This is a genomic window from Brevibacillus formosus, from assembly GCF_003013405.1.
Classification (GTDB): Bacteria; Bacillota; Bacilli; order Brevibacillales; family Brevibacillaceae; genus Brevibacillus; species Brevibacillus formosus.
In genome coordinates this window covers 112,898-170,568 of the sequence record NZ_PXZL01000001.1, presented here as the reverse complement: position 1 = coordinate 170,568, position 57,671 = coordinate 112,898, and the positions used below count along the sequence as shown (strand labels likewise).

Below are 57,671 nucleotides of genomic sequence, written 5' to 3'. Positions count from 1 at the left end.
TTCCACCGTTTTGGTTTTGAGAACATCTCTGTCAGTAAGCAACGACTGGTATCGATTCGCCCTGTCCAACCGCAAATTAGGGATATTCGTAAGCCCTAAGATTTGCGGTTTATACTTGGTCATGATTTGACGAAGTCCATCAATATTTTGGAGCCCCTCCTCATGCCAATCCAGCCATGAAAAGTCTTCAATCGTCTGCACTTTTTTGCCGAGATGAAGAACAACATCATAGCGATAGCGAGTTAATTCGTTATGATGGCTACCACGCTTCAGCTTGATTTCTACATGGCTGATTTGATGCAGTTGCTCTTGAAGCGCATAGAAAAATGCAGGATCAATAACTAGCTCCTGCTCTTGTCTCATTCGCTTTTGCACACGGCGCTGCAATTGATCGGCGGTCAACGTCGCCGGAGACTTTTCCAGCTCAACCTCAGTGAGGAAGGTTTGCAGCAAAGAAAGATTACGAACATCACCGACAAAGATTGCCCCTTTGTCATTCATGGCGTGTATGGCCTTTTTCAGCACATCCAACAGGTAGCTCGCATCCGGGAAATACTGCACCACAGAGTTGAGCACGATCACATCGAACTTCTGTCCCTTTAGTCCACTAAAATCATCCGCATAGCTCTTACGCAGTGTGACATTGGATAAATCCTCTCTTTGGTTGATCAGATTCGCAGTAATATAATCCAACGCCATCGACGAAAAATCCGTTCCCCAATACTGTTCACAATGAGGCGCAATTCGAGATAGTAACAGCCCTGTACCGCACCCGATTTCGAGTACCTTTTTCGGTTGCAAGGCAAGGATACGATCCACCGTCGAATTGACCCATTCACGCATTTCTTCCGCTAAAAGAGGCTGGCCCGTATAACTGCTGTTCCAGCTGGTAATGTTGAAATCGGCTTCATATTTGTTTTCATCATCATAGGCTTTATCAAAGACATCCTGCCATTCAGATACCTGTTCCGCAGGAAGTGCTTCTTCTGTTGCCATTTTCAGTTTTTCCTTGGACTGTGAATCTGGCACGATATAAGATACCAACTGCTTATGCCCTGGTCGCAGCTCGGATTCATGAACGATCACAGCCGATTTTTGTACATGTGGATGTTCATCTAATACAGCTTCAATCTCACCCAGCTCGATCCGGAACCCTCTTAGTTTGACCATAAAATCGATTCGGCCCAGATACTCGATTGTTCCATCCGGCATGTAACGTGCCAAGTCCCCTGTTTTATAAAGACGCGCTCCCTCTTTTTTGCTAAACGGATCAGGGATGAATTTCTCTTCTGTCAGCTCAGGCCGGTTATAGTATCCGCGAGCCAGTTGCACACCGCCGATATGCAGCTCGCCGGCAACACCGACGGGAACAGGATTCAGATGCTCATCTAACAGATAGATTTGGGTGTTTGCCACAGGGCGTCCAATCGGCACCGATCTAAGCTTGCTTCCTTTTTGACACGCCCAGTACGTGACATCAATCGCCGCTTCTGTAGGACCATACAGGTTGTGCAACTCCGCATCGAGACATTCGAAAAAACGCTCCTGCGTTGAATAAGATAAGGCTTCCCCACTGCAAATGACTCGTCGTAGCGTATCGCAGCCGCTAATTTCCGACTCCTCCAGGAACACTTGCAGCATCGAAGGAACAAAGTGCATGGTGGTAATTTTCTCTTTTTTGATCAAACGTGCCAAATAAGTCGTATCTTTGTGACCTTCTGGACGAGCTACTACCATGCAGGCGCCCGTCATTAACGGCCAGAAAAATTCCCATACCGACACATCAAAGCTGAAAGGCGTCTTTTGCATTACCCGATCGGTTTCATTCAGTTGATATTGTTCCTGCATCCATAAAAGTCGGTTGACGATACCGCGATGAGCATTCATCGCACCTTTTGGCTTGCCAGTAGAGCCTGAGGTGTAAATCATGTACGCCAAATTATCGCTGTTGACTCCGCTTGCAGGCGCCACATGGCTCTCCATGCTGATTGTCTCCCAATCTGAATCGAGGCAAATGAGTTGTCCGCCGTATTCAGGGAGCGTGTTCTTCAGCCCCTCCGCAGTCAAGAGGAAGGAAGGATTCGCATCCGTGATCATAAAGGCAACCCGATCCTGCGGATAGCTTGGGTCTAGGGGTACGTAGGCTCCACCTGCTTTGAGGATACCTAACAGCCCAATAACCATTTCAAAGGAGCGCTCCATATAAATGCCCACAAGCGTTTCCGCTCGGACACCCTGTTTCCGGAGATGGTTCGCCAGTTGATTCGCCCGTTGATCCAATTCACGGTAAGTGAGTTGCTCCTCTTCAAATATAACGGCTGGCGAATCTGGTGTTTTGGCAGCCTGCGCTTCAATAATTTCATGTAGGCACATATCTTGCTGTGGGTAGTACGTCTTCGTATCGTTCCATTCAACCAACAGCTTGTGCTCTTCAGCAGCCGTTAAAATCGGCAGATCAGCAATCGGCTGGTTCGGATTCGCGACAATACCTGCCAGCACGATAGAAAAGCTTTCTAGCATACGACTGATTGTCGATTCATAAAAAATATCGGAATTGAACTCAACGTCTAGGTCGAGGATATCTCCTTTTTCTACAACCTGAATCCAGAGGTCAAACTTGGATGTGTTGTTACGGAACTCTTCAAATTTGACTAAGGAAAAGCCTAATGCAGACATGTCCGATTTTTTCGGCATAGGAAAGTTCTGCAACACAAAGCAGACTTCGAATAGTGGATTTTGACTCATATTACGATCAGGCTGCAATTCATCCACTAATCGTTCAAATGGTACGTCTTGATGCCTGTATGCGCTGTTCGCTGTTTCTCTCACACGTGACAACAGCTCTCTAAAGCTTTGATTGCCGGAAACATCTGTTTTGAGAACCAACGTATTTACAAAAAAGCCAACCAAATTCTCCATTTCCACTCGGTTGCGGTTCGCTACGGGCACTCCCACCCGGATATCATTTTGTCCGCTGTAACGGTGCAACAATATCTTTAACGCGGTGATCATGACCATATACAGCGTGGCATTTTCTTGCTCGCTCAGCGCTTTTATGGCATGGGAAAGGGAAGAGGGAATTTGTAGTTTTAGGCTCCCTCCTTGAAACGTTTGGATGGGTGGTCTTGTACGGTCTACTGGCAGTTCTAACGCGCTGCTTTCTTTTCCAAGTGTTTCTCTCCAGTAAGAAAGCTGTTTCTCAAGCACTTCTCCTTGAAGCCACTCCCGCTGCCAGATGGAAAAATCAGCATACTGGATCGGAAGCTCAGGCAATGGGGAAGGCTTGCCCGCGAGATATGCCTGATAAAGCAGAACCATCTCTCTAAAGAAAACCCCGACTGACCATCCGTCTATGATAATATGGTGAACGTTCAATAGCAGAATATTCAAATCCTCGCCGAGTTTGAATAAAGTAACACGCAGCAAGGGTCCCTTGGTTAGATCGAAAACATACATGCTTTCCTCTTTCGCGAGTCGGCGAAACTCCCCCTCCCTCTCTGACTCAGGATGTCCTGTAAGATCGACGATGGGAAAAGGAATTTGCAAGGCAGGAGCAATTTGTTGATACGGCTCCCCATTTGCGACTTGAAAGGTGGTTCGTAGGGCTTCATGGCGCTTCACTATCTCATTAACGCACTGCTCCATGATGTTTGTGTGAAGCTCACCCGACAGATGGAAGGCGGCAACCACATTATAAGCTGGACTGTTTGGTACCAACTGGTCTAAAAACCATAGTCTTTGCTGGGCAAAAGAGAGGGGCACTAAGCCCTCTCTTGAACGCCGCGGAATTCCAGTCTTTTTCGTCTCTAGCTTTGAGCCTTTCAGCTTCTCCAGCAAGGCCAGTTTCTTCTCGGAAAGCTTCGATCTGCTCTCGGCAAGTATCTCATCTCTTGATTTAGCTGATTCCTTATCATTGAACATCGGATTGCTCCTTCCCACATGTTGATTCTGCTGCCTTACTTACGAGATGAATTCATCAGCTTAATAGCTCCAAAATTGCCTCTTCTGGAAGTTCATCAATAACAGCAATCAATTCCTCTTCAATCAACTCCGCCATTCCTGCAACGGTTGGAGCCGAAAAGAGATTGTCTAGATTCAAATCAACCGGGAAGCTGTTCTTCAATCTGGAAATAATCTGAGTGGCCATGATTGAATCGCCGCCCAGGTCTTGAAAGTTTTTGTGAATGTCAACCTTTTTCACTCCAAGGACCTCTTCCCAAGCAGCAGCAATTTTTCTCACGAGTTCGTTACGTGGTGAATCGTCTTCGTCAGCCTGTATGACATATTGATGAATACCGGGGTATTGGATTTCTGTCTCCCTCACATCAGCTTCTTTGGCCTGAACATGAGTTACCTCAGGTGGTGAGATTGCTATGTCTGCTGCTCTGTGTTCAGGCTTTGCTGCTGTCAGTTCGGAAGTGGCGGCTGCTTCTTGATGGGTTCGATTACCTACGACAACTTTGGGTAAACGGTATCGTTCTTTGGCAAAAGGATAGCTTGGCAGACCTGATAGACGGCTCACCATTCCTTTTGAATAAAGAGCTTCCCACTCTATTTCGTTACCATGAACCCATAGCTCCGCCAGCTTTTTGATTTTCTTGTTCAGAGCGAGATTGCGGATAAAATCCCTTCCCTCTTCTGTATCACCGATCTTGATTCCACCCGTTTTGTTTATTTCTCCCATAAACAGATCAGCCGTTTTTGCCCCATTCCCTTGAATGAATTGCTCCAGCAGCGCATTCAGCTGTTCTTTACTGTTGACCACGACTGCTACTCGATGAGACATCGATTCCCTTGCTGTCTGATAGGTGTAAAGGAAATCCGCCAGTTTCACATCTTGATGCTTCTCTAAAAATGCCTTTGTTTTCATTGCATAGGCTACTAATTGCTCACGGGATTCAGCAGACAGCACGAAGACTCCCGTCGCGATCTCTTGACCTTCAACAGGAGCAGTGGATCTTACCCTTGATCGATCAAACTCTTCGATCACCAGATGAGCATTGGTGCCGCTGAAGCCAAAAGAGCTGACCGCTGCCAATCGAGAGCTTTTGGAATTGGTCTCCCAATCTTGCAGCTTGGTATTCACATAAACAGGGCTGTTTTCAAAATCAATGTGTTCATTCTCTTTGACAAAATGGATCGAAGGAGCCATCTTCTTGTTTTTCATGCTGAGTAAAACCTTAATGACACTCAACACCCCAGCCGCCGCTGTGGTATGCCCGATATTAGCTTTCAAAGAACCGATTGCGCAGAATCGTTTCTTCGGTGTAAATTGGCGGAACGATTCACTCAGCGCATGAATCTCTACTGGGTCCCCTAATTTGGTTGCGGTTCCGTGTGCCTCGATATATTGAATGTCTTCCACATCAATCTGATTTTTCGCGTAAATGGATTTTTGCAGGTCGCTTTGTGCTTGGAAGCTAGGCACGGTAATGCCCAATGTCCGTCCATCCTGATTGGTTCCACTGCCACGGATGACACCATAGATGCTGTCGTTATCCCGTAGTGCATCTTGCAATCTTTTTAAAATCACAACACCAACGCCATCCCCAACGACAATGCCATTAGCACCATTGTCAAACGGGCGGCACTCTCCTGTAGGAGAAAGCATCCTTGCGTTACTCATCGAGATAAACGGAGCAGGATGGGAGTAAATCGTAATTCCTCCTGCGATTGCAAGATTGACCTCTTCCGTCTTCAGCTTTTGGCAAGCAATATCGATCGCAACCAAAGAGGATGAGCAAGCAGTGTTAACAGCCAAAGCTGGTCCTTTTAGGTCAAGGAAATAAGCGATGCGCGAGGCAAGTATACTCGTATCAGATCCGAGCATGCCAAAATGAGAGAAATCTTGTTCTACTGTCATTCCCGCCATAGCGCCAATGATAGTTCCAACCGGTTGTCCTCTCAGCATGGACGGGGTGTAGCCCGCGTCCTCTAATGCTTGATAGCTCTCTTGTAAAAGGATGCGCTGCGTAACATCCATTGATTGGGCTTCGGTGGGAGAAATTTTGAAAAACGCCGGATCAAAATATTCGATATCCTCCATCGCCCCGTATCTAATCGGAATATCGACGAGCGCATTTTCTTTGAAAAAGGCGCGCCAGTCTGGGTTGGTCACTTCTTTGATGCAATCTTTACCCTCACTGACAAGCTCCCAGAACTCATCTTGCCCCTTTGCACCTGCTGTGCGGCAGGAAATCCCAATGATCGCAATATCATCGGAAGCAACTTTAGGCGGTTCGCAGGCAATATTTCGGGTTGGGACTCTCTCTGTATAGGTAGGCTTCTCTTCAAAATATTTGATTGTCTGCGCTGGTTGGCTCTCTGGTAGACGAGTAGCGATGTAGCTCGCCAATGCTTCTAGCGTATGATGTTCAAATACAACACTGGTTGGCAGTTTCAGATGAAACGTGCTATTGATGGCTTCGGACAATTGAACGGCATTGAGAGAGCCGATTCCCAAATCCTTCAGGGTTTCCACTTCTTCCAGCTCTTCTTGTCTCAAGCCTAAAACGGTAGAAAAGACCTCGATTAGGCTCACTTTGATTTTTGTCCGATCTGGAATGGACCGATCTGCCGCCAAATTGCGTTTTCGTTCAGAATATTCAGATGTAATTGGTTGATTTTGAGCATCAGACGCGAATAGTTTACTTGAACGGAGCTGACTAGGCTCGTTTTGCTGCAAATGGCTAGCAATATAGCTTGCTAAAGCATCTAGTGTATGATGTTCGAACACAACGCTGGTCGGTAGTTTCAAATTGAATTTGCTGTTAATCATTTCGGATAAGGCAACGGCGTTAAGAGAGCCAATTCCCATATCCTTCAAGGTCGCTACTTCTTCCAGTTCTTCTGGTTGAAGACCTAAAACAGCGGCAAAAGCCTCAACCAAGGATTCTCTGATTGTTTCCCTATTCCAATGAATGCTGTGATCATGCTGATTTGAATTCGAGAGAGTTCTCGATTGCTGTTTCGGATATGGAATATAACCGCTGTTTACCATTTCTGCTAATGCTTCTGGATAAGGTCTTTTCTTCGATATTTTGCTGGCATTCCATTCACAACGCTTCGTGTACGCAAGATGCGGAGCTTTTTTGAGCTTAAACAAACAATAGCTGATCCACCCTCGTTCGAGAGAGATAGATTGATTCACCGTATTGATATACAAATCTTGAACGGCTTTGGGCAGATGCTTGATGTACTGTTCCACGTCAGGATCATGCAAGGCGTTAGCAATCTGCGGCGATACGTCAATAATTTCATCGATCACTAACTGGTGCTCCGCTAAAAGCTCAATCCATTCTTGTACGGTGGGAATGCTGACTTCTACGTTCTGGTCTACGATCGGTCCTCGCGTATTGGCTATGTAATCGATCAACAGAACGGTTCCCCCTTCGTTCAGAGAAGAGGAGATATTTTGAAATAATCCATGTTTATTTCGAATATGGAAGCTCACTTCAATCCCGACAATAATGTCGTAGAGATCGGGAAAGGCATCCTTGGAGCTGTCTTTGTTGAATATCTTCGCACGAGCTCCCAGATTTTTCTGTGCGATTCGCTGATTGCCAAGCTCTGCTTGCGCCTTGGTAATCGTAAATCCGTGGGTTTCAATATGCGGAAAGAGCTCTGCTATTTGAATCACGTCTGTCCCATGACCGCATCCGAAGTCCAGCACTTTTTGTACCCGAGAGAAATCTTCTTTGCAAAATAGCACCTGGCGCATCTCTACTTGCTTCTCTCTGACCATTTCTCTTTCCAACGGATATTTTTCCGGGTTCAAAATGACACGGCTCATTGAAAAGCCTGGAATCTTCCTTTCAAATGGACATACGGTCAAGTAATCCTCGGAAAACTCCGCTTCGCTGCTGTTGGCGCTGTAAGTGTAAATTTCAACGGCCTTGTTTTCGAATTCTGGATGAGCGGATGTCATGCTCGTCTCCCTCCTAGAGCGATTCGTTTGATTGCGTTCTATCCAGCAAGTTCTCCTCTTAAATGGATAGGTTGGGAGCTTAGCTACTCGGGATAACTCCTTCCCTTCATGCAACTTCTGCCAAGGGATAGGATTGCCTAGAACCCATAATTTTGCCAGTTCTCCTACATCTTTTGATTCGATTGCCTGTGTAACCCGGTCTGATATCAATTCTTTATTTTCTTTGAGATCGCCAAAAAAGCAATGCTCCGTCTCTGCTTGATGCTCCAACCAGCGCTCTAGCTGCTGTAAAAGCTCTGTTTGACTATCGGTGATAACAGCCAAACGGCAAGGCATTTCTTCTCTTCCGATTTGAAGGGTGTAGGCTGTATTCGCTACATCAATATGCCGGTTCTTGTGGAAATAACCAATCCAGCGATGAATGTACGCTTGCAATCTCTCTTTATTCTTGGCCGAAAAGACAAACAGCTCGGGTTTTGACTCGTTTACTCTCCGTGATGATGGATTGTGGTTGTATTCCTCAACGATAAGATGGGCATTCACTCCACCGCCGCCAAAGCTGGTAATGCCTGCTCGTCGGGGGACTGTCTGCCCATCTACTGTGACCTGCTTCCATTCCGATACCTCTCGCTGCAATTGAAAGGGGAGCTGATCAAAACGAATATTTGGATTCAATTCGTCAGGAATCAGGGTTGGAACCAGTTTCTGATGCTGTAAGGACAAAATCACTTTCATCAGCTGCGACATGCCGGAAGCCGATTCACAATGCCCGACATTCGGTTTGACCGAACCGAGTCGATAGTCCCCTTCTGCTCCTTGACGGTTGTGGAAGGCTTTCATCACTGCTGTCATTTCGACGGCATCGACTATGTCTGATCCATAGGCGGAAGCTTCCAGATAACTAATGGATCGAGGGTCCAGCCCGCTTTCTTCCAACGCCTCTTCCATCACATCAGCAATAGGGTTGGGGCTTGGTGTCATGTAGCTATTGGCTTTGCCCTTATGGTTAACAGCGGTTCCGCGTATCACGGCATAAATATGGTCCAGGTCTCGCACAGCCTGATCGTAATCCTTGAGAACAACAGCACCCACTCCCTCGCCTGGCACAAAACCTATTCCGCCGTTCCCAAAGGCAGCACTGTCAGAAGTATGGGAGATGAGTTGCCCCACAGTCAGACCAAAGTAGGTAAGCGGATGGGTGTACAAATTCACTCCACCAGCAATCGCCATGCTTCCCTTCCCGTTTCGGATGTACTCACATGCTTCATGAATCGCTACGAGAGCTGAGGAGCACATCGTATCGATCGGCATACTCGGACCCTGTAGGTTTAGATAGTACGAAACCCGATTTACCATCGACGAATACGAGGTTGTCGGAAAGTGCTGAGTGGTTTCCGTGCTATACAAATGAAATCCTTGTTTCGTAATTCCACCAAATACCCCTGTTCGCTTTCGCAGCTCCGCAGACATCTTCGATGGGGCGTAGCCTGCATCTTCTAACGCCTTCCAACACTCTTCTAGATACAGGCGCTCTTGCGGGTCTATGTTTTCTGCTTCTCGCGGAGTCATATGAAAAAATAACGGATCAAACTGATCAAATTCCTCTAAAAAGGCGCCCCATTTGCTATAGCTTTTTCCTTGGGAAATGGCTTCCTCCCGATTTGGATGATAATACTCTGTCCAATCCCAACGCTTAGCTGGAATTTCTGAGATAGACTTTTTACCCTGTACTAAATTCTCCCAAAACTCATCCAAGGTGTTCGCTTGAGCAAAACGCCCACTCATGCCAATAATCGCTATTTTCCCGGAGGACGCAGGCTTGGACGCCGTCCTTTGCGAATGAGCAGATGACGCAAATGCTCTCGTTTTTCTTGGATTTCGTTTCCCTTCGGTTTTCAGCAATGGGGCAACCTCAGCATGATCTTCCGTTCGATTTGGCTCCTGCTCCTGCTTCTGCTCATCCATTCCTGTGAGCGAAATCAGCGCTTCTCTTTGTGTCTCTAGTAAATGCTCGACTAAGTCATCTATTGTCTGATATTCAAAAAACAAAGTACCGCTGATAGTTTCGCCGAAAATTTTCCGAAATTGATTGATCAGTTGCACAGATAAAATGGAATCCATACCATATGCCTCTAAAGGCTCGGAAGCATCCATTCGGTTACTCGGCATTTTCAGCGTTTCAGCAATCAGCTGTTTGATGTATTCCGTACTTTTTTCGCGCAGTACATCTTGGTTTGCCCTACCTTCAGGAGCGGAAGGTATTTCCACTCTCTTTGCTTTTGGCTGTTCGGCATTTACGACCGTCTTAGGTTTAGGCGGCTGTTTTGTTTGCTGTTGGCGGATCACGCCGTCGCTTTCGGTCACAATAATCTGCTGCCCCATCGCGTGCGCCTCTTCTGTTGGGAAAAAGACCGACTGAAATCCTTCTTCCTCCAATACTCTCTGCCACGTTGACGAGGATAACCCAGGGCAGCCTGAAAGGCGCAGCTCTGGGTCTTCGTACAGCCACCATCCCTCTAGCAAACCAAAGGTAAGATGGAGGAAGATGGTGTTTTTACTCATTTCATTTAGGAAAAGCAAGCCGTTCTTCTTTAGAACGGCTTTCGCGTTACGCACGGTTTGGCGGATATTTTTCGTGGCATGCAGGACATTTGCTGCAATGACAATATCATATCCGCCCAAATCAATTCCTTGTCCCGTAACCGGCTCTTCTACGTTAAAAATCTGATAGGTCAAATAAGGATTGCTTGGGCCATACTCTTTTTCTGCATGCATGAAAAAGGCTTTGGAGAGGTCTGTATAGCAATATTCCTGGATATGCTCTTGATACGCCTTTAGTTTTTGGAAAACGACGGCACTCGTTCCTCCCGTACCTGCACCTATCTCGAGAATGCGAATTCGGGCCGCAGCATCTTGGTTGAGCCGTTCCTCAACAAAAGCTACCACTGTATCAGCAAGCACTTCATTGAAGTAGTCGGAAACTGTGTTATTTTTGTATACCTTCTCGACTAATTCCATCGATGAATTGGGAAAGATGACCTCTGTGGCCCGGACTTTTCCAGTGAGAATTTGCGGTAAAGCACGCAAGGTTGCCTCGACTAGCTTGACTTGCGCATTCGTATCCGGATTTTTTAGCCAGACTTCTTTTTCTTGCTCCCATTCTTGCCAGACAGCCGTACTGAAAATGGGGGCCGTATCGATCACAGTAGATGTTGCGCTATCGTAAACGAGATAATCATTCCGGGCCAAAACAGAAGCCGTTTCTTCGAGCCACATGTCATATAAGTCCAGCAGACCGCTTTTTCTTTTGAGATCGCTGAGCGCTTGATTCTTTTCCGTAAAGCAGCCAAGCGACTGCATTTGACCCCACAGTAACTTTAAGAGAAGCTCGTCCATTTTGTTCATTCTAGGCACTCCTTCGGCTTACACGTATAGAACCGGTTTGTCCTGTTCTCTTGCTGATTGAGATTGCAGGGTGGTATTGACTAGAAATTCAGTCATGTGCTTCAGCGTTGGATAGTCCATCATCACAGCAGGTGTCAGTTCAAGCTTGTACTTCTGATTGATTTTCGCAGAAAACTCGGTGAGCTTGACTGGGTCGAATCCGTACTCCTTGAGTTCAATATCCGCATCGATTTCTTCGCTCTCTACCTTAAGGATTTGAGAGGCGAGTTGAATGATCGTTGCTTGTACGTCATCAAACAAGCTGTCCGCGCCCGTATCTGCTTCTGATGCAAAATAGGCTGCTTTGGGCATCTCTTTTACTTTTAACTTGTTTTGAATGCTTGCCATGCTGGAGGAAATTTTGGCTGAAACGACTACAACAGATTCCTGTGTATTGATTCCTTCCATCTCGAGTGGCTTGGTCGTTTTCATCAGCGCCACTTGATTCATCGGACCTGATAGCAAGGCTTCCAATGCCTCCATCCCTTCTGAAGGTTCAATCGAGCCTATGCCGATCTGTTCCATTCGTTCCTGATAGCCTTTGGATGCAACGATTCCAACACTGCCCCAGTATCCCCAGTTCATTACTTTCACCGCGCATGTCCACTCCTTGGCAAGCTGATGGGCGAAAGCATCTTTGAAGGTGCAGCCTGAAGCATAATTGCTTTGCCCAGGCGATTTCGTAAACGAATTAATCGAAGAGAAAAACAGGACAAAATCCAATGGCTCCTGACCAAACACTTGGCTGATCCGCACACTTACCTCTACTTTTGGTACCAGTCCAGCTCGGAAGGTCGTCTCGTCCATATTCGCCAGACTTCTATCAAGGAGAACAATGGCGGAATGAATCACGCCGTTAATCTTGCCGTACTGCTTCATGATCTCTTCGTAAGCAGATTGCAGTGATTCGCGATCCGTAGCATCGGCTTCGATGTAGTGCGGTGCAGGTCCTAAGCTAGCAAGTTGATTTATTTTGTTCTGAATCGACTCATCTTTTTTACGGCGACCGATCCAAATGATTTGTGCTTGATAGGTGCCGATCATGTATTCGCTCCACGCTTGTCCAATACCACCCGCGCCTCCAATCACAACATAGACGCCATGTTGTCGGTAGACGGTTTGGTTAATGGAAGGACTCTGCACGGGCATCAGCTGCTGGCGATACCACGCGTGTCTACGATATGCCCAAGCGTTTCCATGAGCGTCGGCAGGTAAAGCAAAAACATCACGTAGCGGCCACTCGGCATGTGCCTCCAAATCAACGAGTCTTACCTTCCAGTTCGGATATTCCTTCGCCATCGATCCGATCAATCCGTGGATGCTGGCATGCGTTGGATGGACCTTATCCTTTTTGTTGATAGCCTGTGCCTGGACAGTAATGATCGTCCAGCCCAAGTCTCTCGTCTGATACCCCAACGCAAGCAAAGCCTTGATCAAGCGGAAAACGTGAATAACGCCCCGCTCCTGCTCATTCATCAAGGACTCGTCTTTTACGGAATCCACAGGGCTGTCAGGAGCAACCCAAAGAATATGATTGATCATACCCTGCTCCTCCAGCTTACTGGCGATTACCTCTATCGAATCAATTGGCTGAAGCTGGATAACAGAAGCTTGGGGGTAATGTCGTTGAAGGAGGCTTCTCTCCTTTTCTTCGGCGCAAACGATGACTACTTTTTCACTGGTTGCTGGAATGACTTCACCTTTTTCTACAAGCACGGCGTTCCATACTGGAGTGAGCATCGTGGTTCCCATCAATGGTGGAGCGGAAGTCACTGTATCCTGCGTTTCTCTCACCGTTGCACGCCGTTTTTCAATCCCAATTGAAAAACCTCTCATCCTCATGCCTATTCTGCCTGCCTCATCACATAGATCGATATCTATTTTCATATTCTCCGCTTGGACATCCTCACTGAATCGAATGAGAGCATACATCACAACAGGATGATTCTCGTAGATCTCCAGCTCTTCAAGGGTAAAAGTACCATCTGGCTGGATAGCGCTGATGCTGTCAGATGATGTAGCCCACGTGATCAAATAACGTGATGACTGCAACAAAGACTCCAGCAGGCTAGGATGGAGAATGAATTGTTCTGCTGTCTCCACAGCAATCGAAGGCAAGGAGAGTTTTACCAGAACTTGTTCCCGCGAACTGTATACTTGGTCAATCCCTTGAAAATCCGCATGATCAGCCATTCCATGTTCCTTTAACAGCTCGTAGCATTGTCGGGCTGTAAGCATCTCACTGCTCTCGGCTTGCAAGGCAGGTAGATCCAAATTTGGTACTTCATCGAACGAAGTGAATTCGACCATACCCTGGTTGTGTACCACAGACTTGGTATCATCTTCATTCGATCCGCTGTAGATTTCATAGGCAAGCTCTCCAGAATCCTCTGGATAGATCCCCAAGTGTACCTGAACCAGATCATCGCCCACCAATAGCGGTTGATCTGTGACAATATGAGACATTCGGATTCCAGATAAAGTCCCCTCTCTATCTCCTGCTGCCTGTTTCACTGCCGCCCGTGCCATTTCCAGATAAGCAGTGAGTGGAAAGAAGCGCTGCCCGTTTCGAAGATGGTCAGCCAAGAACGTCTCCTGCCCGGTAAAACTCGAACTGTATCTCAGCTCATAGAGGTCAGAAGTGTTCTTGTGAAGCAATGGATGGAGGATATCCCCTCTAGCAGAAGGAGTGTCGGACATACCTGTTTCTATTGGCTTTTGAACGTCTATCCAGTATCGCTCTTTGGCAAAAGGATAGGTAGGCAAGCTGACGCGACGCGGCTTTTCGTCGGTATAGAGCTTATTCCAGTCAATAGAGACGCCCTTGACCCAAAGGTCCATCAGTTTTGCGTATTTCCCCTTGGCAATCCATGTCTCCACTGTTTGCTTCATATCTTCATCAGCAAAAAGAGCTACCGTGTCATGGTTGCGTTTCACTCGCCCACGATACAGCTCGGCAATGTTCTCTGCGCCTTCTGCAAAATGCGTTAGTTTTTCCGCAAGCTCACCCACTGATCTGACGATAACAGCCAAGCGTTCCTCCAGCGCTTCCCGCCCTACCTGAAGCGTAAAGGCGATATCAGCCAAATGGGCATCGGTGAATGCTTCTGCTTTGATCGCCTTCAATAATCGATTCACTTGAGCGAACAGTCTCTCTTCGTTTTTCGCTGAGAGCACGATCACTTTTGGATGCTGTGGCTGCATGCTACTCTCGGGCAGTTTATCTTTTTCGAGATACTCTTCGATGACGATATGGACATTGGCTCCTCCCGCCCCAAACGACGATAGCCCAGCAATTCTCGGATACTCCTTGGTTACTCCGTTGATTTCAATAATGGGTCGTTTCCATTCTGCCAGCTTTTGCTGAACCGCAAATGGTGTATCACTGAAATCAATGTTTGGATTCATTATCTCAGCGTGGAGGGATGGTGCAATTTGACCATACTTCATTTGAAGCAATATTTTGGTCAGTCCCGCAATTCCCGCCGCGCTCTCCGTATGTCCAATGTTCGACTTCGCCGAGCCGATGGCGCAGAATTGCTTGTCTTTCGTATATTGTCCAAATGCTCGAGTCAGTCCCGCAATCTCGATTGGATCGCCCAAAGCGGTACCTGTACCATGCGCTTCGATGTAGCTGACGGCCCGAGCATCCACTCCTGCCCTCTGCAATGCCTCGTGGATTACCTGCGACTGCGCAATGGGGTTTGGAACGGTATATCCATTTGTTTTGCCGCCTGCATTGAGCATGCTTCCCTTGATCACGCCGTATATGTGATCTCCGTCGGCAATCGCCTTTTGCAGAGGCTTCAATACGATAGCTCCCACACCTTCTCCATCTACAAAGCCGTCCGCTTGATCGCCAAACGACTTGCAACGGTCACCAGCAGAAAGCATCGTCGCTCCAGACAGTCGAATATAGTGGAACGGATCGACAATTAAATTGACCCCGCCAGCGATGGCACATTCACTTGTACCGCTGTACAGGCTTTCCAAGGCTAAATGAATCGCCGTCAAGGAAGAGGAGCACGCCGTATCCACTGCTAGACTTGGTCCTTGGAAATTGAACAAATAGGAAAGACGATTCGCAATCGACCAGTAGCTCGTTCCTGCTGGGTAATTTCCATTCATGACACCCACAAACACACCAATTTTTCTGCTTTCTCCTAAAGTGGCAGGGGTGTAGCCCGCGTCTTCCATACTGGCGTATGCCGTTTGTAAAAATAAGCGCTCCTGAGGGTCCATTTGCTCCGCTTCGTTAGGCGAAATTTGGAAAAACAGCGGGTCGAATTTATCCATATCCTCGATGAAACCGCCCCATTTGGTGTACATGTATCCTCTTTTTCCTTTTTCTTCGCTGAAAAATTCTTGCCAATTCCAACGATCCTTCGGCACTTCCGTGATGCAATTCTTCCCTTCTTTCAGGCGAGTCCAAAACTCCCGGACATCCTCCGCTTGCGGATAACGACCTGCAAGACCAATGATCGCCACATCCTGTCTGGACGGCGCTGCTGGTTTTTCCGCTTCCGTATCAAGAGCTTGCAGGAAACGACGAGACTTTACCCTTCGAACTGCCGAGCCAGCTTGCTCTCTGGTTGTCTTTGTTGAAGCTACTGCGTTGGTTATTTGCTTTTGAACAGGCTGCTGTTCATCTATTCCTACTAATGCTAGTAATTCATCCGCTTGTGTTGTCATGAAATGCTCGACTAGCGCATCAATCGTTTGATATTCAAAAAAGAGGGTCGTGCTGATCTGATGCAATTTTTTCCGTAAGACATTTGTCATTTGCACAATCATAATCGAATCAATGCCATACTCCTCCAAGGCGGCAGAAGAATCGATCTGGTCAAATGGAATTTTCAATGTTTCTCCGACCAATTGCTTGAAATAGGCTGTGCTCTTCTCCCGAAGCATATCCTCCGTACTTATTCCCCGGTCTGCATTTGCAGGAATGGGTAGAGTTGAGGCTGAGGTCCCCATTGATTTCTGCCGTTGTTTGGATTTACGGACAACACCGTCACTCTCAGCAATCATCATCTGTGGATAGGAGACAACTCGGTAGCCCTCATTTCTCAATGCTTTTTGCCAAGCTTCCAGAGGTACTGAAGGACCTTCTGCGAGGTCTTTACGCACGTTTTGATCGGCCATCTCTCTTACTAGAAGCAGACCATTCCTTTTTAAGAGATTCTTGCAGTTACGCAGGGTTTGGCGAATTTGTTGAGCAGTGTGCAGTTTATCAGCTGTGATAATCAAGTCGAATTCACCAGCATTTATTCCTTGTTCACCTAACGCCGCTTCTGAATCAAGTACTTGGAAGCTGATAAAAGATTGATAGCCATGTAATTTTTGCGAAAGCAAGGAACTGGTAGATTCTGTACCCGCTCCGAATTCGAGAATCCGAATTCGTGCTGATGGGTCCTGCTTCAATCTCTCCTTGATAAAGGCAGCCACCACATCAGCAAGCCCTTCATTTTCATGGACAGACAGCTGTAGCATGGATGGGTATATTGCAGAGTGAACATCCACCCATTCCTCTACCTTCATCCCTTCAATGACAATAGGCTTTGTGATCTTCATGAAAGCAATTTGATCCATGGCTCCTGCGAGAAGTGTCTCTATGGCTTGCATTGCTTCTGGAGGCTGAATAAGGCCAATGCCGATTTCCTCCAAACGACGATAGGTTTCTACCATCTCTTGGTGAGACTCTTCCACTTGCCCACTGCTCCAATATCCCCAATTGATCAGTTTCACTGCACATGGCCATGCTTGGGTCAATTGATGGGCATAGGCATCCTTAAAGGTACATCCGGCCGCGTAGTTGCTTTGCTTCGGAGCTTTCGTAACTGCCATGAGCGAAGAGAAGAATAAGACAAAATCCAACGGCTCGTTCTCAAACACAGAAGCGATGTTCACACTCACATCAACCTTAGACGAGAGCACTGCTCGGAAACCTACCTCCTGCATATTTTCCAAGCTTTCCTCCACCAAGACCATGGCAGAATGAACAACTCCGTCAATCCGTTGATACGTTTGCTTTATCTGTTCATAAGCCTGTTGCAAAGCGTTCTGCTGCGCTGCATCCGCTGCTATATAGTCTGGTGCTGGTCCATAAGCGGCAAGTCTATCCATCTTCGCTTGAATCTCTTCATTTTTTTGACGGCGACCAATCCATATGATCTGGGCTTGATAGGTACGAATCATATATTCGGTCCATGCTTCGCCGATGCCACCAGCACCGCCAACCACCACATAAATGCCACCCTGCTTCATACGTGTCTGATCAATCGGAGGATGGTCGACGGTAAGCAACTGCTGGCGATACCATTCGCCCTGACGATAAACCCACGGACGCCCCTGACGATCTCTTGGCAGCCTCACCATATCGTCCAACGGCCATTCAGATTCGGCCTCCACATCCAAGAGTCGAATCTTCCAGTTTGGATATTCCTTCGCCATCGAACCAATTAACCCATGAATACTGGCGTGGCAAGGATTCACAACATCTGTATGGCGAACGGGCTGGGATTGAACCGTGATGATACTCCACCCCAACTCCTTCCTTCCATATCCCAAGCGAAGCAAGGCTTTAATCGTTCGGAAGCATAGAATCACTCCCTGATCTTGCCCCGCGATTAATCGATGATCCGCCAAGGAATCTATCGCATCAAAAGGAGCGATCCACACCAGATGATCAATGGAACCAAGCTCTTCCAATCGATCTACGATTTCCTCAATCGTATTCTCAGCCTGAAGGGACATCACTTTTGCTCGTGGATAGTATTGTTGAATAGCGCTCCTATTCTCTTCATTTCCGCCCACAATAACAACCTGCTCATCAGCAGTAGGGAAAAGCTGACCCTTCTCAACAGGAGTCACATCCCACACAGCAGACAGCATGAGATTCCCCACAGGAGGCTCCAGAGAGGTTGCGGAAGAAGCGCTGCTCGAAGAAACATGGCTCGCTTGCTTCCCGTCCTCCAGCACTCGCATGGAATATCCTTTTATTCGTACACAAACGGTTCCTTGGTCATCACATAGATCAATATCCAGCTTCTGCACCTTGTCGTCTGCGCTGCTGTTTGCACTGTATCGAACGTACGCCCACATCGAGGATGTGCACTTGTCGTGAATTTCCACTTCCTCCATGGCAAAAGGCAAGGAGGGCTTGCGACTGGAATGACCATCCTCTGATGAGGTCTCTTCCCCAACCATCATCAGCCCGATAGATGCCTGTAAAGCCGAATCCATTAAGCTTGGATGCAGGACAAAAGGGTTCTCCATTTCGGAGACGGAGGCTGGCAAGGATAGCTTGGCTAATACTTTTCCCTCCCCTACATACAAGGTGTCAATCCCTTGATGTGCCGAACCATATTCCATTCCTATTGAATGAAAAATGCTGTAGCATTGTTCGGATGAAAACGCTCGTTGACTGCACTCCCCTTGTAAGGACGGAAGGTTCAGGGTATGTTTCTTTGCAACAGAGTGAAGCATGACGCTGCCTTGACTGTGTACGACGGGTTCTGCATCCATAGCATCTATCTCACTATAGATTTCAAAGGTAATCTCACCATTCTCTTCGGGAACAAGACCGATATGTACCTGTGCAGGCTGATCACCCACAACAATTGGCCGTGTCCAAACCACGTTTTTGAGTTGAATCTGGGCTGGTTCTTCAGTCAAGGCAGCCGTTGCTTGCTCTGCTGCTGCTCTCGCCATTTCCAGATAGGCAACTCCCGGCAAGATTCTCTGCTTCTTCACAACATGATCCGATAAGAAAAACTCCTGACCTGTAAAGGTGGAACTAAACCTCTGTTCAGAAAAATCAGAAGTATTCCGCTGCAACAGTGGATGAATCACAGTTTCACTCATGAATGGAGCTGCTGCCTTGCCGCTCACAGATTTACTATTGCTCTCTGGAATCCAGTAACGATTCTTCGCAAATGGGTACGTGGGCAAGGGAATGCGTCTAGGTTTGCTATTCAGGTAAAGCTGTTCCCAGTCCATTTCATAGCCTGTCACCCAACATTCAGCTATTTTTCTGATGTCGCCTTCTGCAATCCAGCTTTGGATAAGCTGTTGAGAGTCTTGGTCGTTGTTCGGCTTCAAGCTCCCTTTCCAACAATGATCGATCGTATTCTCGCCTCTCGAAAAAGCTTCCAATTTTTCGATTAGCTCAGGTATATCCTCTACGACAAAGGCTACTCGTTCTTTCATCGCTTCTCGTCCAACTTGCAAGGTAAACGCCACATTTTCCAGATCAATTTGCGTTTCTAAATCAGCAAAAGACTGATCTTCTATTTCTATTTCGTCTCGATGGCTATCCATGAGAGATTCGATGACAGAAGCAATGGAACTGCTTTGATCGAACTCCTTGATATCAAGCTGAATATTCAGCTCCTCTTGCATTTTTTGCTTGAGCTGTGTGAGTTGAACGAGGTCTACCCCGTATTCATGCCACTCTTGTTCGATCTCAATGCTGTTTTCTCCCACATGAATAATACTGGATAAAATCTTGCGCAGCTTCTTCTCCAGCATTTCTTGAAGCTGATTGTCAGATGATGCCCTTTTCAGAAAATCCGCTATTTTTTGCGCATAGGCTTGCAATCGTTCTTTATTCTTGGCAGATAGCGGAATCATCACTGGTTGATTTTTATGGCCGATGGCTTGCGTTTTCGCCTCTGTTTCAACTGGGATGTATTCTTCCAAAATAATATGCGCATTGGACCCCGAAGCTCCAAACGAGCTTACCCCTGCTCGTCTCGGAACGGTGATTTCTTGACCGTTTTCCATGCTCACCGATTTCCACTCTTCTGTCCGTTGCTGTACATAAAAGGGAGATTGCGCAAAATCAATAAACGGATTTACTTCCTTGGCATGTAAGGAAGCAACAAGCGTTTTATGATAGAGCTGAAGAACAGCTTTTTGCAGACCGCTGATACCTGCGGCAGATTCTGCATGCCCGATATTTGATTTCACCGAGCCTATGGAACAAAACTGTTGATCGTCTGTATATTGACGAAACGCTTTCACCAACCCTTGGATTTCAATCGGATCGCCTAAAGAGGTTCCTGTCCCATGCGCTTCCACATAACTGATCGTTCTGGCGTCCACACCGCTCTTTTCCAGGCATGCTGTAATCACTTCTGCCTGAGCAACAGGGCTTGGCACGGAAGGCCCGCTCACCGATCCGACGTGGTTCACACTGCTTCCTTTTACCACGGCATAAATGTGATCCCCATCCTCAATCGCTTTGCGCAATGGCTTCAACACGACCGTACCGACGCCTTCTCCAGAAACATACCCATCGCCATCCTTGCCAAAGGTATGACAATAGCCATCACTCGAGTGCATATCCATCATGCCGTATGACAAGTATTTGCCAGGATGCAAGGATAAATTGACGCCCCCCGCCAATGCTACCTCACATTCTCCGCGCTTGATGCTCTCCAACGCCAAATGAACAGCCGTCAGGGAGGATGAGCATACGGTGTCAATCGCCATGCTCGGACCATGAAAATTGCAGAAATAAGAAACGCGATTGGCAATCGGTGCATAGTTCAAGGATAACGGGAACATTTCTCCCCGAGACATCGCTTCCGCTCCGATTAGGGAATAATCCTTGTGCATTACGCCAACAAAGACACCCACCTGCCGCCTGTTACTGCTGCCCCGAGGCGGAACAATCGTCTTCGGCGTATACCCCGCATCTTCCATCGCTTCCCAGCATGTTTCCAAAAACAAACGCTCCTGAGGGTCCATCGTTTCTGCTTCCCGCGGCGATATTCTGAAAAAGGGAGAATCAAAGCAATCAGGGTCTTCAATAAACCCTCCCCATTTGGATATTTGCTTTCCAGAAGGGGATTTGAGTTCTCCAAACTGCTGCCAATCCCAGCGAGATTTCGGGACTTCTTTAATGCAGTCTTTGCCCTCTTTTAAATTCATCCAAAATTCTTGGAGATTTGTTGCCTCTGGATAACGGCCTGCCATTCCGATGATCGCAATTTCTTCATCAGCAATCGATACATGACTCTTAGAGTTTGCTGATGAATCCACAACCCTGGCAGGTTGCGGCAACTCTTGTCTGCCTTCCTGTTTCATCAAGTCAAGCCCGCTGAATACGGAAGCATGATTCTCGGCCAGATAGGCGGCCAACTCAGCGATATTCGTATATTCAAACAATAAAGTAGGAGCCAGCGGCGTTCCTACTTTCGCTTCGACAGCCTTAACCACTTCCAACAAGCCCGGTGAATTCAGCCCCATTTCATAGTAACCAATCTGCGTATCAATCAACGCTGCTGGAACTTGTAATCGATCTGCCAGCAGTTGTTGTAAAAAGGTTTGTGCTTTACTCACTAAAGCAGACTGTGGCTCATCCAATTCATGAATGGGTCCTTCCGACAGTGATACCGTTTGCTTGGATGGTTGAATATCCACTCGAGGCAAAGGTACTTCTTTTTTATTCGGATTGATCAGACCAGGATCACGAACTAACTTGCCCGCAAAATTTTGCAAATGCGCAATTTTTTTGCCTGAACGATCAAAGAACTCCATCGTCATATACATCAGTTCATTTTTTCGTTGGATGGATGAAGCTTGTACTCTGGCAAAGCAATGCTGCTGCAATAGATCGGAAGCACGAAAAGATTCATAAAAAAGCGGCAAAAATAGCCGTTGTTCTTCTTGGACTACCGAAGTGAACAAGACCATCGAGCCGATCGCTGACCCATCGATCAAGGTCGGGTGAAACATGAACCCTTCCGCACTGGGAAGGGCATGTTTACCGAGTGAAATATCTAGTACCGCCGCTGAATCTGTTTCGTAAATCGTTCCTTCTGCCTTCATAAAACCTGTATGCACCAATTCCTGGCGGCGGCATTGCTCATACACGTCATGCAGATTGACCTTTTTGTTTACCGCTTGTTCTAGCATGAGCAGATCCAGCGTTTCATCGAACTGAGCAGAGCCACTTTGATGCATTTCAGCAGTGACATAGAGCCTTTTCTCCGCGTCTAAAATGCCGTTGCGTTGTGTCTGGCCCTCCATTCGAATCTGCCACTGCCCTGCTTTGCCTTGCGTGCACTGAATGCTCAGCATGACATCATAATCTTGTCCCACCATGATCGGATGATAGATCGTTAGATTGCGAAGCTCAAGCTCGCGGTAATCATGTCCATTTTCTCGAAATATTTGATACAACAGATCAATATGGGCTAATCCGGGCAACAGTTCCTGACCGTGCGCTTTATGATTTTTGAGGATTGGATGGTTGATCGTTATAAGAAGCTGATCATGCACTTTTATCCCTCCACTATTTGTCGCTTCCAAATACTGATCGTACGGTTGGGTTTCTGGCTCAGATATGTCAGTGTTTTTGTTGAACGACCTGCCTCTTCACGGTAGACGTCCATTCGGTTTAACGTCGGAGGTGCAATCGAATGTCGTTTGTTCGGACGTGAAACTGGCTCCTCCCAGGATTGTAAAACGACGTTGACGTTGGTTCCCCCATCTGCAAAACAATTAATCGCAGCTATTCTGGGCGAATCGTTCCATTCAGAAAGCTGTCGCTGAAAATAAAAAGGCGTTGACTCCATATGGAAATGGGTCATCGGCTCTTGTCCTGAAAGGAACGGAACCAATTGTTGGTGTTTGAGCATCAGCACGACTTTTATCAAACTGGCAATCCCTTCTGCACATAATGGATGACCGATGTTTGGCTTAATCGATCCTAATCCGCAAGCCGCCTGATGAGATGAGCGATAGACAGACTGAATGGCTTTGAGTTCAAGTAAATCTGTAACCTCTGAACCCGAGCCGTTTGCTTCTATATAGCTGATTTGTTCCGGCTTCACGCCAGCTTTTGCCAGTGCCGACAGCATAACCTCTTTTTGGGCTTGCAAATTCGGGGTGGCTGGACCTGCCGTTCGTCCATCATTGTTGACCGCTACTCCCTTGATGACGGCATGTATTTCATCACCATCAGCCAGTGCTTGCTCCACGGTCTTCAATAGAACCATTCCTACGCCTTCTCCCAATACGAGGCCGCCCGCACGCCTGTCAAAAATATGGAAGGCTGGCTCTTCGCTTAAAATTCCTCTTTGATGGAACATCCGATGCGCTTCATCACCGTTTAACACGTTAACTCCGCCGACGATAGCAGCCTCAATCTCTCCACTACGAAGGGAGTGAATCGCCATATTCATCCCGACCAAGGCCGAAGAGCATGCGGTATCGATGACCATACTCGGACCTCTAAGATCGAAGTACTGGGAAATATTTGTGGCCAAATAGTTTTGTCCCACGGTCATAATCGGGTTTTGTGTTTGATGAAGATGCTCTTCACTTGGGCGATGATTACTTCTTGCCCCGATGTAGACGCCTACCGATTTTCCCTTGATTTCCTTCGGTGTGTATCCTGCCTGATGCCATAGGTGAAGACTTTCCTCCAATACCAATAAGGCTTGCGGGTCCATGGCCTTGGCATCTTCTTTTGCGATCAGGAAGTAAGAAGGATCAAAAGCAGTAATGTTGTCCAGAAGTCCTGCATGATAGGAATTTTCATAACCCCAGCGTTCCTTGGGTACAGTCCCAATGGCTGAACGGCCCTCCGCTAACAACTTCCAATATTCGTCCACGTTACGAGCACCCGGAAAACGGCAAGAGAGCCCCACTACTGCAATATCAGATGGATTTGCCTGACTATATGGGGTAGCCTGACTGCTCACCATCTGGCTTTTCACAGTCTCCCTACGGATGGGCTGACTCTTCGGATGGTCGCTCATTTCAGGAGAAGTCAGCGTCAGTTCGTCAGAGATGGAATCGCCGTGATTGCTGGTTAGCCATTCTGCAAGTGTTTCGATGGTGGGATATTCATATAAAATCGTCGGGTCCAAGTCCTTGCCCAACCATTTACTGATCTCATTCATGACTTGTGCCAGTAACACCGAATCGATCCCATAGTCTGGAAACTCCTTGTCTATCTCCAATCTGGCAGGATCTATTTTCAGCTCTTTCGCAAACAGCTCAATTAGTCTTGTTTGCGCTGTCTTCACAAGATCCACTGAGCTTTTCGTCGGATTGCCTGCTGGTGGACGGTGAGGCGACAGGTTCGCAGCGGAAGCTTCTTGCTTTTTGTGTTGCAGCAATTGATGGGGTTCCCACAGCTCTTGGTTGATGGCTGCCGGGAACACGACAGGACCCATCTTTTTCAAAAGAATGTGATCCAGTAATCGCAGTCCTTGCTCGTCAGTGATGTGTACGAGTCCTGTTTGTTGATAGGCTTTGGTCGTGACTGCACCGATCCCTGTTTCCTTCCAGCTCGGCCACTGAATGCTGACGATCGGGCAAGAATCAGCATGTGCCTCTGCAAAATAATCCATATAGGCATTGGATAACGCGTAATCACTCTGTCCCGCTGCCAAGGATGGAATGACTGCGGAAGCAGATGAAAAGAGAACGAAGAACTGTAAAGGCTCGTCTTTGCAGAATTCGTATAGCGTATGCAGCCCAGCCACTTTCGGTTGTAATACCTGCCGAATTCCATCCGTCGATTTGCGAATAAACGCAGGATTTTGATCATCGCTAAAACCAGCGCAATGGATCACGCCGCCAATAGGCCCCATCGTTTGTTTCAACTCGTGCAAATGCTGTTGCCAAGCCTCTTCATCAGTTAAGGATACAGATAGGACTTCAACCTGAACGCCTTGCGCTTCCAAAGCTTGTATTGCCCGAATTTTCTTTGCTGCGGAAGTGCTTTGCGTTTCATAGGCTCCCCATTGCTCGCGCGGCGGCAGAATTTCTCGCCCTGTGAGCACCAGTTTTTTGACGCCATAATGCTCTACAAAATGGTTGGCGCATAAATACCCAAGTCCTCGTGTACCGCCAGTGATCAATAGAACATGGTTCTCAGGGAAAACAAGCGCTGGCTCCTGACTGTTTGCCACCAGCTCTTCCTGAAGATAAGCGCTATAACGCTCACCCGCTCGATAGCAAACCTCTGTTTCCTGATCATCAATGAGAAACTCTGCTGCAATCCGTTGCGCAAGTTCTTCTCCATCAGCCAATGGCTCCAAATCCACATGACGTGATTGCAGATGCTTGTATTCACTTTGCAGCATGCGGTACAAACCAACGCGTGAGGCACCCGCCAAATTGACAGAGTCATTCTGGAAGGATTCCAAGCCCTTTGTCACACCCAATAGCTTCAAGCCTTCCTTATGGCCATTCTCAATGAGCTGTTGCAGCCATGGAATCCAAGCCAGCAAATCAGTCTGCTGATATCCACAACCGACCAAATCTACAATGCCATCATAGTTTTTCCACTCCGTCTCATCCTGATGGAATCGTGATTCGAGCTCGTTCAGCTCTAAGATTTCACTCTTAGCGAAATGGTTGGACAGTTGAAGCGCCAAATGCTTCGTTTCATCCGTTGTGAAAATACCTATCGTTCGATGAGGTACCTTGGTTGGCATTGCTGGGCAAGCCTTCCATTGCTTTTTCATAATGCGCATGTCTGGCTCATATGTGGATAGGGATGCTGCACCTGTAAATGATGTAAATCCACCAGGCACCCAATAAGCTTCTCTGCTAAACGGGTAGGTTGGAAGACTAATCCGGCGAGGCTTTCTCTCACCATACAAGCTGCTCCAGTCAATGTTCAGGCCTTTGACCCAAACGTCCAGCAATTTGCCGTATTTTCCTTTGCTCATCCAGGAATCAATCATTTGCGGCATATCATCATCCGCTGCAAAGATTGCCAAGGTGTCTTTATGACGTTTTACCTGTCCGTGATACAGGTCTTCAATGTCCTTCTGTTTTCCTATGAATTGCTTCAATTTCTCTTCAAGTTCAATCATCGAGCCCGCAATCACGGCCAAACGTTCTTCCATCGCTTCTCGTCCCACTTGCAGGGTATACGCCATTTCAGCTAGATCCGCATCAGACAATCCCTGTTCGGCAATGGCTTCGAGCAGTCGTTGAACCCGTTGCTGAAGCTGCTCTTCATTCTTGGCCGACAAGAGAATCAACGCAGGATTTTGCGGACTTGCCATTACAATAGGCTGCTCTTGCGTTATTGGAATGTATTCTTCAATCACTACATGGGCATTCGATCCGCCCGCACCAAAACTGCTCACACCGGCACGTCGTGGAACTTCCCGTCCGTCAATGACAGGGCGATTCCACTCCGCCAGCTCTTGCTGAACAACAAACGGCGTCATGCTGAAATCAATATGCGGATTGAGCACTTCTGCATGTAGGGATGGCGCTAATTGTCCATGCTTGAGCTGTAATAGCACCTTCGTCACCCCAGCAATGCCCGCTGCACTTTCACAATGCCCGATGTTGGACTTCGCCGATCCAATGGCACAAAACTGTTTGTCATTTGTATACGCTTGGAAAGCCTTCGTTAAGCCCGTAATTTCAATGGGATCGCCTAAAGAAGTCCCCGTGCCGTGTGCCTCCAGATAGCTGATCGTCCGTGGATCGATTCCGGCTTTTTGGAAAGCACGTCCAATAACCCGAGCTTGGGCATTCGGGCTGGGTACATTGTATCCATTCGTTTTTCCTCCATGGTTAACCGCGGTTCCTTTTATCACACCATAAATTTGATCTCCATCGGCAATTGCTTTCGCCAGTGGTTTAAGCAGGACTGCCCCAACCCCCTCGCCAGGTACATACCCGTCGCCGCCGATACCAAAGCTTTCGCATCGTCCTTTGCTGGATGCGAATTTGCCTTGTCCAAGCATCAAGTATTTGTTAGGGTGAATGGAAATGTTGACACCACCTGCGATAGCAGCCTCGCATTCTCCTTGCTGTAAGCTTTGGCAAGCCAAATGAATGGTTGTCAGGGAAGAGGAACACATCGTATCGACCGCCATGCTAGGTCCATGGAAGTTGCAGAAATAAGAAACCCGATTCGCAATGGAGGCTGGACTTCCTGCCAGCGCCATCGGTCTGCCGAGCATCGTTTCCTGAGCTCCATAGAGCTGGTATTCTTCGTACATGACTCCGACATAAACACCGACATTACCGCCTAGGCCCATGCCAGGTGTCGAGCCTAGAGATTCACGAGTATACCCGGCATCCTCTAAAGTCTCGTAGACGCACTCCAAGAACAAACGCTCTTGCGGGTCCATGATTTCAGCCTCTCTTGGTGTGATATTGAAAAATAACGGGTCAAATTGATCAACACCGTCCAGGAAGCCTCCCCACTTGCTGTAGGTTTTTCCTTGCTTTTTCTTATCTGGATCAAAGAACTGGCTGTGATCCCAGCGCTCTTCGGGAATTTCTGTGACACAATCCTTGCCATCACGCAGGTTACGCCAAAACTCACTCATATTTCTAGCTTTTGGATAACGGCCGGAGACTCCAATAATCGCAATGTCTAAGGCGTCATTTGCTGGTTTGGTTTCTCTCGTCGTTTCCTTCAACACGTAGCCTCTGCTCCTGCGGTTGTGGATCGCCGGTTCAACGCTCGACTTTTTAACAGGGGATGCCGTCGGTGCTTCTTTCTCATCCACGCCAAGGATACTCATCATTTGCTCTCGATGCGATGCCAGGAAGTATGTCGCAATTTCTTCGATGGTTTGATATTCGAAAAATAATGTTTTCGACAACGAGCCAAACGTTTTTTCTAATTCATTTGTCAATTGCATGACCATAATCGAGTCAATTCCGTACTTTTCCAACAAGGCGTCTGCTTCGATTCGGTCTATTGGCAGCTTGATCACGGAAGAGACCAGCTTTTTGAAATAATAGATCGCTTTTTCCTTTGGCAAATGATGACTTGTTGGTTGTATGACGGCAGAAGCTTTGACTTCCCGTTCTGTTGTCTTCGGTCTTCCCACCACTGCTGCGTGGAGGCGTTGTAAATCTCCTTCCATTACCATCACCTGATCTTTTCGAGTAGCTACGGCTTCATAAAAAGCGCGAATACCCGTCGCAGTCTGCAAGGCGATCATTCCAACCCTTTGTTTCACCATCTCCTCAACTGCTTCATCTACTTGCATCCCGCCCTCTTTCCAGAGCGGCCAGTTGATAGAGACTGTTTGACCCTGACGTTGCTTTGCCTGCACGCGTTCATTCCGATATTTCGCATAGCCATCCATAAAGGCATTCGCGCAAGCATAGTCTGCCTGACCACTATTTCCTATACTTCCTGCTATCGAAGAAAAGAGGACGAAGAAATCGAGAGGCTGATCTTTACTTGCCTCATCCAAATTCGTAAGACCCGCCACTTTTGGCGCTACCACTTGGTTCCATTCTTCGGTCGTTTTCTTGAGGATGAAGTTATCTCGAACGACACCCGCGCTATGGATGATGCCGTGAAGACCTCCGAAATCCTGTTGAATACTTTGGATGAGCTGGACCACTTCCTGCTTGTCCGTCACATCAACTTGACGGTAGACAACCGTTGCCCCTGACCTTTGCCATTCATGAAGCATCGCTTGTTTATTTTCTGGCAAAGGAGAACGTCCGGTGAGAATTAAGGTTGCCTGTTTCGCTTGACTCGCGATTTCCCTTGCGAAAATCAACCCTAAACCGCCTGCCCCACCCGTAATCAGATAGGTTCCTTGATCTTTCCACGGAATCGTGACCTCATCATGCAATGGCTTGGTTTCGCACCAGCCCAGTACATAACGTTTGCCCGCTTGATAGCGAATTCGGTCGTCCATAGGATGGCAGGCATTCTCTTGCAGCTTGTTTACGATTTCTGCTGCTTGTTCTCCTGGGTTTATTTCAATGAATTGGCCGATTAGATTTGGATTCTCCTGCTGGGCTGTTTTCAACAAGCCGGAAAGCCCGCTTACGTATGATTGCTCCGCTTTGTCAGGAACGACGACCTGCACTAACACTTTGCCAAGTATCTTTTGTTGGAAGAGGCTTTGGATTTCCAAAAATACTTGGGAAGCATAGGCCTCGAACCTGTCGGCAATGCCATCCTGTTGGGTTTGCAAAGGAATCAAGCGCACTTCGTTCATCTGTGCTGATATGCTTGCAAGCGACGATTCAAAACCTTCTGTCATCATCACGATATGCTGTGCATAGGCAGGATTCTCCGTTTCTTGAACACCTGCTTGTTCCTTCCAGCAAGGATGAACCATCAACATCCCTTGTCCGTCTGTAGCTTTGAAGTCTATCGCTTTACCGTCCAGCTTACGAGAGGAGAAACGCTTCATTCTGACGCAAACATTTCCGTGCTCGTCACATAAGTCAATATCGAGCTTCTGTACAGGATCAGAAGCATTGCTGCCATCACTGTAACGAATATACGCCCACATCTGCGGCGTGCATGGATTGAAGATTTCTAGCTCATCCAGCGCAAAAGGCAAGATTGGCTTTAACGAATCAAGCTGGTGAGTGAGACTCCAGTCATCTGCCCCCATAAATAAACCAATCGCCGCCTGCAAAGCCGAATCCATCATACTTGGGTGCAGCACAAACTGTTCTTCTGTCCCCAATACAGCGAAAGGTAAAGACAGCTTAGCCAAGACCTGCTCCATGCCCTTATGAACTTGCTCGATTCCTTGCAGCGCTGGACCATACTGGATTCCCATTGCTTTATAGATTTCATAGCATTGGCTGCCACTAAAAATACTATGGCTGCACGCGGCTTGTAGCATAGCGAGATCAAGCGTGGGCGTCTCGACAAGCGAATGCAATACGACACTTCCCTGACTATGCACAATCTCCTCTGCTTCATTTCCTGCATGCTCACTGTAGATTCGATAGCCAATCTCTCCACTGTCTTCCAACTGAAGACCAATATGGACATCGACTGGTTGATCATCGACAGCAATTGGCTTGGCCCACACAATATTTTTGAGCGTCATGCCATTCTGTCCCGCTTTCAAGGCTCCCGCTGACTGATCGATTGCCTCGCGTGCCATTTCGAGATAGGCGACACCCGGTAAGAGCTGCTGTCCATTCACAACATGATCGGCCAAGAAAAATTCCTGTCCACGGAAGGTAGAGCTATACCGCTGTTCCAACAATTCAGAAGTGTTTTTCTGAAGCAATGGGTGAAGGAAAAGCGTCCCTTCTGATGCTGCAGCCACTTCGCGCGCAAATTGCGTATCCATCTGAGGAATCCAATAACGTTCTCTTGCAAAAGGATACGTAGGCAAGCTAATGCGACGAGGTTTCTTCTCACTATAAAGCTTTTGCCAATCAACCACGCCTCCGCTTACCCACAGATCAAGGAGCTTGGCGTATTTTCGTTTGCTTATCCAAGCATCGATTGCCTTTTGCAAATCTTCATCCGCTTCAAACACGGCGATTGTCTTTTTGTTGCCTTTCACCTGTCCTCGGAAAACATCTGTGATGCTTTCCTGTCCATCTACAAATTGCGTCAGCTTTTCCTGAAGCTCTTGAATGGAGCTTGTCATCACAGCCAGTCGCTCTTCCATGGCTTCTCGCCCAATTTGAAGCGTGTAAGCAATATCCGCTAAATCCAGGTCAGAAATGGACTGATCCTTGATCGCAGCTAGTAAACGCTGTGCCTGTTCGTGGAGCTGGCTTTCGTTCCTCGCTGACAATAGAATGATCGCTGGATTCGCCTGACTTACTTGGATCGCAGGACGTTTCTCATATTCTGGAATGTATTCTTCAATAACGACATGGGCATTCGAGCCACCCGCACCAAAGCTGCTCACACCGGAGCGTCTTGGAATTTCCTGACCGTCAATGACAGGACGTTTCCACTCCGCCAGCTCTTGCTGTACGACAAACGGAGTCGTGCTGAAATCAATATTCGGGTTTAGCACCTCCGCATGCAAGGACGGTGCTAGTTGTCCGTGTTTTAGCTGCAACAGGATCTTCGTTATCCCGGCAATTCCCGCTGCACTCTCACAATGCCCGATATTGGACTTCGCTGATCCAATTGAGCAGAACTGCTTGTCTGTTGTGTACGCCTGGAAGGCTTTGGTCAAGCCTGCAATCTCTATTGGATCTCCTAAAGAAGTACCTGTGCCGTGAGCTTCCACATAACTAATCGTCCGTGGATCAATTCCAGCCTCCTTCAAGGCACGTCCAATTACACTCGCTTGTGCATTCGGATTAGGTACGGTGTAGCCATTTGTTTTGCCGCCATGGTTAATGGCGCTTCCTTTTATCACACCGTAAATTTGATCTCCATCGGCAATCGCTTTCGCCAGAGGCTTAAGCAGTACCGCTCCGACACCTTCTCCAGGGACATAGCCGTCACCGCCAAGTCCAAAGCTTTCGCATCGTCCCTTGCTGGAAGCAAATTTTCCCTGTCCGAGCATCAAATATTTATTTGGGTGAATGGAAACATTGACACCACCCGCAATCGCAACCTCGCATTCACCGCGCAGCAAGCTTTGGCAGGCAAAATGGATGCCCGTTAGCGAGGAGGAACACATGGTATCAACGGCTACGCTAGGACCATGGAAATTAAAGAAATAAGAAACACGGTTCGCTACAGATGAGAAGCTTCCGCCAAGGGCCATTGGTCTGCCCATCATGGTTTCCTGTGCACCATACAGCTGATACTCTTCATACATGATACCTACGTAAACACCGACATTACCGCCATGTCCAAACCCTTGAGACGATCCGAGAGATTCACGGGTATAGCCTGCATCCTCTAAGGTTTCATATACACACTCCAGGAATAAGCGTTCCTGCGGGTCCATGATTTCTGCTTCCAGAGGCGAAATATTGAAGAACAGCGGATCGAATTGATCAACACCATCTATGAAACCGCCCCATTTGCTGTAGGTTTTCCCCCGTTTGTTCTTATCCTCATCAAAATACAGATTGTGGTTCCAGCGCTCTTTGGGGATCTCCGTTATGCAATCCTTTCCATCGCGCAGATTGTTCCAGAACTCTTGCGTATTCCGCGCTTTTGGATAACGTCCAGAAACCCCAATGATCGCAATGTCCAAAGCACCCTTAGCTGGTTGGGTTTCCTTCTGTTCCGAAATGAACCGTGAGCCTTTGCGACTTCTTCCGCGATGGCTGTTCCTTTGCCTTTTCGACGTGTTTTCTTCTTTTGTCACGGATGCTGTTTCTCGGGTAACAACTGTTTCCTGCTGTTCCTTCAGACCCAAGATTTCAATGAATTTGTCTCGATAGGAGTCTAAGAAATAACCGATCAATTCTTGAATCGTTTGATACTCAAAAAATAACGTTTTCGGCAGTGAGCCAAAGCTTTTCTCTAATTGGTTGGTTAATTTCATGGATAGAATTGAATCAATTCCGTATGTCTCCATCGAGGCATCTTCTTCGATTCGATTCACAGGCAGTTGCAGCACCTCGGCAAATTCCTTTTTCACAAAATGAGTCGCTTTCTCGTGAAGAACGTTTTGTTCCACAATGGCAGTCGCTTGTTTTTCATTTTGCTCTACCTTGGTTGGTGTGATCGTTTCAACTGGCTGTATCTGTTTTACCAGCATGTCTTCAGACTCTTCCAGTAAATAGGATGCAAGCTGCTGAAGCGTCGGATACTCCACGAATGCAGTCGGACTCAGCCCAATGTGATATTGCTGACTAAGCTTGGTGGCGAATTCAGTCAGTAGCACCTGATTAAATCCGAGTTCAGACAGCTCTACTTTGCCATCAATATCCGTGGTAGGAACCTGAAGCAGCTCCGACACGGTTTGCATCAAAGCAAATTCCACTTTTTGCAACAGACTGCTGGTATCCACTGATACCGAATGCTTCGTTTGAGAACTGTTGTCTGGTGTTTGCAAAAGCAGTGTTTGCTTGAGCTTAGCCAGATCGCCTTCCATCACCATGACCTGGGCTTTTCCGGAGGCTAAGGCCTGATACATAGCTGAAATACCCGTCGAAGTCTGCATAGCGACTACTCCCATGCTATGCTTCAACATGTCACCTGCCTCTGCGTCAGCCTGCATTCCGCCCTCTTTCCACAACGGCCAATTCATGGACAATGTCTGTCCGTGACGTTGCTGTAACGCAACCAATCCATTGCGATAATGGGCAAATCCGTCCATAAAGGCGTTGGCGCACGCATAGTCAGCTTGTCCGATATTCCCCAAGCTGCCAGCCACCGAGGAAAACAGCACTAGGAAATCCAGTTCTACATCTTTGCTGGCTTCATCCAGATTGATGAGACCCGTAACCTTCGGACCCTGAACCGTTTGGACTTCCTCCCTGTTTTTCTTGAGGATATAGCTGTCACGAAGCACGCCAGCACTATGAATAATGCCATGAAGTCGTCCATAGTCCTGTTGAATCGTGCGGATCAACTCTGCCATTTCCTGTTTCTGCGTCACATCAACTTGGCGGTATTCAACTCTTGCTCCATATCTTTTCAAGTCATGGAGCTTACCTTGCTTCTCTTGATCCAATGGGGAACGTCCTGTCAGAATCAGGTTCGCCTGTTGAACCTTCTGTACAATTTCGTTGGCAAAAATATAACCCAGCCCGCCTGCCCCGCCAGTGATGAGATAAACCCCACCGTCTTTCCACGGAATGCTCGTCTCTTGTGGAGCATCCAGTTCTACCCACTCAGCTACATATCTCTTTCCAGATTGATATCGAATCTGAACATCCAATGGGCAGCGTGCATTTTCATTTATTTTTTTAGCAATCTCGAAATCGTCGTCGCCCGATTCTACCTCCAGTACCTGACCAATCAGGTTGGGATTCTCCAATTTCGCCGTTTTCATGAGTCCAGAGAAAGCGGTGAAAGACGGCTGTTCCACTTGCACGGGAACGACAATCTGAACCAATACCTTGCCGCGTACTTTTTGCTTGAAAATCCCTTGAATTTCCTCAACTACCTGCGTCGTATAATCAATGAAACGCTCGGCAATGCCTTTTTGCGGGGAGCGCAAAGGAATGCAACGGACTCCATTCAAGTAGGCTTGGAGATTGTTCCAAGAAACACGATCCGGTTCTACCATTATCACGACTCGCTGTGCATAGTCAGGGACTTCGGCGTTGCTCACAACCGCTCGTTCCTTCCACTCGGGATGAACCAGCAGCGTTCCGAGCTTCCCTTTAGAATCCATCGCCTCTACTTCGCCTTCCAGCACTCTTGCCGAGAAGCCCTGCATACGCACACAAACCGTTCCTCGGTCGTCACACAAATCAATATCTACTTTCTGTACCTTGTCTCCCGTCCTATTGCCGCCAGCCTGCCGAATCCATACCCACATCCGGGAAGAAGTTTGGCTAAAAATGCTCAGCTTCTCCAGTGCAAATGGCAGAATTGGCTTCAGAATCGCTGTATCGCCTGTGCCCAGCAATAATCCGATAGAGGATTGTAAGGCCGAATCCAGCATGCTCGGATGCAAGACGAATTCTCCTTGCGTCTCGGCAACCTTGGAAGGCATGGCTAATTTGGCCAATACTTGTCCCTCTCCCACATACACATGCTCGATTCCTTGCTGAGCTGGCCCATAGACAAGTCCCATTGTTTGAAAGGCTTCATAACACTCACTGGCATGAAGCGTGCGATAGCTGCATTGGGCTTTGAGCGCATCGAGATTATGCGTGGGTGCAGCGGTGATCCCTGCAAACACCACACTCCCTTGACTGTGTACCACCGATTCAGCCTGGTCTACTTGCGGTTCGCTGTATATCTCGTAGTGAAGGTCGCCGTTATCCTCAGGATAAATACCGATGTGTACCTGAACTGGCTTTTCTTCCACCACAATCGGTTGCGCCCATACGACATTTTTCAGCTCCATCGCGTATTGCTCGTCTTCCAACGCTCCTGCTGCTAGATCCGCAGCAGCTCGAGCCATCTCAAGATAAGCAACCCCAGGCAGGATTCTCTTTCCTTTTACAACATGATCCGATAAAAAGAATTCCTGACCATCAAAAGTAGAGCTGAATCTTTGCTCACAAAGATCCGAAGTATTTTGATGCAGCAAAGGATGCAGGGAAGCAGTCATTCCAAGCGTGCCTTGTGTGTGAGTGGACGGCTGTGTCTTCGGTTTGGGCAGCCAGTAATGCTCTCTGGCAAAAGGATAGGCAGGCAAGCTGATCCGACGAGGCTTTTTGTCGTCATAAAGCTTATTCCAGTCAATATTCAAGCCCTTCACCCAGAAATCGAGAAGCTTGGAGAATTTTTTGCGTTGCATCCATTTTTCAATCGCTTCTTGCAATTCTTCATCGCCTGCGAAGATGTCTGCTGTTTCTCTGCTGCGCTTTACCTGACCACGATAAAGGTCGGCAATGTTGTCATCTCCTGCAAGAAAGCTTTGCAATTTCTCTACCAACTCTGAAAGCGAGCTCGCCATGAGGGCCAGGCGCTCTTCCATTGCCTCGCGTCCCACTTGCAGCGTATACGCAATATCAGCCAGGTCCACATCTGTAAATGATTGCTCCTCAATCGACGCTAACAGTCTCTGCACTTGTTCGACGAGACGCTCCTTATTCTTCGCCGACAGGACGATGATCGCCGGATTTTGCGGACTGACCGTAATCGACGGACGCTCCTTGACCTCAGGAATATATTCCTCAATCACAACGTGTGCATTTGACCCTCCTGCACCAAAAGAAGAAATTCCGGCAATTCGCGGGAATTCTCTTCTTTCGCCATTCACTTCAATAAGCGGTCGCTTCCATTTAGCCAATTCCTGCTGAACGACAAAAGGCGTTTTCGCGAACGGAATATTCGGATTCAGCTCTTTCGCATGCAGGCTTGGGACTAGCTGCTGATGCTTCATTTGCAGCAATATTTTTGCCACTCCTGCTATTCCAGCCGCCGCTTCCAAGTGACCAATATTGGATTTAACGGAGCCAATCGCACAAAATCCCGTATCCTGAGTATCCTTGCGGAAGGCTTGGATGAGACCCGTAATTTCAATCGGATCGCCTAGCTCCGTGCCTGTTCCATGCGCTTCGATATAGCTAACCGTTTTGGCATTAACACCTGCCTTATCCAATGCCTGGCGAATCAGCTCTCCTTGAGCAGTTGGATTCGGTACCGTATAGCCATTAGTTTTTCCGCCGTGATTCACACTGGTACCACGAATCAATCCATAGATATGGTCGCCATCCGCAATGGCTTTCGACAGTGGTTTGAGCAGTACTGTACCTACGCCTTCTCCTGGTACAAAACCGTTACCGCCTTGCCCAAAGCTTTTGCATTGTCCATCTACGGATAGCATATGCAGCGCTGACAAGAAGACATAGCTGGAAGGATGCAGATACAGATTGACTCCGCCGGCAATCGCCAGTTCACAATCCCCGTTATACAAATGCTCGCACGCCTCATGTATGGCTGTGAGCGAAGCGGAGCACATCGTATCAATCGGCATACTCGGACCTTGGAGATTGAGGAAATAGGAAACACGATTCGTCAGTGAGCTAAACGAGGTGTGCGGGTAAATCAATTCACCCTGCTTCCATAAATCAGGTCCATACAAACTGAACCCCGTTTTTGTAATCCCTCCAAAAACTCCGACCCGTCGATTGTACTTTTCCGCAAGCTGTTGTCTCGTATAACCAGCATCCTCCAGCACTTCCCAGCAAGACTCCATAAACAACCGTTCCTGCGGATCGAAATGCATCGCTTCCCACGGGGACATATTGAAAAAGAGAGGGTCAAAGTCAGCGAATCCGTCTACAAAGCCGCCCCATTTGCCATAGCTTTTTCCTTCTGCCACTGCTTTGTCCGGATCAGGCTCGAAAAAGCCATCCAGTGACCAGCGCTCTTCCGGAATTTCTGTGATGCAATCCTTTCCAGATTTTAGATTCTCCCAATACTCGTGCAGCGATCGCGCTTTTGGATAACGTCCGCTCATGCCGATTATGGCAATCGGCTCCCGCGCTATCTGCTTTCCTGATTGCACGGCTGCACTGCGAGTCGGTTCATAACCGGATGTTGCGCGGTCGTTACGCACGAGTGATGTTGATGTTCCGCGATTGACCGCACCCTGACGATCAAGCCCCGTCCACTTCATGCATTCCTGCCTATGATCCGCGACAAGATAATCTGCAAGGGTGTCAAGAGTCTGATATTCATACAAGACGGTCTTGGACAATTCGCTAAAGACATCACCTAGCTTTTTATTCAGCTGGATCACCATAATCGAATCGATTCCGTATGTTTCGAACGGTTCATCGACAGCGATTTTGCCTGCTCCCAGTCTTGTCTCTTGACCGAACATCACTTTTAGCTGATAGAGTGTTTTCTCTTTTAACACGCCTGCATCGACTGACAGCTTCGCATCTTGCATCGGCGCAGAATCGAGCTGTGACACGACAGGAGTACCTAGCAACTGTTCCTTGAGTGTTGGCAGATTGCCTTCGATAACCAGCATCTGCACAGCGCCGGAAGCCACCCCTTGATACAGCGCCTGTATGCCGCTTGCAGTCGGCATCGCGATCATGCCTCTGGCCTCCATGATCTTCTCTGTCGCTTCATCAACACGCATACCGCCATCTTTCCACAGCGGCCAATTGATGGAGAGTGTTTGGCCTTGTCGTTCGCCTGTCTTCACCAAACCACTGCGATACTTGGCATATTGATCCATAAAGGCATTGGCAGCAGCATAATCGGCTTGCCCCGCATTACCGAAGCACCCCACACCAGAAGAGAAAAGGATAAAGAAATCGAGCGCCATATCCCTGCTTGCTTCATCGAGATGCACCAGTCCAGAAACTTTTGGCGCCAGCACTTGTTCCAGTTCATCCGTTGTTTTTCTAATGATGAAACTGTCGCGAATGACTCCCGCACTATGAATAATGCCAGTAAGGCTGCCAAACTCTTGCTTGATGGCTTGGAATAACTCTTCTGCCGCCTGCTTTTGTGTGATGTCAGCCTGACGATATTGAATATTGGCTCCTAGTGCTATCCATCCATTGCATTTGGCTGTCTTTTCTTCATCCAAGGGAGAACGACCCGTAATAATTACTGTCGCTCCCTTCGTTCGCTGAGCGATTTCCTCGGCAAAAATCATGCCTAATCCGCCTGTACCGCCCGTAATCAGATAGACCCCGTCATTTTTCCAAACATGCTCGGCTTGCCCAGAAGCTTTCATTTCTGTCCAGCCGCTCACCCACCGCTTGCCATCCTGATAACGAATATGCTTACTGTTCTCATCGGTGCTGTTTAGTTGCAGCTTATGGACCAATTCCGCTGGATTGTCCTCTGCCTGCACTTCAATCAGCTGTCCAATCAGCTTGGGATTCTCCAAGTGCGCCGTTTTCAGCAAACCAGCGAGGGCGGAGAAGCATTGCTGTTCCTCTTTGGCAGGCACAACAAGCTGAAGCAGGACTTTTCCCTTTGGTTTATTGGCAAGGATTCGCTGGATTTCCGTGAATACCTGGACGGTGTAGGCATGGAACCGTTCTGCGATACCTTCCTCGTGTGATTGTGTTTGTAAGACCAGGCAGCGCACTCCGTTCATTTCGGATTCGATACGCGTGCTGAATTCCTCTGCCCATTCACAAAGAATCACCAGATGTTCTGCAAAAGCAGGTGAACCAGCTTTTTGACTGATCTCCTGTTCGTTCCAGCACGGTTGGAGAAGAAGCGTTTCTGTCGTTGGAGTAGCTGAAGAGATTGGCGAAATTTGTACAGAAGCCACTCCCGATTCCTTGTACACTTTCTCAGGAACCCCATAGGACTCCTCAGCAAATGGATAGGTAGGCAGGCTGATGCGACGCGGCTTTGCATCGTTGTACAGGACTTCCCACTCGATATCCAGACCCTTGCTCCACAGCTCGGCTGCTTTTTTTCCTTCGTCTTCTGCAAACAGCTTGGTAAATAACTCACGATTAGACCCATTCTTTTTTAATAGAGAAACTTCTTGGCTTGCTTGCCTTACGTTCCCTTGAAAGCTACCCGCTGTTTGTTCGGCTCCACTCAAAAAGTCACTCAGCTTTTGAATGAGTTCCTCAGTGTCTTTGACAATAAAAATAGCCCTGCTCTCCATCGCTTCTCTTCCGATTTGGAGAGTATAGGCCAAATCTGCAATATGAACTCGTTCATGATTATCTTTAAGGAAATCAACGAGTTGCTGGGCATACGCCAGAACACGATCATCGTTTTTAGCTGATAACGGCACGAAATAAACCCGATGGTTGTTATCATCACTCACGCTGACACGCTTAGTTTCTGTCCCAACCTTGCATTGTTCAAAAATCGCATGAGCATTCGTCCCGCCCAGACCAAATGAACTTAACGCCGCTCTGTGGGGAACAGGTGCATCCTCCCATTTTTTGAGCGTATCAACCACATAAAACGGCGACTGATCCAAATTGATATTCGGATTCGGCTTTTCATAGTTTAGCGAGGGAGGAATCTCATTATGGTATAAGCTCAATGCTACTTTAATGCAGCCTGCTAACCCTGCGGCTGTATCGAGATGGCCAATATTGGTTTTCACCGATCCAAGTCCGCAGTACTGTTTATTGGATGTGTATTTTGTATACACTTCATTGAGCGCCGCAAATTCTATCGGATCTCCTAAATAAGTGCCTGTTCCATGCGCTTCGATATAGCTAATCGTTTCAGGATGAACCTTGGTGTCATCTAATACTTGCTGAATCACCTCAGCCTGCCCTTTTATACTTGGCGCATAAAATCCGACTTTATCTGCCCCATCATTATTGATGCGAATTCCTCTCATGAGGGCATAAATATGATCCCCGTCCTTGATAGCCTCGGTAGCTTTTTTGAGGACAACCACGCCGACTCCCTCTCCACCGATCATGCCGTCTGCTGAAGCGTCGAACGTCTTGCAATGACCATCACTGGAAAAGTTCAATCCAGCTTGATAGACATACCCTGTATAAGTCGTAGGGAAAATAGTTGCGCCCCCTACCAAAGCCACTTTTGATTCACCCGATTGCAGACTGCGATAAGCCAAATGCAAGCCAACCAATGAGGAGGAACAATTGGAATGGACGGCAAAGCTCGGTCCCTTCAGCCCCATTTTATGAGAAATCATCGTGGGAATCGTTCCACCCTGCGCCAAAACCCACGAGACATACTCATTGGGGTCTTTCATGACATTCGGTGATTCCTTGGTGAAATGCGGCAAGAGCGCTTGATAATAACTATTGCTCGCCGACATAAATACACCCGTCTGCGGAACCTGTTTCGGTGTATACCCCGCATCCTCCAATGCTTTCCATGAATGGGTCAATAACAGTCGAAACTGCGGGTCCATAAATTCTGCGTCTCTGGCTGAAAGGTGAAAGAATCCTGGATCGAAGTGATCCTTTCCTTCTATCGTGGACTGCACCGGAATAAAGTTCGGATTCTGCAAGTATTCATCAGGCAGGTGTAATTGATTGATTTCCTCATCAGAGAAGAAACGTACACTTTCTACGCCATTTCGTAAATTCTCCCAAAACTCTCTATGATTTTTCGCTCCCGGGAAGTGGCAGGAGATTCCAATGATCGCGATGCTATCCTCATAGTATTCAGGATATGCCTCCTCCGCTTGTCCTTCGCTAGACGGCATTGCTTGGTTCGGATTGACAAAATCCGCTTGCTCATCCGATTCCTTCTCTTTCCTTGCTGCGATATATTCGCTAATCTCTCGAATATTAACGTACTTAAACAGAGTGGTCACGTTTAGATCGCACTGAAACTCTTCCGTCATTTTGGCTACAACCATGGTAGCGAGAATCGAATCTCCGCCTACATCGAAAAAGCCATCTTCTGTACTGATCCCCTCTACATTCAGGATATCCTGCCAAATTTTCAAAGTCCTTTGCTCAATATCAGATTGCGGGAGGCTCTGCTTCTTCGCCTGGGTGACCACCAGCTTTTGACTCAGCAGCTCTGTGCGATCCACTTTTCCATTAGCGGTTAACGGAATTTTATCCATGGAAACAAAAAATGCCGGGAGCATATACTCTGGCAAATTCTCTCTCAAATATTCCCGTAATTTTGAGGGCTCAAGCTGTTCATGGTTGGCACCTGCTTTCGGAACATAATAAGCAACCAACCGTTTATGATCTCCCTCTTCTTTTACCAACACGACAACGCTTTGGATCTGTGGATGAGCCATGAGTTGGCTCTCGATCTCACCCAATTCAATTCGAAAGCCTCGAATTTTCACTTGATGATCGATTCGGCCTAAATACTCAATCGTTCCATCAGGGAGCCAGCGTGTTAAATCACCTGTTTTGTACAATTTGGTTCCAGGTGTAAACGGGTTATCTACAAACTTCTCTGCGGTCAGCTCTGGGCGATTCAAATACCCACGAGCCAAGCCTTTTCCTGCAATACAAAGCTCTCCTGGCACACCAACTGGCACGGGATTCATATGCCGATCAACGATGTAAAGTTGCGTATTTGCGACAGGTCTACCAATTGGTGTATTGCTGCTGACCAGTTCATTTTCAGAGCAGGAGAACCATGCCGCATAAATAGAGGCTTCCGTTGGTCCGTAAATATTTTCGATCTTCGCCTTTTGAAAAGTGGCAACCGTCTTTTTCACCAGCTCTTTTGGAAAGGCTTCGCCTGCAACCATCACATATTTTAACGGACAATGCTGTAGAAATGGCTGATTCTCTCCGACACCGTTGACGAAGACATTCAGCATCGCTGGAACAAAATTGACATGAGTCACGCGATGCTTCACGATCGATTCAGCTAACATTTCTGGTGACTTCTCCCCATTTGGCGGAAGAATGACCAGACGTCCTCTACCAATGAACCAACCAAACAGCTCGGACAAAGAAACATCAAACACATAGTTGGTTTTTAGCAGATAAACATCGTTCTCCATAACGGGATAACGAGATTCAAGGAAAAAGAGGGTGTTGATGATGCTTTCATGAGTCACCATGACCCCTTTGGGTTTCCCTGTGCTTCCGGAAGTATAAATCACATAAGCTAGATGGCTTGGGTTTACTATCCGGTTGAGCGTTTTTTGGCGCTGGGCCGTCCGCTCAACTTCTTCCCACTCCCTGTCTAACACGATGCATTTCGTATTTTCTCCTGCGGCTGAAGATAACTTGTCCAAAAGGCGAGCTTGGGTAAGCACCAAAGTGCTCTTGCTGTCTTCCACCATGTATGCCAACCGCTCAGTGGAATAGGTTGGGTCCAATGGAACATAAGCTGCGCCAGCTTTCAGAATGCCTAAAATACCGATGACCATTTCCAGGGAGCGTTCGACACATATCCCTACTGTAGCTTCAGGACCTGCTCCCTCTGTCTGCAAATAGATTGCCAGCTTGGTAACCCGCTCATCCAGTTCACGGTAGGTCAATGATTGGTTTTCATAAACAACAGCCACGGCATCTGGTGTTTGTTGGACTCGCTTCTCGAACAAATCATGGATGCATAAAGCCTGTGGGAATGCCGCTTCAGTCGCATTCCACTCAACGAGCAGCATGTTTCGTTCTTCAGCTGAAATAAGTGGTATCTCATCCAAAGTGATGTCAGGATTTTTGATCACTTCGTTTGCGATATTTTGATAATGCCCTGCCATCCGTTGTATCGTCACTTGATCAAATACATGCGGATTGTATTTCAAATTCAATACAAACTCGGCTTCCTGCTCAAACACCTCTAACTCAAATTCATACTCACCCTCTTGATGAACACCCTCAATCAATTCGATGGCAAGCTTGTTCTGACATTCATCATAAAATCGCTGCAAGTTTTGCGATTGCAGAAAATTTTGGTAGGTAAAGATGATATCGAATACGGGTGAATTCCCATGAAGTCGAGGAATATTCGCCTCGCGAACCATCGCTGGAAAGGGATAGACAGCGTGATCCATCCCGTCAATCAGCGTAAGCTGCAATTCCCGAATGAACTGGGAGAAAGGCTTTTCCCCCGTTACTTGACTGCGAATGGGGATCATATTGACAAAATAACCGATCAGAGAATCGAATCTCTCTTCTGGACGTCCCATCGTCGGCATGCCGACAATCACATCTGTTTGACCTGTATAACGATACAATAAGGCTTTACATATCCCTAACAAGAGAACTGATGGGTTCATGCGGTAATGCTTGGAGAGCTGCTTCACCTGCTGACTCAATTCTCTTGAAAATACATGCGTAAAAACCTGCCCCTCAAAGCTTGGTGCAGAAGAACGCGGGCGATCGGCAGGGAGCTCCAGTTGCGGAAGCGTCCCTGACAATTGCTCCAGCCAGTAAGAACGATGCTCCCCGCCTTCCGCGCTCGCCATCATGTCCTGTTCCCACTTTACGAAGTCAGCGTAAACGGTTGTATTTGGTGTTACTTTTGGCTGTTTTCCTTCAACCAGCTCGATATAGGCTTGGACCAAATCTTGTAGGAATAGCAAGGAGGAATGTCCGTCAAAGATCATATGATGAATCGTAATCAGGACAAAATGCTCTTCTTCGGAACGCGACAATAGATGAATGCGAAGCAAAGAACCCTTTTCCAATGAAAAGGGCTCTTTTACTTTTTTCCTGAGATACGGCAAAACATCCTGGGACGTTAGGTGTGAGATGTCCTCCTGCTCAATGGCAAGCGAGTGCTCCGGTCGTTGAAGCAGATACGGAACACCATGCTTTTCCATAATCGAACTTTGTAAAATCGGATGCTGTTTAAGCATAAGATGGCAAGCCTGTTTAAATAGGGCGACGTCCCATTTCTGTCGAATGCAAAAGCACAACGGGACATTATAAGCACTCATCGTAGGAGACATTTTTTGCAACATCCACAATCCTTGCTGCCCGACGGACAGAGGACTTGTAAACGATGGGGTTTCCAGCTCCAGAAGCTTCTCTTGGACTTCCGCAGCAGACAGCTTACCTTCTTTGTAAGCCATGAGGATTTCCCGTCGCATCATATCATCCCTCCTTTGTCGATTAACTGTTCGATCTCTTCCAAGCTTAGCAGGCCTTCTTTGAATTTTTGCAACATACCGACTGCCGGATTCTCCGTCCGTTCACCGCTATTCTGAGACATTGTTTCGAAATCTGTAGTGGAAGCGATCTCTTTATGACTCCACTCTTTTATTTTTATCGCAACTAGATGAGCCAAGGATTTCATCGTCGGGTTCTCCAGCACTTCCCGCCCTCTGATCTTGATATTCCAGCGTTGCTCTAAATGACGAATCAACTTGGTAACCATGATCGAATCCATGCCATAGTCCAAGAAATATTTGTTTGGCTTGATTTGCCCCTCCGAAAGGTGCAACTCCCGTGAGAGAAATTGTGCCATATCCCGCTCGATATTTTCTTCTGTTGGGCTGTCCGGGTTGATATCAATCGCTAACGTCGCTTTTTCAATAGATGGATTGACCGTTTCAGTTCCAAGCTGCTGCTCACTCTCGTAAGTGGAGAGCCAATAGCGTTCTCTGGCAAAAGGATAGGTAGGCAGGGATAGCGTGCGACGCTCTTGTGGATACAAGGATTCCCAAGGAATTTTACCTCCCTGTGTCCAATGAAGGGCAAGCTTTTCCTGATTGTTTTCTGCTAAAAGAACCTGCAATACCGTATCTCCTACCTTGCCTGAAAGAAGATCTCTCACTCCTCCATGGTCTTCTTCAAGATCTCCTGTATAGATAGGAATCGATGCAACTGGCTCATTGCCTTGTTCGACCGCTTCCAAATACGCCTGTAATCCATGAATCAGTTCATCTCGATCTTGAACCACCATAGCCAGCCTGCATTCCATAGCTTCTCGTTTCACTTGGAGCGTATAGGCAAAATCCGCCAAGGAAAACGCTTGCGTCTGAGCAAATGCAAGCATCTGCTTGGCGACGGCTCGCAATCGCTCACCATTTTTTGCCGAGAATACCACGATCTGAGGTGAAATGGCTGAAGGAATGGATTTCATCTCTGTCTGTGGCGGAATATATTCTTCGAGAATCAAATGAGCATTAGACCCGCCTGCTCCAAACGAACTGATTGTCGCCCTGCGTGGAATCTCTCGTTCTTCTCCATTGATTCTCACCACAGGTCGATCCCACTTTTGTCGAGCTTTTTGCAGATAAAAAGGTGTTTCTGCAAAATTGACATGCGGGTTCAACGGCTCCGCTTTTATAGAGGGAACCAACTCCTGATGCTGTAGCTGTAAAACCACCTTCGTCAGTTGAGAAATACCAGAAGCCGCCTCGGCGTGACCGATATTCGATTTCACCGACCCAATCGCACAAAACTGGACATCGTCCGTCTGCTTCGAAAAAGCATTCGTTAACGACTTCAACTCAATCGGATCTCCCAGCAGCGAGCCATTAGCGGCGGCTTCCACATAACTGATCGTCCGTGGATCTATGCCCGCTCTAGCAAAATTTTCTTCTATCAATTGCGCTTGTGCGTTGGGATTAGGCACGGAAAACCCATTGGTCCGTCCGCCATGATTGGTCGCGGCTGATTTGATGACGGCTAAGATGGAATCTCCATCTTCAATCGCTTTGGCTAAAGGCTTTAATAGTACAGCACCTACGCCTTCTGCTGGTAAATATCCGTCTCCATCTCCAAAGCTTCTGCTGTCGGCGTGGCTTCCGATCATTTGGGCCTGGCTTAAGCCTAGGTATTTCTTAGGATGGATCGAAACATTCACGCCACCCGCGATAGCAAGCGAGCTTTCTCCCTTAATCAAGCTTTCGCAGGCATGATAAATGGCAATGGCAGATGAAGAACACGCTGTATCAATCGCCATGCTTGGACCTTGCAGATTAAAGAAGTAAGAGACTCGGTTGGCAATCGAGTGATAGGAAGACAGGGAAATGATCGAGCCCTGTTCCATATCCGTATCGAATGCGTGATACGGCTGATACATCGCCCCTACATAGACGCCGACTCTATTCTCATATTGACGTTGTAATACCTCTCGCGTGTGTCCCGCCTCTTCGAGCAGATTCCACACGGTTTCCAGAAAAAGACGTTCTTGAGGGTCCATCATTTCCGCTTCACGAGGAGAAATATGGAAGAACAGCGGATCAAATTGATCGACACCGTCTATGAAGCCACCCCATTTGCTGTATGCTTTTCCTTGTCTGTTCTTATCCTCGTCAAAATACAAGCTGTGATCCCAGCGCTCTTGCGGAATTTCTGTAATGCAATCCTTGCCTTCCCGCAAATTGTTCCAGAACTCTTGTATATTGGCAGCCTGCGGATAGCGACCGGAAACACCAATAATAGCAATGTCGAGGTCAGATGTTGTTTGTTTGTTTGCTTGCTCACGTGTAACAAACCGTGAGAAACGACGGCGATGCTCGGTTATGGAGTCAGCAGCAGGCAGTACATTACCAACATGCTCTATTGCACTTGTCTCTTCGGTTTTCCCAGCCCCCATGATTTCGATGATTTTGTCTCGATGATGAGCAAAAAGATAGCCTGTCAAATCCTCTATGTTTTGGTATTCATAGAGCAACGTTTTTGACAGCGAACCGAATGCTTTTTCCAATTGATTGGTCAATTGCATTGCCATAACCGAGTCGATTCCGTATTTCTCCAACGGAGCTTCCTCATCAATTTTATAAGCAGGGAGCTTGATAACAGCGGAAATTTCCTTTTTCAGATACTCCCTTACTTTTGTCCGAAGCACATCTTGCTGTCCAATGGAAACAGGCTGTTCTTTCTCCGTTTTTGCGGAGGTGCTTGCACTCTCTGCTAGTTGGAACTTTTGTATGAATCGATCTTGGTATGCATCCATCAAGTGCTGGGAGATAGCAAAAAGCGTCGGGTACTCTACCAATACAGAGGGAGTCAGTTCAAGCTCATAGGCTTGATTCAGCTTGTTTGTAAATTCGGTCAGCTTAATCTGGTCAAAGCCGTACTCATGGAGCTCAGCGTGGATTTCCATATCCTCTCTATCAACCTTGAGCAAATCAGCGACCATTTTCAGCAAAGACGATTGAACTTCACTTTGCAAGCTGCTCGAATGAGCTGTTGAGGTCACGGAGGTTTCCGTTGCTCCCATCAGCCTTTGCTTCATTCGTGCAAGATCACCTTCCATGACCATCAACTGATCTTGTCCCGAAGCTAACCCCCGATACAAACAGTCGATACCCGAAGCCGTCTGCATAGCAACCATGCCCAGGTCGTCCCACAAGCTCTTTTCTGTCTGTTCATCTACCTGCATTCCGCCCTCTTTCCACAGAGGCCAATTGATGGAGATGGTTTGACCCTGCCGTTCGCCTAGCGCGATCTGCTCGTTGCGGTAAGCCGAGTAGTTATCCATAAAGGCGTTGGCCGTCGCATAATCTGCTTGGCCCATGTTGCCCAAGCTTCCAGCCGCTGAAGAAAAGAGCACAAAGAAATCCAGATTCAGCCCCTTAGTCGCTTCGTCCAAATAAATCAGTCCCGCAACCTTTGGCGCAAGAACTGCTTGTACCTCTTCTTTGGTTTTCTTCAGGATAAAACTGTCACGAGTCACGCCCGCCCCGTGAATGATCCCGTGAAGTTCACCAAACTCTGCTTGAATGCCTTGGATCAAATCCTCCACTGCCTGTTTCTCTGTGACATCCACTTGGCGATATTCGACTCTTGCCCCGTTGTCCGCAAGCTTGCGAAGCTTTGCTTGCTTCTCCTCAGTCAGCACAGAGCGTCCCGTCAGAATCAAGGTGATGCCACGGGCTTTCTCCGCCATTTCTTCGGCAAAAATAAGTCCCAAACCACCTGCTCCGCCCGTAATCAAATAAATCCCGTTGTCTTTCCAAGGGATGCTTGCTTCATGCTGTGCGGCCGCAACTTCACTCCATCCCGCAATAAATCTTTTCCCTACTTGATAGCGAATCTGGCAGTCGGTTGGGCAAAGGCTGTTTGCTCTCAACTTCTCCGCCAATTCCGCTGAATCTTCGATTGAATCGATTTCGATCAGTTGTCCGATTACTTTCGGGTTTTCGATCTGTGCGGTTTTCAACAGTCCAGCTATTCCAGCAAACAGTCGTTGTTCCGTTTTAAAAGGAGCAACAATCTGAACCAGCACCTTCCCCTTTGGCTTTGCTTGAAGAAGAGCTTTTATTTCTTCAAACGTCTGAAGGGCATACGCTTGGAATCGTTCCGCTATGCCTTGCTGATCAGATTGCAACACGAGGAATCGTGCACCGTTTATCTGAGATGACATGCTTTCCCAAGAAATCCTCCCTGGTTCGCAGAGCATCACCACATGCTGTTCATATTCAGGAGCTTTGGCTTCCCTAGGAATGGCTTTTTCGATCCAAACAGGCTGCAGCATTAGCGTACTAGTGATTTTGCCTGCTTCATCTGTACCTTTGTAATTTGCAACTCCGGCGGCTTTTTCACCTTCGAGCACCCTTGTTGTGAATCCCTTCATACTTACACAAACCTTGCCTTGCTCATCACACAAATCAATGTCCAGCTTCTGTACTCTTTGCGTAGCTGCACTGCCGTTACTATATCGAACCCAAGCCCATGCAGCAGCTGTAGAAGCATTGTAAATATTCAATTCTTCCAAGGCAAAAGGCAGGGATGGCTGAAGGTCGGTTGTGCCCATCATGAGACCGAGCGATGCCTGTAATGCGGCGTCCATCATACTCGGATGGAGGACAAATTTTCCTGCTGTATCGGTAGCAGAAGAAGGCAAGATCAGCTTCGCCAGCACTTGGTCTGGCCCGACAAACAGCTTCTCAATCCCTTGGTGTGATGGGCCGTATTCCAGTCCTATCCCTTGAAACGTTTCGTAGCATTGGCTAAAGCTATAACTACTCTTTGTGCACTGTGCTTGAATGGCAGAAAGGTCGAGCATCGGCACTTCCATAGCTGATCGTAGTACTGCTCTTCCCTGGCTATGTACTACTAGATTATCCTTGGCTTCCCTTGGCTGGCTGTAGATTTCAAAAGCGATTTCATCATTCTCTTCCGGGTATAGTCCCGTGTGTACGTGGATCGGTGCATCTTCGACAATAACTGGTTTCGCCCACACGATATTTTTCAATTGAATCGCCGACTGGTTATCAGATCGGACACCGGCTGCCATATCCACCGCCACTCTTGCCATCTCCAGATAAGCAACCCCAGGCAAGACCTTTTGCCCCTTCACGACATGATCTTTCAAGAAAAACTCCTGCCCTGTAAACGTCGAGCTGTGCCGTTGTTCCGAAAGTGTAGACGTATTTTGATGCAGCAAGGGATGCAGGTAAGCCAGCGCTCCTGCGGTAAAACCCACGGCTTGTGACTCCACCTTTGGCAGCCAATAGCGCTCTCTTGCAAAAGGATAAGCAGGTAAGCTGATTCGACGAGGCTTCGTATCCGCGTAGAGCTTGTTCCAGTCAAAAATCAGTCCCTGTACCCACATCTGCAAAATCTTTGCGTATTTCCCTTTGGTGATCCATGTATCGATTGCCTGTTGCAAATCTTCATCTGCGGCGAAAACATCCATTGTTTCCTTATTCCGCTTTACCTGACCCGTGAACAGGTCTTGTCTATCATCCTCATCTTCCAGAAAATGCGTTAGCTTCGCTTCAAGCTCGGAGATCGACTTGACGATCACAGCGAACCGCTCTTCCATCGCTTCACGTCCTACTTGGAGCGTGTAGGCAATCTCTGCTAGATCGTTGTCCGTCAGCTCTTGCTCCCGAATAGCAGACAACAACCGCTGTACCTGCTCTCGGAGGCGGTCTTTATTCTTCGCTGACAGCACGATGACAGCTGGATTTTTTGCTGAGAAGCTGATTTGTGGGCGGTGTTCCTCTTCGATATATTCTTCAATAACGAGATGAGCATTTGCCCCTCCCGCACCAAAGGAGGATATCCCTGCAATCCTTGGATATTCTCTCGTTACCCCGTTGATTTCAATCACCGGTCGCTTCCATTCCGCCAGCTCTTGCTGCACCACAAATGGAGTCTTGCTGAAATCAATGTTCGGGTTAAGTGTGCTGGAGTGAAGGGATGGGACCAACTTCTTGTATTTCATTTGCAGCAATATCTTGGTCAACCCTGCTATCCCTGCCGCACTCTCACCATGCCCGATATTTGACTTGGCCGAACCAATTGCGCAGAACTGATTCTCCTTTGTGTATTCCTGAAAGGTTTTCGTCAATCCGGCAATTTCAATAGGGTCCCCCAAAGAAGTCCCTGTACCGTGTGCCTCTATATAGCTAACCGTTCTCGGATGAATTCCCGCTTCTTCAAAAGCTCGACGAATCACTCTTGATTGAGAATGAGGATTGGGAACCGTATAGCCGTTCGTTTTTCCACCATGATTAATGGCGCTTCCTTTGATCACACCATAGATGTGGTCTCCATCAGCGATTGCTCTTGCCAGAGGTTTGAGCAATACCGCTCCGACTCCTTCGCCAGGTACATATCCGTCGCCGCCTTCCCCAAAGCTTTCGCATCGTCCCTTACTGGAGGCGAACTTGCCCTGCGACAAATACAAATATTTGTTTGGATGAATAGAAACATTCACACCACCTGCGATCGCAACCTCACATTCTCCGCGCTGCAAGCTGTGACACGCCAAATGAATCCCCGTCAATGAAGAAGAACACATCGTATCGACCGCCATGCTCGGACCGTGGAAATTGCAAAAATAGGAGACGCGATTAGCGATGGAAGCTGGACTCCCCGCAATCGTAAGCGCTCTGCCCAGCGCCTGTTCAGCGGACGCATAGAGCTGGTATTCCTCGTACATAACTCCCACGTAAACACCTACATTGCCTCCCAAGCCTTCGTGTTTGCCAAGAGCATCGCGCGTATACCCTGCATCCTCTATCGTTTCATAGACACACTGTAAAAATAACCGCTCCTGTGGGTCCATCAGCTCTGCTTCCCGTGGGGAAATGTGGAAGAACAGCGGATCAAATTGATCGACGCCGTCTATGAAACCGCCCCATTTGGAATACGCCTTACCGACCTTGTCCTTCCCTTCATCAAAGTACAGACTGTGATCCCAACGGTCTTTTGGGATTTCGGTAATACAATCCTTGCCGTCGCGCAGATTTTTCCAAAAGTCATGTATATTCCAAGCTTGCGGATAACGTCCAGACATACCAATAATGGCAATGTCCAGCGCTCCTTTTTCTCGTTGGGTTTCCATGCGCAGGGAGGCAAATCGCTGAGACTTGCGTTTTTTGCTCCTGCGCTCTGTCTGTGCTGTCCTTTCGTCCGCAATTGTTGCTTCTGGCTCTTGTGCGAGAGGGGCTTCCGCATTTTCCCTCATCCCCAGGATGCGCATCAGGTTTTCACGATAGTTTTCAAGGAAATACCCTGTTAATTCTTTTATCGTTTGGTATTCAAAAAATAGCGTTTTGGGTAACGAACCAAATTGCTTTTCCAACTCCTTGGTCATCTGCATAGCCACAATGGAATCGACACCGTATTTTTCCAACGAGGCGTCTGCTTCCATTTTAGTTGCTGGCAATTTGATGACGGAGGAAAGCAGCTTTTTAAAATAATGGGTTGCCTGTTCCATCAGTGAGGTGGAATCTGCGGCCTTCTCCTCTTCGAAAGAAACGGAAGCTTTTGGCGCTTCTCCTTTGGATTTAACAGATTCATTTGCGATCTTGCGCGTAGAAAAGCCCTTCATCCGCACCCGGACATTCCCGTTCTCGTCACACAAATCGATATCAAACTTCTCCACTTTATCTCCAGCTTTACTGCCCTCCCTGTAGCGAATGAGTGCCCACATGGAAGCGGAGCAAGCACCGACAATCTCCAATTCCTCTAGAGCAAAGGGAAGTATGAGCGAAAAATCACTGGTTGCCATCATCAAGCCAAGCGATGCCTGTAGAGCTGCGTCGAGCAAACTCGGATGCAGCTCAAATTGTCCTTGGGTTTTCGCCACGGAAGAAGGCAGAGACAGCTTCGCCAGCACCTGCCCCTGACCGATCAAAATTTGCTCAATCGCACGATGTGCAGGCCCATAGTCGACTCCCATCTTTTTAAAAACCTCATAGCATTGTTCAGCGCTGAGTGTGTTTAGGTTGCACTGTTCCCGCAATGCGGTGAGATCGAATGGAGGAATATCTGGAATGGGGCACAACACGGCACTGCCCTGACTGTGTACAGTCTCTACCGTTTGACTTTGATCTTCCTTGCTATCGCTGTAAATTTCAAAAACAATCTCACCATTCGCCTCAGGATAGAGCTCGATATGTGCCTGAACAGGTTCTGACCCAACAGCCAAGGGTTGCGTCCAGACCACATTTTTGAAACGAAGTCCCACCTGTTCTCGCTCCGAACTCTGACCTCCCGTCGCCAGCTGTATCGCTGCCCGTGCCATCTCCAGGTAAGCCGCACTTGGCAAGACCCGTTGACCCTTGATGACATGGTCACTCAGGAAAAACTCCTGTCCCGTAAACACGGAGCTAAACCGTTGCTCCATGAAATCGGATGTATTTTGGTGCAAGAAAGGATGAATCGAGCCCACCCCTGCGCTGCTGTTAACAGACTTGGCTTCGATCCAATAAGATTCCTTGGCAAAAGGATACGTAGGTAAACTGATACGATTTGGTTGCTCTTCCTTATAAAGCTTGTTCCAATCGATTGATAAGCCCTTCACCCACAGGTCGAGAAGCTTGCTGTATTTACCGCGTTCCATCCATCTCGCAATCGTTTCTTCTAATTCATCATCGGACGTCAAAATATCCAGCATTTCCTGATTTCGGTTTACCTGACCACGATACAAATCAGCAATATGCTCTTGCCCCTCTACATAGGCTGTTAGTTTTTGCTGCAACTCCTTCATAGAGCCAGCAAGGACAGCAAGACGCTCTTCCATAGCTACACGTCCTACCTGAAGCGTGTACGCCATGTCGGCTAAGTGCGCATCAGACAAGGAGTGTTCCTGGATAAAAGCTAGCAGCTGCTGTGCTTTCTCATACAACCTCTCCGCATTCTTTGCTGATAAAACAAAAATAGCCGGATTCTGAGGTGTGATTTTCAAACTGGATTGCTTTTGCTCTTCCGGAATATATTCTTCAATAATCACATGGGCATTGCTTCCCCCTGCACCAAACGAGGAAATCCCTGCAATTCGTGGGTATTCATTGGTTGTGCCATTAATCTCAACGATCGGTCGTTTCCACTCTGCCAACTCTTGCTGGACCACAAACGGAGTCTTGCTGAAATCAATATTGGGATTGAGCGTGCTGGAATGTAAGGATGGCACTAATTGCGCGTGCTTCAGCTGCAATAATATTTTTGTTACGCCAGCAATCCCTGCCGCACTCTCACAATGTCCAATATTCGACTTCGCCGATCCCAATGCGCAGAACTGCTTGTCCTGGGTGTCTTTTTCAAAGGCGCGAGTAAGTCCAGCAACCTCGATCGGGTCTCCTAGCTCCGTTCCTGTTCCGTGTGCTTCCAGATAACTGACCGTTCTTGCATGTACGTTGGCACGTTTCAAGGCATCTGCCACTAACTGCGCCTGCGCCTGCGGATTCGGGACGGTATAGCCATTCGTTTTCCCACCGGCATTCATCATACTTCCTTTGATGACTCCGTAAATATGGTCGCCATCGGCTATCGCCTTATCCAAAGGCTTCAAGACGATTGCCCCCACACCCTCTCCATCCACAAAGCCATCCGCTTGATCGCCGAAGGACTTGCATTGATTGGAAGGAGAGAGCATCGTCAAAGCTGACAATTTCATATAGTGGACAGGATCGACGATGAGATTGACTCCCCCTGCGATTGCACACTCGCTTGTACCGCTGTACAAGCTCTCCAAGGCTAAATGAATCGCTGTGAGAGAAGCGGAGCAAGCAGTATCCACCGCCACACTCGGACCTTGGAAGTTTAATAGATAGGAGAGACGATTCGCGATCGACCAATAAGTGGCTCCCGTCGGGTAATTGCCATTCATCACACCGACAAAAACGCCTACTTTTCTGCTTTCGCACAGAGTTGCAGGCGTATATCCAGCGTCCTCGATACTCGCATAGGCTTCCTGTAAAAATAACCGTTCTTGCGGGTCCATCTCCTCGGCTTCTTTGGGAGAGATTTGAAAAAATAAGGGATCGAATTTATCCATATCATCGATAAAACCGCCCCATTTTGTATACATCGAATCCTTTTTGCCTTTTTCTTCGTCAAAATAGCTCTTCCAATCCCAGCGATCGTTAGGGATTTCTGAAATGCAGTTTTTCCCCTCTTTTAAACGATTCCAGAATTCATCCACATTTTTCGCCTGTGGATAACGACCGGAAAGACCGATGATCGCCACATCCCGCACCACAGATGAAGGCGGAATGGATTCCTTCCTCTCTTGTTCCCGAACCGATAAAAAGCGTCTCGTTTTTCTCACAGGAAGATCGGTGTACGCCGTTGAAGCAGAGTCAGTCATGATCTCATTCTCTAGCTCGTTCGGGTATGCTTCGTCAATTGCTTCTTGTGCTTCTACTCCTATTGCCTTGAGCAACGCTTCCTTTTGCGTCTCTATGAGATACTCGACCAAGGCATCAATCGTTTGATACTCGAAAAATATCGTACTGCTCATATTCGTAAAATCTTTGCGAAGCGAATTGGTCAATTGCACAACCAGAATCGAATCAATCCCATATTGCTCTAATGGCGCAGATGATTTAATCTGATGGGTCGGAATTCTGAGCGTTTCACCAATTAACGTTTTGATATAGGCCGTACTTTTTTCGCGAAGCAATTCCTCAGTGACTCTGCCCGACTTTTTCGCTGGTGTTTTGCGTACAGGCACCTGTTTTTTGAGTGGCTTCGCCTTCAACGTTGAGGCCTGCTTTTTTGCAGGTGAATACGCAACTGTTACCGCCGATTGCCTCGGTTGACTGCTGCGACGAATAACCCCATCGCTTTCTGCCACAATAATCTGTTGGCATAAATACACATGCTCTTCTGCTGGCAAGAAAACAGATCGGTATCCTGCCTTTTTCAACACCGTTTGCCAGGCTTCAACCGTTAACAGGGGGCAACCAGGGATACGCCATTCCGGATCATCATAGCGCCACCAGCCATCCAGCAAGCCAAACGTCAAGTGAGCAAACAAGGTATTGCTCGTTAATTCATTCAGAATCAGCAAGCCATTTTTCTGTAAAGTGGTTTTGGCATGGAGCAAGGTTTGGCTAATATTTTTTGTCGCATGCAAAACGTTTGTGGCAATCACCAGATCATAGGTGTCCGCAGCGATCCCCTGATCCTCGACAGGCTTTTCCACGTTGAAAATCCGATACGTGAGAAATGGATTTTCGGCTCCGTATTCCTTTTCGGCGTGAAGTAAAAAGGCTTGCGAAAGATCGGTATAACAATATTCTTCGATATGCTTCTGAAAGGGTTTTAGCCTTGGCAGTACGATCGCACTCGTTCCACCTGTACCTGCCCCGATTTCCAAAATGCGAATCCGAGCAGAAGGATCTTGCTCCGTACGCTGCTTCAGATAGGTAACAATCGTATTGGCGAGCACTTCGTTAAAGTAGTCCGCAACCTCATTGTGTTTGTAAATCCCTTCCACCAATTCCATCGAGGAATTAGGGAACATGATCTCTGTAGCTGGGATCTTTCCTAGTAAAATCTCTGGAAGTACGCGCATGGTTGCGTCTACCAGAATCACCTGGGCTTTACTATTCGGATCGTTGAGCCATGCTGTTTTTTCTTCCTCCCATTTTTTCCATGCTGCATCGAGATCGATAGGGGTGGTTTCGTTTGCAATGAGTGACTCTCCATCGTACGCAAGATATTGGTTTTGCACGAGAACGGCTATACTTTCTTCCAGCCATTTGCCGTACCTGTCATGCAATTTGGCTTTGAGCTCTCCTATTGTCTGGCTTTTTGCTGTGAACAGCCCGATTGTCTGTAATTGACCGTAGAGCAGTTCACTGAGAAGCTTATCCATTGTATTCATTTATAAGCCTCCATTTCAGATTGTCTGCGTTGAGACGAAAACTCTAGTTTGGGCATATCATTCTTTACACGTTCGATGTGTGATACCAGTTTTTCTGGATAAATGTGAATCGATTTATCCGGATTTATCGTAAGCATGGCCTGTGATTTCGTAGTTTTCACCAACGCGACTTGATTCATCGGTCCAGCAAGCAGGTTTTCCAAGGCCGCCATCGCTTCACGAGGTTCAATGGAGCCTAGTCCTGCCTGTGCCATCCTCTCCTGATAATCTTTGGTGGCAACAATGCCTACGTTCGCCCAGTATCCCCAATTCATCACCTTCACTGCACTGAGGCTATGCAACGAAAGCTGGTGCGCGAATATATCTTTAAACGTACAACCTGACGCATAATTGCTTTGTCCAGGCGACTTGGTAAATGAATTGATCGATGAGAAGAACATGACAAAATCCAACGGCTCCCGATCAAATACTTGCGCAATCCGCACGCTAACATCTACCTTTGCCGAAAGTCCGGCACGGAAGCGCTCTTCGTCCATATTTGCGAGGCTTTTATCTAGCAAAACAATCGCGGAATGAATGACTCCGTTTACTTGTTTGTATCGCTTTTTGATCTCTTCATAGGCAAAATACAAGGACTTGCGATTCGTGGCATCCGCCGCAATATAGACAGGAGCAGGTCCGAGCTTAGCAAGTCGATCCACTTTGGCTTGGATCTCTGCATTTTTTTCTCGGCGTCCAATCCAGATGATTTGCGCTTGATACGTGCTGATCATGTATTCGCTCCAGACTTCGCCAATACCGCCAGCGCCGCCAATCACCACATAGACTCCCCCCTGCCTGTAGGAAGCCTGCTCCCATTGCGGCTGACGTAATGGAATCAATTCCTGACGATACCATTTCCCTCCGCGATAAACCGTTGCATTCCCCTCAGCATCTGGCGGAAGTGTGAAAACCTCATCCATTGGCCAAGCACGACCCGCTTCCAGATCAACAAGTCGGATACGCCAGTTCGTGTATTCTTTTGCCATCGAACCGACTAATCCGTAAAGACTGGCATGAATAGGGTTGACCACATCGTTTGGATGAATCGGTTGAGTCTGGAAGGTTACGAGACTCCATCCTAGCTCCTTGGTATCGTAGCCCAGCTTGAGCAGCGCTTTTAGCAAGCGAAACACATGAAACACACCGCGTTCCTGCTCGATGATCAGGGCCTCTTCTGCCAGGTATTCCAAATCAATCCATGGTGCAATCCAGATGATATGATCAATCGAACCCATCTGCTCCAGCTTCACCGCTATTTCATCTATACTTTCTGCGGGCGTAATCTCCATAATAGCTGCCCGAGGATAGCGTTTTTGAACAAGGCTTCGGTTCTCGTCATCTGCACAAACAATCAGAACATGATCGCTTGCAAGCGGTGTTTCCAAACCACGGCCCATCATAACCTCTTCCCATACAGGGCTAAGCAGCATAGTTCCAATCAGCGGTTCGCTTGCGGTCTCAACTGGCGCTTTTACTGCTGTAAGATCAGTTTGGATCTCTCTCTCCAGTACCCGAGATGTGAATCCCTTCATTCGTACACAAATCGTTCCAGTGTCGTCACATAGGTCGATATCGTATTTTTCTACCTTATCC

At 47.6% G+C, this 57,671-nt stretch carries 6 protein-coding genes (2 of these 6 running past the window's edge); all 6 read right to left on the bottom strand.

The window, feature by feature from the left end; genetic code table 11:
• Tightly spaced (at most 55 nt apart), the 6 genes in view from C7R91_RS00660 to C7R91_RS00635 form a layout consistent with a single transcriptional unit that may run on beyond the window.
• Positions 1-3,921, bottom strand: the 5' portion of a protein-coding gene (locus C7R91_RS00660; RefSeq protein WP_047068486.1) for a non-ribosomal peptide synthetase. The gene continues 2,097 nt to the left of window position 1, outside the view; 3,921 of the gene's 6,018 nt are visible here — the first part of the coding sequence; its start codon is at positions 3,919-3,921; its stop codon lies off the left edge, out of view.
• 55 nt (positions 3,922-3,976) lie between these two features.
• Positions 3,977-11,332: a beta-ketoacyl synthase N-terminal-like domain-containing protein gene (locus tag C7R91_RS00655; RefSeq protein ID WP_047068487.1), complete on the bottom strand. Its 7,356-nt coding sequence runs from the start codon at positions 11,330-11,332 to the stop codon at positions 3,977-3,979.
• Positions 11,333-11,350: 18 nt separating this feature from the next.
• The gene (locus C7R91_RS00650) at positions 11,351-22,663 is read right to left on the bottom strand and encodes an SDR family NAD(P)-dependent oxidoreductase (RefSeq protein ID WP_047068488.1); all 11,313 of its coding nucleotides are present in this window, start codon (positions 22,661-22,663) and stop codon (positions 11,351-11,353) included.
• A gap of 2 nt (positions 22,664-22,665) precedes the next feature.
• Entirely contained in the window at positions 22,666-44,103 is a 21,438-nt protein-coding gene (locus C7R91_RS00645) for a non-ribosomal peptide synthetase (RefSeq protein WP_047068489.1), read from the bottom strand.
• Positions 44,100-56,036 (bottom strand): SDR family NAD(P)-dependent oxidoreductase, encoded by an 11,937-nt coding sequence (locus C7R91_RS00640; protein ID WP_047068490.1) that lies wholly within the window; start codon positions 56,034-56,036, stop codon positions 44,100-44,102. Before C7R91_RS00640 ends, C7R91_RS00645 begins: the two co-directional genes overlap by 4 nt.
• On the bottom strand, positions 56,033-57,671 hold the final stretch of the coding sequence (locus C7R91_RS00635) for an SDR family NAD(P)-dependent oxidoreductase (protein WP_052773367.1). The gene runs 6,620 nt beyond the window's last position; only the last 1,639 of its 8,259 coding nucleotides appear in the window; its start codon lies beyond the right edge, outside the window; its stop codon occupies positions 56,033-56,035. Before C7R91_RS00635 ends, C7R91_RS00640 begins: the two co-directional genes overlap by 4 nt.

What these genes read in the sequence shown, in the direction of transcription:
- C7R91_RS00640 (WP_047068490.1), bottom strand. Translation starts at nt 56,036, where the DNA reads ATGAATACAATGGATAAGCTTCTCAGTGAACTGCTCTACGGTCAATTA.
- C7R91_RS00655 (WP_047068487.1), bottom strand. Translation starts at nt 11,332, where the DNA reads ATGAACAAAATGGACGAGCTTCTCTTAAAGTTACTGTGGGGTCAAATG.
- C7R91_RS00645 (WP_047068489.1), bottom strand. Translation starts at nt 44,103, where the DNA reads ATGATGCGACGGGAAATCCTCATGGCTTACAAAGAAGGTAAGCTGTCT.